The organism is Streptomyces sp. NRRL B-1347, assembly GCF_000720325.1.
In the GTDB taxonomy this organism is placed as follows: domain Bacteria; phylum Actinomycetota; class Actinomycetes; order Streptomycetales; family Streptomycetaceae; genus Streptomyces.
In genome coordinates, this window is the sequence record NZ_JOJM01000011.1 from 57672 (window position 1) to 114377 (window position 56706).

Here is a 56706-nt window from a genome sequence, read left to right on the forward strand (position 1 = left end):
AGCGCGGCGCCTGGGTGTGATCACCTGTGGCGCAGGGCGCGGACCAGCCGGTTCCGGGCCTGATTTAGCAACCAGAGGCGAAGGCCGGTAGTGTACGCCTTTGGCCTGCCAGGCGGACCGTTACTGCGTGCTGAGTTTTCAGCAACGCTGGGTGACATCTGCTGTCAGATGTGACAAACCGGGCGCCGGTGGGTACAACAAGGGGCGGCATACGACGGCGACGCATGACCCTACGGGAATCTTTACCGCCGACCGGACGTTGTCCGGATGACGACGACAGCGACACCTGTCCTGTGGGCGAGAAGCCCGGGAGGCACGATTCATGAGTGAGCGAGCTCTTCGCGGCACGCGCCTCGTGGTGACCAGCTACGAGACCGACCGCGGTATCGACCTGGCCCCGCGCCAGGCCGTGGAGTACGCATGCCAGAACGGACATCGATTTGAGATGCCGTTCTCGGTCGAGGCGGAGATCCCGCCGGAGTGGGAGTGCAAGGTCTGCGGGGCCCAGGCACTTCTCGTGGACGGCGACGGACCGGAGGAGAAGAAGGGCAAGCCCGCGCGCACGCACTGGGACATGCTCATGGAGCGCCGCACTCGAGAAGAGCTCGAGGAGGTCCTTGAGGAGCGCCTGGCGGTCCTCAGGTCCGGCGCGATGAACATCGCGGTGCACCCGCGTGACAGCCGCAAGTCCGCGTAAGCGCACGGCGGTTCGACAGTAACGACGAGGGCCGGGCCCGCTGCTCTGCAGCGGGCCCGGCCCTCGTCGTCTTTGCAGGTCCGTCGTCTTTGCAGGTCGCCGCCCCCCCCGGGCGGGGTCCCGGCTAGCGCGGGAGCTGGGGGTCGTCCGGATAGCCGCCCGGGCGGGCCGGGGGCTGGTCCTCGCGGATCACCTCGCCCTGTACGACCTTGCCGTCGGGGTGGTGCATCCGCGCCTGCTGGAAGGCGTCGCCGAGGCTGCCGGGGGCGGCCGCCGCGGCCGCGCGGAGCTTGCGGTCGAAGGCGCGCTCGGCGCTGCGGCTGAGGACCTTCTGCAGCGGCGGTACGAGCAGCAACAGGCCCAGGACGTCCGAGATCAGGCCGGGCATGATCAGCAGGAGCCCGCCGAGCATGGTGAGGGCGCTGCCGCCGCCCTGGTCCTGCGCGGGCGCCACGCCCTGCTGCTGCTGTTGCAGCGCCTCGCTCAGGTTCTTGAAGGCGCGGCGGCCGGCCCGCTTGATGACGAAGGAGCCGAGCACCAGGCCGCCCACGAGCAGCAGGAACACGGTCAGGCCGCTCGACGCGCCCGCCACCACGGTGAGCAGCCAGATCTCCAGGACCAGCCAGGCGACGAGGCCGAGGGGCAGGAACCTGAGGACGCGGGAGCGCCGGGGCCGGGCGGGCTTGAGGGGAGGCGGTGCGCCAGTCGTCATGCTCCCAGTGTGCCTGGCCCCGGCTCAGACCGGGATAAGCGGGGTGATCAAGAGCGGGGGTCGGACGGCTTGCGGCCCAGGGCCTTGCCGACCCGCTCCCCCACGCCCCAGGCGGTGACCCGCCACAGCGCCTCGGCGACGATGTCGCGGCTCATCTTGCTGTCGCCGTGCTCCCGCTCCACGAAGGTGATGGGCACCTCCACGACGTGGTAGCCCGCCTTGATGGCGCGCCGGGCCAGGTCGACCTGGAAGCAGTAGCCCTGCGACGCCACGTCGCCGAGGCCGAGCCCGGCCAGGGTCTCGCTGCGGAAGGCGCGGTAGCCGCCGGTGACGTCGCGGATCGGCACGTCGAGGAGCAGCCGGGAGTACGTGCTGCCGCCACGGGACAGGAACTCGCGCGACTTGGGCCAGTTGACGACCCGTCCGCCCGGCACCCAGCGCGAGCCGAGCACCAGGTCGGCGCCCTTGAGGGCGGTGAGCAGGCGCGGCAGTTCCTCGGGCTGGTGCGAGCCGTCGGCGTCCATCTCGACCAGGACGCCGTAGCCGTGCTCCAGGCCCCAGGAGAACCCCGCGAGGTAGGCGGCGCCGAGGCCTTCCTTGCCCTTGCGGTGCAGCACGTGGACGTGGTCGTCCTCGCCCGCCAGCTCGTCCGCGATCTTCCCGGTGCCGTCGGGGCTGTTGTCGTCGGCGACGAGCACGTGCGCCTGCGGCACGGCGGTGCGCACCCGGCCCACGATCGCCTGGATGTTCTCCGCCTCGTTGTAGGTCGGGATGATCACCAAGGCCTGGCCGAGCGGGCCGAACTGCCGTCCCTCGTCCGCCGCTTCGCTGATCCCGCCGCCGTTGCTCACTACTGCCCCTTCGTTCGTACGCAGGGGACCACCATAGTGGCCCGGGCCTGGGGCTCTCGTACCCGTGCGGAAGCGATCCTGCGGGTCGGGGCCCGGTGCCCTTCGGGCCGGCCTGGGACCCGCTGGCTGCGGATCGACCGAGAGCCGTTGTCTACTGAGCTTCCGGGCCCCACCCGGGTCGCACCTCCCCCGAGCTCACCAGGGAGCGGGAGGGACGTCCTTGCCCCGGCGATCGCGTTCCCGCGCCCGGGCGTCGCGGGCGCTGGACCTGGCTCCCTGTGGTGGTGCGCCGGTGCGGCGCACCACCCGTGGCCCAGCGGCGTTCGACGACTGCGCGCAGGTACACCGGTCGGACGTCCTGTGGTGGACCCGGCCGAAACTACCCGTGCACGGCGGCCGTCTGTCAATAGCCGTGTGACCTGCGTGGTTTCCGTAGATCAGCAGGTCAGTGGCGAGAGACCGCGCCGCGCGCGACGCGCCGCCTGGCCCCGTTCGGAGCCGCGCGGCCGCACCGGCGTCACTCGCCCGGCCGTACGAACACCGTCTCCCCTGCGACCACCGTGCGCAGACAGACGGGCAGCTCGGTGCCGGGCGTCAGGTCGGGCAGGCCCGGGGTGCCGGAGCGCGGGTCGGTGGACCAGCGGGCGACGCGGTCGTCGGGGGCCTGGACCACGAGTTCGCCGGTGCGCCACACGGCGTAGTCGGCGGGGGCGCCGGGCACCAGGACGCCCGCGTCGTCGCGCCCTGTGGCCCGCCAGCCGCCGCGCGTGTGGGCGGTGAAGGCGGCGCGCACGGACACCCGCTGCTCGGCGGTGCGGTGGAAGGCGGCGGCGCGGACGGTGCCCCACGGGTCGAGCGGCGTGACCGGGCTGTCGGAGCCGAAGGCGAGCGGCACACCCGCGCGCAGCAGGGCCGCGTACGGATTGAGGGCGCGGGCGCGCTCGGCGCCAAGCCGCCGGGCGTACATGCCGTCGCCGCCCCACAGCGCGTCGAACGCGGGCTGCACGGAGGCGGTCAGGCCGAACTCGGCGAAGGCGGCGATGGTCTCCGGGGTGAGCATCTCGGCGTGCTCGACGCGGTGCCGGGCGGCGCGCACGCGGGCGAGGCCGACCTTCTCCGCTGCGGCGCGCACGCCGTCCGTCACGGCGGTCACGGCGGCGTCCCCGATGGCGTGGAAGCCCGCCTGGAGGCCCGCTTCGGCACAGGCGACGACGTGGTCCGCGACGTCGGCGGCGCTCAGGTAGGCATTGCCGGTGGCCGCTGCGTCCGCGTACGGCTCGTGCAGCCAGGCCGTGTGCGAGCCGAGCGAGCCGTCCACGAAGAGGTCACCGGCGGCACCCCGGGCGCCGAGCTCCCGCGCGCGGGCGACGCCTGTGGCGCCCAGCTCGCCCCAGTAGCCGACGACGCGCGGCCCCGGCTCCTCCGCGGCGAGGCGCAGAAGGCCGGTGAAGTCGTCCTCGCTGGAGATGGTGGGGCCCGCGCACTCGTGGACGGAGCCGATGCCGAGCGACGCGGCGCGCCGGAGCGCGGCGCGCTGGGCCTCGGCGCGCTGGAGCGGCGTGACGGCCCCGTGGGCGGCCTCGCGCACCGCGTGGTGGGCGTCGGCGGTCAGCGGCGCGTCGGCGCGGAACCCGGCCGCGTCGGCGACGCCGGGCACCAGGTCGAGGAGGGCGGTGGTGACGACGGCGGAGTGCACGTCGATGCGCGACAGGTACAGCGGGCGGCCCCCGGTGGCCTCGTCGAGCTCCGCGCGCGCGGGCGGGCGGCCGTCGGGCCAGCGGGCGGCGTCCCAGCCGTGGCCGAGCAGCACCCGGTCGTCCGGGCGCGCGGCGGCATATTCGCGGACGAGAACGAGCGCTTCGGCCAGGCTCCCGGCCCCGGAGAGGTCCAGGCCGGTGAGCGCGAGGCCTGCGCCCGTGGTGTGCACATGGGCGTCGGTGAACGCGGGGGTGACGAGGGCGCCTTCGAGGTGGACGACCTCGTCGACGCCGTCCGCGAAGGCGTCGGCGGCGCCTTCGGAGCCGACCCAGGCGACATGGCCGCGCTCGACGACCATCGCGGTCGCGAAGGGGTCGGCGGGGCTGTGGACTTCTCCGCCGCGCAGCAGGACGGTGCGGTGCCCGCTCTCGGGGGTGGTGCGCTCGCTCATGGGGACAGTCTCGCGCCTGCGCGAGGGCGGCGTGCCGCCGGGGTGGCGCGCCCGCACCGGCGCGCCGCGCGGGGCCCGCGGGGGCCTTCAGATCCGCGGCGGCCGCGCCTCGTACGGCGTGGACAGGACCACCGTCGTGTGGGTGGAGACCCCGGCGAGCGAGCGCAGCCTGGCGAGCAGGTTCTCCAGCTCGTGCGGGGTCGCGACCCGGACCTTCAGGAGGTAGTTCTCCGCGCCCGCCACGCTGTGGCAGGCCTCGATCTCGGGCACTCCGGCGAGGCGTTCGGCGATGTCGTCGGGCGCGCTGGGGTCGAACGGCTTCACCGCGATGAAGGCGGTGAGCGGCAGCCCGACGGCCTCGGGGTCGACGACCGCGGCGTAGCCGCGGATCACCCCGCGCTGCTCCAGCCTGCGCACCCGCTGGTGCACGGCAGACGTGGACAGGCCCGTGGCCTTGCCCAGGTCGGTGTAGCTCATCCGCCCGTCCTTGACGAGCAGCTGCACGATCTGTCGGTCCAGCTCCTCCATGCGCCGAACCTACAGTGCCCTTGATCCTCGCCGATACCTGAGTGACGCCCGAAGGGCACCGGGGCGGGCCCCGGGCGCCGCCCGCGCGAGAGTGGGTGCGGCGCGAGCAGGGCGCCCGCGGCCCTGGCTCCGGGTGCCACGGACGCGTCGGCGGGAAGGGCCGCGGGAGGGGATCGCTCCGCATGACCCCTCGCACGTCCGCATACCTGCGCACGCCTCGGGAGCCGCCCCGCGCACAGCGGCATCTTCATCCGGCATGTGACGAACGCCACACATCAGGGGGCGGGTCCGCGGAAGTGCCGCGATTACCGCCAGGACGGGGCGGGAAGTGCTTCGTGTGGTCGAGGCCGCAGTGCCTTGTCGGCCCACCCGAGGGGGAGATTCCCATGCATAACCTGAAGCGCCCCGGTCGTACCGCGCGCCGCAAGCAGCAGATCGTCGAACTGCTCGAACCCGCACCGGAGGGCGTCGAACCCGCCGACGCCGATGACGAGGAGTTCGACGCCTACGACACCCTGGAGATGTACCGCGTGACCTGCCCCGACTGCGGGCAGCCCATCGCGCTCCTGGCGGACGAGGACGTCCTGCCCGAGCACGCCCTGTGCCCCACGCCGTGGAACCCCTTCGGGCTCACCGTCTGCGCGGGCACGGGCCGCCTCGCGACCGAGGCCGAGTGCGCGGACGAGTCGCCCGAGCCCCAGGAGCAGGACACCGCCCTGCTCCTCACGCTCCCGCAGGGTCTGGACTGGCGCACGCAGCCGTTCTCGCACGTCGGCGGGCCCGGCTCACGCCCGATCCGGGTGCCCCGGCAGGTCCGCCGCGCCGCGGCCTGAGCCGCCGCGCCCGGCCGGTTCGCGACGGCCCGTCAGCACTGACGGGCCGTCACCAGCAACTGATGGCCCGTCACCAGTAGTCGCCGCGCACCATCGCCGCGAGGCTCGCGTGGTGCAGGATCAGCGTGTCGGGGTCGTCCGGCACCGCCGCCTCCCCGAAGTGCACCTGCCGGTGAGCGACGCGCAGCATGACAACGGCGTGCCGCAGCGCCGCGTACAGCGTGTAGAAGTCCATGTCGCGCGGCCGGTGGCCGGTCAGCTCCGCATAGCGGTCCTCGACGCGGTCGCGGCGCAGGAAGCCGGGCAGTCCGCGCTGGCCGAATCCCGCCGTCAGGTCCTGGAAGAACCGGTGCAGGTACACGGTCCAGCCGAGGTCGACCTCGCGCGGCCCGAGGCAGGCCATCTCCCAGTCGAGCACGGCGGCCGGGTCGAAGCCTTCGTAGACGATGTTGCCGATGCGGGCGTCGCCCCAGTTGAGGACCGTCTCGCCGGGGTCGGCGGGCCACAGGTCCTCGAGGCGTGCGAAGGCGCTCTCGATGAGGGGCGAGCGGGGCAGCCCCCGCACCACCCACGCGTAGTACGCCCGCTGCGCCGCCACGTGGCGGCGCAGCGCGCCGCCGTCGCCCGGCAGCGCGAGGAAGGCCGCCTCCTTCGCCGGGACCTGGTCGTGCAGCCGGGCCAGGACGCCGATCGTGGCGTCCTCCAGGTGCGCGCGCTCGGCGTCGCTCGCCGCGTGCAGCCAGTTGCCCTCGTACGTGTACGGCATGACGTCCGGCGGCACCCGGCCCGCGACGCGCTCCATCACGAAGAACGGCGCGCCGAGCGGGCCCGGGTCCTCCTCCAGCCACAGCACGCGCGGCACCGGCACGTCGGTGTGCTCGGCCACGAGCCGCAGGGTCCGGTACTGGCGCGGCATGTCGTACACCGGGAAGACCGTGTACGCGGCCGGGTCCGCCGCGAGCCGCGCCACGCAGGCGCGCACCGGCGGCCGGGGGTGGTCGAGGGTGAACAGGAGCGTCTCGCTCGACATGCCGTTGGACTCGGGCACGGTCACGTCGACCGCCCTGGCGCCGGGCAGCCGCGCGTCGAGCCAGTCGGTCAGGCGGCGGGCGAGCGCCTCGGGGTCGCGCGTGGTGGTGCGGGGCCGGGGTGCCGTGGCCATGTCGGCGCTCCTCTCAGGGGGCGGCCCGGCGCCGCTCAGGGCGCGACGGAGCCGAAGCCGGTGAAGCCGCTCGGGTCGTGGCGGCCGAACGTGCCGTGCTCGAAGATCCCGTGCCCGACCCGGCCTTCGAGGGTGCAGCGGGCCGCGTGGTCGATGACGCCGTACGCGGCGAGCGGGTGGGCCGCGGGGTCCGACAGGTCGTAGGAGCGCCGCTCGCACCAGGAGCGGCCGCGCCAGGTGCCGTGCTGCCAGTCGTCCGCGGGCGGGTACCCCGCGCCGACGGCGAGCGGCAGCGAGGTGAGGACCTCGACGCCGAGCTCCACCGGCTTGTGGGTCAGCGGGTCGGTCAGGTGGATGACCGCGGACTCGGGGTGCCGGGTGCCGGAGCGGTAGGTGACGTCGGCCCGGGGCCAGCCGAGCTGGCGGTCGGGGCCGCCGGGGCGGACCAGGGTCGCGTCGTTGAGGGTGCGGTAGCCGTCGGCGTCCTCCTGGGTGATGACCATCAGGAAGCGGTCGTCGAAGCGCACCGGGCACCAGATCCAGTGGAAGCCGTCCGTGGCGAACTCCTCGGCGAGGCGGCCGCCCTCCTCGCCGGGGATGGGCCGCACGCCCCAGCTGCGGTCCCGGGTCGCCGTCCACTCCCCCGCCGTCACCGGGATCTCGTCGCCGCCGAGGCGTATCGTTCCGGCGCAGTGGCCCGCCTGCACGAAGCGGCGGCCTTCGAGGGTGAGCCGGCCGCCGCGCCGCTGGAGGTGGTGCGGCTCCCACAGCGCGGGGAAGTCGGCGTGCCAGATGAGGTCGAAAGCGAGCGCGCCCGCGCCGTCGGGGTCGGCGGCGCACGTGAGGCGGAGCCTGCGCAGGGGCTCCTCGACCAGGATGCGGAGGGGTCCGACGGACAGGTCCATACGGTCGTCGCCGAGCGCGTCGGACGCGCGTACGGCGTGCAGCGTATCGCCGATGCGCAGGGTGGCGTACGCGTCGATGACACCCGTGTTCGGGTAGACGCCGAGGCCGAGGATCAGGAGGGCGCGGCCCTCGTGGTCGAAGAGGTGGAAGATGCACCGGTCATAGGCGTTGCGGTCGCCGGTGGCCACGTGCTTCATGGACAGCGGCACTTGGTGGACGGGGTACTCGTCGAGGGGCACGGGGCGGTCGTCCGGCACGGGGTGCCTCCCTGGGGACAGGGTGGTCGGAGGGGCCGGGTGGCGTGCGCCCGGACCGGAGTTGACGGTACGTCAGACGCCGTGCGGGGGCCATACACGTGTCAGCACCTGGCGCGGACGACCCGGGTGGCGGGCGCGCGAGGTGTCCATGGCGCGTGCGCCCGCGACGGCGTGCCGCCGCGTACGGCGGCGCTGGTGCGGTGCGACGCGTGCGCCGCGCGGCAACGGACCCTGAACGCACTCTCGATTCGACCCGATGGTGACCTGGCCACGGCGCCGCGCGTTGGCCGGACATGACCCCCACACATGCTCCGGCAGGCCAGCACCGCCGCACCCTGGCGGCGCCGCCCGCCACCGCAGAATCGGTTCCTCACCGGTCCTCCTACCCACAGCAGCAGGCGTACTCCCCCCAGGCCTCCTACTCCCCGCAGACCTCGTACGCACCATCCGGCTACTCCCCGCAGCACCAGCCGCCGCCTCCGCAGCCCGTGCCGCCCCAGGATCCGCCGATCTACCGCGCGCTGCTCCGCCAGTGGGCCGACCGCGGCCGGACGCTGCCGGGGCGCCACGACCCCGAATGGGTGCGCCTCGCGGCCCCGCCCGCGCCGAGCGGCCAGTTCACGGGCCACTTCGGGACCGCCCAGGACACGCCCTACGACTCCCCGTACGACCTGGCTGCCACGCGGTACGAGACCGGACGGGGCGCCCCGTACGGCACGCGTGGCGCCGCCGACGACCCGCTGCGCGGCGGCGGACACGAGGGCCCCTACGGCCGGACCCGGCGCCCGCAGGTCCCGCCGGCGCCCCCGGATCCCGGCCCGGAGCCGGACGCGGAGCGGGACGCCCGCCCGCACGGCCCGGACCCCAGGCTGCTGATCAGCCCCGCCCCGCAGAGCTCCTTCGGGCTGCGGCCCGGGTCAGCGTGAGTCGGGGCCCGCGAGGTGGCGGGCGATGACCATCCGCTGGATCTGGTTGGTGCCCTCGACGATCTGGAGCACCTTGGCCTCGCGCATATAGCGCTCGACCGGGAAGTCGGCGGTGTAGCCGTAGCCGCCCAGGACCTGCACGGCGTCCGTGGTGACCTTCATCGCGGCGTCGGTGCACAGGAGCTTGGCCATCGCGGCCTGCTTGGAGAACGGCTTGCCCGCGTCCCGCAGCCGGGCCGCCGCCAGGTACAGCGCCCGGCCCGCCTCGATCTGGGTCGCCATGTCGGCGAGCATGAAGCGCAGGCCCTGGAAGTCGGCGATGGGCCGCCCGAACTGCCGGCGCTCGGTCGCGTACGTGAGCGCCTCGTCGAGCGCCGCCTGGGCCACGCCGATCGCGCACGCCGCGATCCCGAGCCGCCCCGAGTCGAGCGCGGACAGGGCGATCGCGAAGCCCTGGCCCTCGTCGCCGAGACGGCGGGCGTCCGGCACCCGGACCCCGTCGAAGTGGAGCTGCGCCGTGGGCGAGCCGCTCATGCCCATCTTCTTCTCCGGCGCGGCGGCGGAGAGCCCCTCCGCGTCGCCCGGCACCAGGAAGGCCGTGACGCCCTTGGCGCCCTCGCCGCCGGTGCGGGCGAGCACGGTGTAGAAGTCGGCGACGCCGCCGTGCGTGATCCAGGCCTTGGTGCCGGTGAGGACCCAGTCGTCGCCGTCGCGCACCGCCTTGGTGCGCAGCGAGGCGGCGTCCGAGCCCGAGGACGGCTCCGACAGGCAGTAGGCGCCGAGGAGCTTGCCGCCCAGCATCCGCGGGAGGTGCTCGGCCCGCTGCTCCTTGGTGCCGTAGCCCGCCAGGGCGTGGCAGGAGAGGGAGTGCACGCTGACGCCGAGGCCGACCGTGAGACGGGCCGCGGCGAGCTCTTCGAGGACCTGGAGGTACACCTCGTACGGCTGGTCGCCGCCGCCGAAGGCGGAGTCGTAGGGGAGTCCGAGCAGGCCCGACTCCGAGAGCAGCGCGAAGAGTTCGCGGGGGAAGCGACCCGCGGCCTCCTCGTCGGCCGCGTGCGGGGCGATCTCCCGCTGGACCAGCTCGCGGACGAGCGCCAGCAGGTCCCGGGCCTCCTCCGTGGGCAGTTGGCGCTCCACCGGCTGCACGGCTCCGTCGGCCATTCCGCTCTCCTCTCCCCTGTTCCCCTGTGGGGCACTCGCAGCGGACGCGCGCACGGGGTGTGACGACGCCGCCGGGACACTGCCACGCCGATGCTGCCCTTCCGGATCGCGGAAGCTGCTGACCAGCGACTGTGGCGCGTTGAGTATGCCCGATCGGCGGCATGGCGTCACGGGTTCTCCCGGCCGCCTTCCGATCTTCACCAGCCACTTCTGGCGCCGGACGGAATCAGGCCACCAGGGAAGGAGCGAACGGGAATTGGTCCGAACCATTGACGCAATGGTCTAGTCCTCCCTAGAGTCCAGCGGCACGGAATCTTTCGCGTTCATGCCAATTCAAAGCGCGACTGTTCTTTGGTCAACAGCACCATCCCCCTTTGCTCCCCTCTCCCCCCACGAGGAGACAGCGATGCCAAGACCACACCGTCCCCGCGCCCCCTTCCGGGCGCTCCTGGCCACCGCCTGTACCGCCGTCCTGGGCGCGGGCCTGCTCGCCGGTGCGGGCACCGCCACGGCCGACCAGAACGCCGCCCCGAAGGCCGCCGAGGCCCAGGCGGGCTCGCGCGTCGTCGGCTACTTCACCGAATGGGGCGTCTACGGCCGGAACTACCACGTCAAGAACGTCGAGACGTCGGGCTCCGCCAACAAGCTCACGCACATCAACTACGCCTTCGGCAACGTCCAGGGCGGCAAGTGCACGATGGGCGACGCCTACGCCGCGACCGACAAGGCCTACTCCGCCGACCAGAGCGTCGACGGCGTGGCCGACACCTGGGACCAGCCGCTGCGCGGCAACTTCAACCAGCTGCGCAAGCTGAAGAAGAAGCACCCGAACCTCAAGGTCCTGTGGTCCTTCGGCGGCTGGACCTGGTCCGGCGGCTTCACCGAGGCCGCGAAGAACCCGCAGGCCTTCGCCCAGTCCTGCTACGACCTGGTCGAGAACTCCAAGTGGGCGGACGTCTTCGACGGCATCGACATCGACTGGGAGTACCCCAACGCCTGCGGTCTGAGCTGTGACACCAGCGGTCGGGCCGCGTACAAGAACCTGATGTCCGCGGTGCGCGCCAAGTTCGGCTCGAACAACCTGGTGACGGCCGCCATCCCGGCCGACGCCTCCTCCGGCGGCAAGATCGACGCCGCGGACTACGCGGGCGCCGCCCAGTACGTCGACTGGTACAACCCGATGACGTACGACTTCTTCGGCGCCTGGGACGCCAAGGGCCCGACGGCGCCGCACTCGCCGCTCAGCTCCTACACCGGCATCCCGAAGGCCGAGTACCACTCGCAGGCGACGATCGCCAAGCTCAAGGGCCTCGGCATCCCGTCCGACAAGCTCCTTCTCGGCATCGGCTTCTACGGCCGCGGCTGGACCGGCGTCACCCAGAAGGCCCCGGGCGGCACCGCCACGGGGCCCGCGCAGGGCACGTACGAGCAGGGCATCGACGACTACAAGGTGCTCAAGACCAAGTGCCCGGCCAACGGCACCGTCGGCGGGACCGCGTACGCGCACTGCGGCACCAACTGGTGGAGCTACGACACCCCGGCCACCATCGCGGGGAAGATGAACTACAAGAACCAGCAGGGCCTGGGAGGCACCTTCTTCTGGGAGCTCAGCGGTGACACCACGAACGGCGAGCTGATCAAGGCCATCAACTAGTCGTCCACCTCTGACGATCGGGGGCGGGAGCCGGCGGGCTCCCGCCCCTTCGTCATGGCCGCGCTCGCCGTCACACTCGTCACCGCTTCCGTCGTCACGGCGGCGGCGCCGGGCACGCGGGCTCGAACTCCTCGATGACGTTCAGGGTTTCGCGGAGCGTGCGGACGAGCAGCTCGCGCACGGTGTCCCGGGACAGCTCCCGCTCGCCCGTCGCGTCCCTGCGGCCGATCCAGTCGAGCGTGATGCCCTCGACGCTGCACAGCCAGCCGAGCAGCGCCGTGCGCGCCAGCGGCGGGATCGCGCGGCGGCCGTACGCCCCGTCGGCGATCGTGCCGACCATCGCCTCGCGCACGCCGTCCCGGATGGCGTGCACCTCGGCGTCGAAGCCCACGCCGCCGCTGACGATCGTGCGGTAGGCCGCCTGGTGGTGCTCGGCGTAGCGCAGATAGCCGTCGACGGTGCGGTGCACCCGCTCCACGGGCGGGAGTTCGGTGTCGCCCGCCGCCCGCTCCACCAGGTCGGCCACCGAGTCCTCGATGATCGCCAGGTAGTAGCCGCGTTTGGACTTGAAGTAGTAGTAGATCAACCCCTTGGCGACGCGCGCCTGTCTCGCGATGTCGTCCATCGAGAGCGCGTCGTAGGACGTGTCGGCGAACAGTTTCCGGCCGATGGTGATGAGTTCGGCGCGGCGCGCCACGGAGCGGTCGGTGCCGCGCGCCTGCGGGCGGTCCGCGTCGGTGGAACGGTCGCTACCGCGCTGTTGACTATTATTCAATTTCGGCCCTAGTCTCCAACTGCCTTGGGATGAGCCGCAGTATGGCAGACCCTCACCGCCTGCCTGGAACGGCGCGGCCCGCCCGACGGCGCCCTGTAACGCACTCCCCTGACGCACGCGCGGTTCGGCTGAACTCGTACGGGAGGAAGACAGTGAGCGCAAGCAAGCGGCCCGCAGCGGGGTCCGTCCCCGAGGGCAGAACCAACTGGAAGAAGACGGCCGTCATCGCGCTGCCCGCGTTCGTCGCGGTCGGCGCGATGGCGTCGATCATGGCGGAGGGCGCGCTCGCCGCGTCCTTCGCGGTCTCCGGCACCAGCTTCCAGGTGTCGTCGGGCAAGCTGACGAGCCAGGGCCTGGCCAGCTATGTGGAGACCGACCGGAGCGTCGACGGCAAGGGCCACCCCGTGGCGCTGCTCGGCATCGGCGACGCGACGCTGTCCGACATCTGCCAGGCGGCCTCGGTCAAGACGCCCCTCGGCACGGTGGTGTTCAAGCTGACGGCGGGCGGCGACGCGGGCAAGGTCACCGCCAGCAACCTCATCATCGACGCCGAGGACCTCGTCGGCGACGCCCGCTTCGGCACCGCCCAGATCGGCAGAGACGCCTCCACGCTCGACGAGGTGCCCGGGGTCAAGGGCGAGAAGGGCAAGTTCGGCCTCCAGGCCGGGGACATCGAGGTGTCCGGGGTGAGGTCGCACGCCTGGTCGGCGACCGGCGGCAACTTCCGCCTCAAGGGCATGCGGGTGGACGTCAGCCTGGACGGCAAGAAGTGCTTCTGAGCGGGCCCGGCGCGCCGCGCCCGGGCGGCTGGCTCGACGAGCGGCTGCCGCTGCGGGAAGTGCGCCGGGTGGTCCGCCGCTGGCGGCGCACCCGCCCGTTCTGGGGCGGGCTCCTGCTCCTCCTGGGCGGCGCCGAGCTCCTGGTCGTGCCGCTGTCGCCGCTGACGGTCCTGGTGAGCCTCGGGCTCGGCGGGATCGCCGCGATCGGCATCGGGATCGCGCTGATGGTCGCCGGTCTGTTCCTGTGGCTGCTGCCGCAGGCGCACCACTACGTGTCCGTCAACGCGCTGATCCTGTCGGTCCTGTCGTTCGCGGCGACCAACCTCGGCGGCTTCCTGGTCGGCATGCTGCTCGGCATCGTGGGCAGCGCGATGGGCTTCGGGTGGACGCCGGTGCCCGAGGACGGCCAGGAGGAGGCACGGCGGCCCGGGATCCGCGACGGGCAGGGCACGCGGACCCTCGCCGTACTGCTTCCGGTGGTCCTCGCCGGGGCGGCGTTGTGGGGCGCCGCCCCGGCGAAGGCCGAGCCCGTGGGCGGGGCGGTCGCGGCCCCGCGGGCGCCCGGCGACGGGGCCGTCGTGGCGGCCCGGACACCGCCGACCGTCACGACGACGCTGTTCGCGCCGAAGGGCTTCCTCGTCGCGGGCGTGCGCGACATCCCCACCGCCGACGGGCCGTTGAAGGTGATGGAGCTGCGCATGAACGCGGCCTCGCTCACCGACTACCGGCTGCGCACCCGCGACGGGAGCCGCGAACTGGCCCTGGGCGCCGACACCTTGGACCTGAGCGGCAAGGTCACGCTCTATCTCACCAAGTTCAGGGGCTGCATCCAGGGCCTGCTGTGCCTGACCTTCACGCCCGACCGCCTTCCGGTGCCGCCGCTGGTGCCGCCGTTCGTCTTCATGACCGACGTGAGCGCCGAGCAGGCCCTGGTCACCTCGGACGTGATCACCGCGGGCGGGCTCAGTCTGCGGGCGCACCCCTAGAGGTCATCGTGATCCAGATCCAGGCAGCGCTGTTCTGGGCGTACGCGGTGGGCGCGACGTTCGCGCTCGCCGCGGGGCGCCAGCTCCAGGTGTGGGAGCGGATCAACGCGGGAGAGGGCCCGCGCACCCGCAGCCGCGCCGCCAACCCCTATCTGGCGCTCACCCTGCTCTTCGCGGCCGTGCTCATGGTGCCGACGGGGCTCTTCGTGCTGTGGCAGAACCCGTCCTGGGCGACCATGCACGTCGCCGACGGGCACGGCGGGGTGTGGGCGGGCTTCGTCCTGCTCTACGCGGGCGGCATCCCGGTCGGGGCGGTGCTCGGGTTCCTCGCGGCGCAGGTCCTGGTGCTCGTGGGCGCGGGCTACTGGGCGTACCTGCAGTGCGTGGGCGGCTACTTCCTGCTGTTCGCCACCCTGGTGCACGGCTGGGACGGCAGCGGGTACGAGCGGTTCCTCTCGCCCGGGGCGCGCGACTGGGCCGACTGGCCGCAGGACAGCGTGGTGAACAACGCCCTGGACTTCCTGACCTCCGGCACGTTCCTCGCGCTGCTCGTCTTCGGCGCGGCCGTCATCGGCACCATGCTGATCACCGAGATCGGCTGGCTGATGGAGGGCTGGTCGCTGCCCGGCGCGGACGAGGACCGCAAGGTGCACCGCGTCCTGGCCGTGGCGATCGCCGCGGCCGGGGTCCACGGCCTGCCGTTCCTCGGCGCGGTCACCGCGAGCGCGCTGGTGCGGCTGCTCGGCGGCTGGCTCGGCCTGCCGCTGTTCGCGGTGCTCGCGGGCGTCGTCCTGCTGCCGCGCCGCTCACCCGTACGGCGGCTCTACGGCCTGGTGGGCGTGCCACACCGGCACTGGCGGGTGGGCCTCGACGACACCGCCACCACCACCGCGGGTGTGAGCGGGGTCACATCAGACCGGTCTGGGTGACGAGCATCGCGAGCAGGACGACGAGCGTCCAGCCGAGCAGGTGCTCCAGGAGCTTGGGGCCGTCCTCCTTGGGCCCTCCGGTGCGGGCCCGGAGCCCCTCACGGGCTTGGAGAACGGTGGCGGTGGCGGAGCTCGCGGTCATGGCAACTCTCGATACGTCGTCCGGCAGTGGCTTCCCCCCACTGGCCGGCAGCGGCCCCTCCCACTGCCCCCTCCACCATGCCAGCGAAATCACTCGTATCGGGCGAGACGTTGGTCACCCCACAACTCGGACCCCGTGCCGTGCGTCTAAGACGGCGTACGTCCGCTAAGAACGGCGTACGTCCGCGCTCCACCGGGCGCACGTCCACGCACCATCGACCGAAGGGTTTCCGATGAGTACGTTCCCGACGCCCCGCCGCAGAGCACGGCTCGCCCTGGCGGCGGCCGTGACCGTGGCGGCCGCCCTCACCGGACCGGTCTCGTACGCCACCTCCGCCTCGGCCCCCGAGGCCAAGCCCGCCCCCGGCGCCCCCGGCCTCGGCGACCCGATGTTCCCGCTCGACGGCAACGGCGGCTACCGGGTCGACCGCTACCTCCTGGACTTCGACTGGCAGGCGCCCAGGACGCCGTTCGAGGCCACGGCGACGATCAAGGCCACCGCCACCCAGTCCCTGTCCCGCTTCAACCTCGACTTCGGCGGCAACACCCTGCACGCGGTCACCGTCGACGGCAAAGCCGCGGGCACCTCGCGCGCCGGGGACGAGCTGGCCGTCACGCCCAAGTCGCCGCTCGCCGAGGGCCGCTCCTTCACGGTGAAGGTCACCTACACCGCCGACCCCACCCAGGTCCGCCACCGCGACGACGCCATCGAGGACTACGGCTGGATCCCCACGCCCGACGGCACGGTGGTCTACCCGCAGCCCAACGGCGCCCGGCTGATCTTCCCCGCCAACGACCACCCCAGCCAGCGCGCGCCCATCACCTTCCGCATCACCACGCCGAAGGACCTGACGGCCGTCGCCAACGGCAAGCTGGTCGGCAAGAGCGCGCGGCCGGGCGACCGGGTGCGGTGGACGTACGACTCCGAGCAGCCGCTGTCCACGCAGCTGGTGCAGCTGGCCGTCGGCCGGTTCACCCTCGACGAGCGGACGGGCCCGGGCGGCCTGCCGATCCGCGACGTGGTGCCGGACGCCCTCGTCGAGCCGACGGCGAAGTACCGCAAGCTCACCGCCGACCACCTGACCTGGCTCCAGGAGAAGCTCGGCCCCTACCCCTTCAACCGGTACGGCATCCTCGTCGGCGACACCGACCTGGGCGTGGCCCTGGAGACCCAGACCCTCTCGCTCGTGCCCAAGGCCGATCTGCTCGGCACCCAGGTCGACGCCGAGCGGAACCTGGTGCACGAGCTGACCCACCAGTGGTTCGGCGACAGCGTCGCGCTCAAGGGCTGGTCCGACCTGTGGGTCAGCGAGGGCCACGCCCGCTTCTACGAGCGCCAGTACTCGCAGGAGCACGGCGGCGCCAGCTTCGAGGAGGCCATGAAGGCCGCGTACAAGGCGCACGACCAGTGGCGCAAGGACTTCGGCGCGCCCGCGGAGCCCACCGAGCCCAACCTCTTCAAGCGCATGCGCTACGACGGCTCGGCGCTCGTCCTGTACGCGCTGCGCGAGCAGGTGGGCGACGCGACCTTCCAGAAGATCGAGCGGGCCTGGGTCACCGAGTACCGCGGGAAGGCCGCGAGCACCCAGGACTACGTCGACCTCGCCTCGCGGGTCGCGGGCCAGGACCTTGAGGGCTTCCTCAAGCCGTGGCTGTACGGGGCGAAGACGCCGCCGATGCCCGGGCACCCGGACTGGGTGGTGGACCCGGCGACCTGATCGCCCGCCGGGGACGCGGAGGTCCCGCACCCTGAGCGGGACCTCCCCACCGGCTCCGCCCCCGGCGAGGGGGGCGTCAGCGCACGCCGACCGCGGCGAGCGCGCGCACCTGCGCCTTGGCCGGGCGCAGCGGGAAGTACAGGTAGCAGACGCCGCCCGTGCCGGAGACGACCTTGCCCTGCGCGTTCTTGCGCTTGGTCCGCAGCCAGATGTTCTCCCACTCGCGCCGCAGGTAGACGCGCCGCACCGCGGCGTTGCTCGGCGACGCCGGGTCGTTGGCGATCACGTCGCCGCCGTCCGTGAAGCCGACGACGGTCATCAGGTGGCCCGCCGTGCCGTAGCCGGCGCCGGTCAGCTCCTCCTTCAGGAACGACTGCGACGTGATGACGGGGATGCCCGCGGCGATCAGCGTCTCCAGGTCGGAGAGCGAGCCGAGCCGGGTGACGACGCCCTGCATGTCCCGGTACGTGGCGGCGTAGGCGGCGTTGAAGGGCCAGTTCCCGCAGCCGCCGTACTGGTAGTCGTAGGTGAAGCGGGCCGCGTGGCACACCTGCGGGTCGGCGAAGGAGGGGTCGACCCAGGCCAGGTCCGCGGCCGTGGGCCTGCGGCCCCAGTACTCCAGGATCATCTGGGACGAGGTCGGGCTGCACCAGGCCTCGCCGCCGTTGTCGTACTCCGGGTACTGACCCTTGTGGATCTCCTGCGAGTAGCGCGGCACCGCCAGCTCCCCGGCGGGCCCCGGCTCGGACGCGGGCACCGTGAAGCGGTCCGGCACGTCCGATGTCATCGCGCCGAGGCGCCACACCGTGGGGGTGACCGCGGTCCCGGGCTCGCGGTACAGGGTCAGGCGCGGCCGGTACGAGACGAGGCGCAGGCCGGTCGTGGTGTCGTCGAGGGACACGGTGTCCGTCCACACGGTCGACCTGCCGTCCTCCTGGCCGTCGACCGAGGTGCGGCGTATGACGGGGGCCGCCGGGTCCTGCCGGTCGTCGCCGGAGGCCCAGCGCCCGAGGACGTACCACGGCGTGCTTGTGCCGTCGGAGTAGGCGCCCTCCAGTTCGACCTGGATCCAGGTGCCGCGTGGTGTGCGGGCGTTCCAGGAGGCGATGACCTCCGTGCCGGGCACGGCGGAGCGGTGCACGGGTCCCGTCCAGCGGGCGTACTCCCAGGTGGTGGTCCTGCCGGTGTGCGGGTCCGTGTAGTCCGTGGTGCCCAGGGGCTCGGCGATCTCGACGCCGGGGCGGGTCTTGCCCGCGACGCGGGTGCCCGCTCCGGTGCCCGCGCTCCAGTCCTTGCGCGAGGTCCAGGCGCGGTTGTCCACCGGCCGGTCGGCGCGGGGCGGGCGGCGGCGGGCCGCGGGGGCAGCGCCCGCCGGGGTCGCGGCGGGCGAGGTCGCGGCGGCCGCGGCGGCGGCGACGGCCGCGGCGCCCGCGGCGGTGGTGAGAAGTCTTCTGCGGGACATGCCTTCAGCTCGGTCCATGGACGGGGAACCCCCAGACGAGAGTCGTCAGGTGCACGACAGTGCGCCAACTATGACCGTTCGATGGTGGGTTCTGCCAGTGAACGGACTCCGGCGGCATCCACCAATATTGGCCTCTACCACTGGTATGACCTGCGACGCCGCACTGAACCGCGCAACTGTTCGGAAATCGACGCGGGGGCCTAGGCTGGCGAGTGATGACAATGACCCGGCGCCCCACGCCTCTCCCGCGCCTCGCCCGTGCGCTGCGCGCGCTCCCCCCGTCCTGCGGCCCGGTCCGGCTGGTCGCCGTCGACGGGCACGCGGGCTCCGGCAAGTCGACGTTCGCCGTACGCCTCGCCGACGCGCTCGGCGGCGCCCCGGTGCTCAGGCTCGACGACATCGCGAGCCACGAGGCGCTCTTCGACTGGACCGACCGGCTGCGGCAGCAGGTCATCACCCCGCTGTCCCGGGGCGAAGCAGCGCACTACGAGGCGTACGACTGGCACGCGCGCCGCTTCGGCCCTGCAAGTCGCCCCCTGCCCGCGGCCCCCGTCGTCCTCGTCGAGGGTGTCGGCGCGGGCCGTCGCGTGCTACGCCCGTTCCTGACGCGACTGCTGTGGATGGAGCTGCCGCGCGCCGCGTCCTGGGCCCGCGGACGCCACCGGGACGGCCCGGAACAGCGCGACTTCTGGGACGGCTGGGAAGGCGCCGAGCGGCAACATTTCGCCGCTGACCCGTCCCGGCCGTACGCGGAGCTTCTGGTACGGGAGTTGTCCATGGGGTACGAGGTGCTGACGGGGCCCGCAGGGACGGCAGCGGACGCCAAAATCGTCACTCAGGGTGAAGGTCCGTCGGCAGCGCGCTGAAACTTTGGAAAGTCCGTTTCCGACCACGTGGCCAGTTTCCGTGAGTGGCCCAACTCTGCTTGACCGAGGGGCCTTACAGGACTTACGTTCTCAAGGAGCGGCCTTTCGGGCCGCCCCTCAGACGCGAAGCCCCCGGTTGTTCCCCCGTGATCGGGGGCTTCGTTCTGCCCTGACCCCGCTTTCCGCAGGCGCCACGAGCCGTCATTCGCTCACACTGGGTCACCAACGCGCCCGCTCTCACCTGGGCGACCGCCGCACCCTCCGCGCCCGATCCCGCGCCCCCCGCACCCTACGGCCGGGCACCTCTCCGCAGGTACGATGCCTCTCGGTGCGACCAAACGGACGGCGGCTTCGCGCACCGGGTCAACTCCCGTCCGCAGCACGGCGGTTCAGATCGGTCGCCGACGGGCAGCGGCCCGGTGGCACACACACGGGGGCACGGCTTGTGGGGGACGTGATGGACTTCGGCACGCAGGGCCGGGCCGCCCCGGCCGACCTCGCCTGGCTGCGGGGGGTCGACGCCTACACGATGGGCGCCTATCCGCAGGCGGAGGAGGAGTTCCGGGCCGCGGTGCGCATCGACCCGGGCATGGCCGACGGCTGGCTCGGGCTGCACGCGCTGCGCGTCGACACCACGACGGCACTCCTGCGGATGTACCAGCACCGGGACCGCTTCGGCGAGCAGCGCGCCCGGCACGGCCGCACCCTCAACTCCTGGTACTGGCTCGGCTGGTGGGTCCAGCCCGTCCTGGAGTCCGTCCGGGACCTGCTGCTCGCGCACGCCTCGCACTGGCTGGACGGCCGCCACGTCCCGGAGCTCGACCGGGCCCTCGCGGGCCTTCCGCCCGTCGACACCGACAGCCAGGTGCGCTTCCTGCACGCCTGCCGCGCCTATCTGGTCAAGGACTGGGAGCAGTTGGTGCGGCACACCGACCCGCTGATCGACGACCCGATGCTCGGCATCGAGGCGGGCCTGTTCGGCGGCATGGCCCGGGTCCGGCTCGACATGTACGGCCAGGCGGAGCCGCTGCTCTCCGCCGCCCTGATGCGCTGCCGCAGCGAGCAGCCGCAGCGCAAGGAGCTGCGCTACTGGCTGGCCCGCGCGCACGAGGGCACCGGCAGGTCCGCCGCCGCCCTGCCGCTGTACCGCGCGGTGCACCGGGTCGACCCCGCCTTCATGGACACCTCCGCGCGGCTCGCGGCCATCGCCGAGGGCGACGGCTTCGACGACGGCACCGACCTCGCCGCCGTCACCCTCGCCGGGCTCGGCCAGGACGTGCTCGACGGGCCCGAGGGCGTGGACGCGCTGTTCGGCGCCGAGGGCCGCGACCTGAAGGTCACCGAGCCCGATCTGCCGCCGGGCACAGGCCCCGCGGAGCAGCCCGCCGCCGACACCGTGCGCGAGAAGGCGATCATCCCCGTCAAGCCTCCGCCGCCGCAGCTGCCGCCGGGGCCCACCGATCCGGCGCTGCTCGCCCAGGCCATCGCCGAGCTGGAGCGCATGGTCGGGCTCGAACCCGTCAAACGGCAGGTCAAGGCGCTGTCGGCGCAGCTCAACATGGCCCGTCTGCGGGCGGCCCAGGGCCTGCCCGTGCAGCCGCCGAAACGACACTTCGTCTTCTCCGGGCCCTCCGGCACCGGCAAGACCACCGTGGCCCGCATCCTCGGCCGGGTCTTCTACGCGCTCGGCCTGCTCGGCGGCGACCACCTCGTGGAGGCCCAGCGCGCGGACCTCGTCGGCGAGTACCTGGGCCAGACCGCCGTCAAGGCCAACGAGCTGATCGACTCCGCCATCGGCGGCGTCCTCTTCGTCGACGAGGCCTACGCCCTGTCCAACTCCGGCTACGGCAAGGGAGACGCGTACGGCGACGAGGCGCTGCAGGTGCTCCTGAAGCGGGCCGAGGACAACCGCGACCACCTCGTGGTGATCCTCGCCGGCTATCCGGAGGGCATGGACCGGCTGCTCGCCGCCAACCCCGGCCTGTCCTCGCGCTTCACCACCCGCGTCGACTTCCCCTCGTACCGCCCGCTCGAACTCACCGCGATCGGCGAGGTGCTCGCCGGTGAGAACGGCGACGTGTGGGACGAGGAGGCCCTCGACGAGCTGCGGTCCATCAGCGGGCACGTCGTCGACCAGTCCTGGATCGACGAACTGGGCAACGGAAGGTTCCTGCGCACGCTGTACGAGAAGAGCTGCGCCTACCGCGACCTCAGGCTCTCCGGCTATCCGGGCGAGCCGACCCGCACCGACCTGGCCACGCTGCGGCTGCCCGACCTGATGCAGGCGTACGGCGAGGTCCTCTCGGGCCGGGGCCCGACGGGACCCGCCGGTACGGGATGACCGTTCCCCCGGGCGGAACGGCCCCGCCTGTCACCCCTTAGGGGCATTTGCCGCCCGGTTGTCCCAGCTGTGGCCAGAAGTCCGCGACCCTGACCACAAAGGCGCGGACACGGTGGGGGTGCGCGACGATGACCACCTGGCTGGCATGGGGATTCTTCGCCGCCGTCACGACGGCCACCGGCACCGGCGTGGCCCTGTGGATCGCGTGCGGGCTCAGCTTCCAACTCGCCGTCGACAGCTTCGTCGTGACGGACACCACCCTGTCCCTCACCTTCGCCGCCTGCGGCGTCGCCGTGGCCTGGCGCCGCCCCCGCAACCCCATCGGCTGGCTCCTGCTCGGCGGCGGCGCGGCGCACGCCGTGACCGTCCTGGCCCTCGGCTTCCTCGCCCTCGGCCTGCGCGACGGCTGGGCCCCGGCGACGCTCCGCGTCCTGGTCACCCTCGCCCTCGCCGCCTGGCCGCTCGGCCTGCGGCTCTTCGTGCCCCTCGCGCTGCTGCTGTTCCCCACCGGGAGCCTGCCGGGCCCGCGCTGGCGCCCGGTGGCCTGGGGCACCGCCACCCTCGGCGGCCTGTTCTGGCTGTGGAGCGTCACGACACCCGAGCCGTACGCGCTCGGCGGCCCCTCCGGGTACCTGCGGGTCCTCAGCTGGCCGCCGCTGGAGCCGTACCGGGCGCAGACCGACCTCCTGGGCATCTTCGTGCCCATGCTCATCGACCTCGCCGCCCTGATAGTGCGCTACCGCTGGGGCGACGAACGGCTGCGCCGCCAGATGCTGTGGCTGATGCTCGCCGTGCTGTGCGCGGTGCCCTGGTGGCCGCTCGGCATGAACGCGGAGGCGCTCCAGGTCCTCATCACCGCCCAGCCGATCGCCATCGCGGTCGCGATCCTGTGCCCGCAGGTCCTGGACATCCAGTGGGTGGTGTCCCGCGCCCTGCTGTACATGACGCTGTCCCTGGGCGTGCTCGGCGTGTACACGGCCGTGGTGCTCTTCCTGGACCGGGTGCTGCGGGAGACCTTCCACATCGGCGGTGCCGCGCTGGTCGCCATCGCCGTCGCGATCGCCTTCCACCCCGTGCGCGGCGTGCTCCAGCACGGCATCGACCGGCTCCTCTACGGCGACCGGGGCGACCCCGTGCGCGCGCTCAACCGGCTCGGCGCCCGGCTGACCGCCGAGGCCGGCCTCGACGGGCTGCTCCTCGCGGTCCGCGACGCGCTGCGGGTGCCGTACGCCGCCTTCCACCTGGAAGGGCGGGCGGTGGCGGCCTCCGGCACCCCGCCGCCCGGCTGCGCGATGGTGCCGCTGCCCGCGCCCGGCACCAAGGAGGCCGAGCTGGTCGTGGGCACCCGCAGGGGGCAGGCCCGGCTCGACGCGGAGGACCTGCGCACCCTGCGGGTCCTGGTGGTGCCGCTGGGGGTCGCGGTGCGCGCGACCGTCCTGTCCGAGGAACTCCAGTCCTCGCGCGAGCGCCTGGTGTCGGCCCGCGAGGAGGAGCGCCGACGGCTGCGCCGCGACCTGCACGACGGGCTCGGCCCCACCCTCACCGGCCTCGCCTTCACCGCCGACGCGGTGCGCAACCTGGTCCGCTCCGACCCGGCCACGGCCGAGCTCCTCCTGGACCAGCTGCGCGGGCACGCGAGCGGCGCCATCGACGAGATCCGCCGTCTCGTCGAGGGGCTGCGCCCGCCCGCCCTGGACGAGCTGGGGCTCGTCGCCGCCCTCGCCCGGCAGGCCGAGCGGCTGAGTCACCGCGTGGGCGGCGCCCCGCTCGCCATCACCATCGACGCGCCCGGCAGGCTCCCCCAGCTGCCGGCCGCGGTCGAGGTGGCGGCGTACCGGATCGCGACCGAGGCGCTGACGAACGCCGCCCGGCACTCGCGGGCCGACCACGCCCTGGTCCGGCTGCGCGTCGACGACGCGCTGCGCATCCGGGTCACCGACAACGGCGGCCCGTCCGCCCTGCCGTGGCAGCCCGGGGTGGGCCTGTCCACGATGGCGGAGCGGGCCGCCGAACTCGCCGGCTGGTGCCGGTGCCGCCCCGGTCCAGAGGGCGGGGAGGTGAGCGCCGTCCTCCCGTTGCGGTCCGGCTAGCACCAGCACGGCACTGTACGACTGAGGCCCCTGATTCCGTCAGCCGTACAGGATCCGGGTCCACGCGTGGTGGACGTACTCACCCACGGCCACCACCCTCGTGACGGCACCACCTCCCCCCGCCGCGGCCGCCGCTGTCGTCCCGGCGAAACCGGCGCAGAGGGCCGCCGCGGCAAGGGTCGCCACGCCAACTGCCTTGAGTGTGTCGCGCATTGCCGTTCTCCTTGTCCTTGGGGTGCGGGCTCGCGGGAACGAGCACGTGCCGGGCCGCGCACATGCAGACCGGCGGGCTCAAGGGCGGTGCCCCGCGGGGAGGTGTCCGGCGCATCGGGTGCCTCCGTTCGGGGCCTGGTCATCGGCTTTGCGGGGATTTCGTTGCCGGCCGGGCCCGATGGCACGGGCCCGGCGGTCCCCCGTTTCCAGGCTCAGCATGGCCCTCGGCCCCTCCTTCGGGTCAGGGCCCGCACTCCTCCCCCGGCCGGGAACTCCTCCCGGCCGACTCGGGTGCCCGCGCCCATGACGGAGGGTCCGCCGTCCGGAACGATGGGTAGGCATGGCAGGACGCACCGCCGCCGTTGGGAGCCGCGCCTTGACGACGCCCGCCGATTCCAGTGAGCTCACCGTGGTCCTGGCCGACGACCACCCCGTGGTCCGCGGGGGCCTGCGGGCGCTGCTCGGATCCATCGACGGCATCAGAGTGGTCGGGGAGGCCTCCGGCGGCCGTGACGCCGTGCGCGAGACGCTGCTCCACCGGCCCCTGGTGCTCGTCATCGACCTGGAGATGCCGGACCTCGACGGGGTCAGCGCGACCCGGGAGGTGCTCGCGTCCGCGCCGGACACGGCGGTGCTCGTCCTGACCATGTTCGAGGACGACGAGTCGGTGTTCGCGGCGATGCGGGCGGGCGCCCGCGGCTACATCCTCAAGGGCGCCGCGCAGGACGAGATCGTGCGCGCCGTGCGCTGCGTGGCCGCCGGGGAGGCCATCTTCGGGCCGCGCATCGCCCGCCGCGTGGCCGAGTGGATGGCCCGGCCGCGGGACGCGGCGGCGCGCTCGCCGTTCCCCGAGCTGACGGCGCGCGAGCTGGAGGTGCTCGACCTGATCGCCGCGGGCATGGCCAACCCGGCGATCGCCCGCAGGCTCCAGCTGGCGCCGAAGACCATCAGCAACCACGTGTCGGCGATCTTTGTGAAGCTCCAGGTCGCCGACCGCGCCACGGCCATCGTGCGGGCCCGGGACGCGGGCCTCGGCCGAGCGTGAAGCGAGGCTCCGCGCGCTCGTCCTCAAGTGCCCTTCGGTCAGCGCACCAGTTCCCTCCCCCGTGTCGCCCGTGGCACCGTCAGCCGGTGGGCCGGGTCCCTGACCTCGCCGACCAGGAGTTCCAGGACGTCCTCCAGGGCCACCAGGCCGAGGATCCGGCCGGCGGCGTCGGCGACCTGCGCCAGGTGGGTCGCGGCGTGCCGCATCACCGACAGGGCATCGTCCAGGGGCAGTTCGGCCCGCAGCGTCGTCATCTGGTGCCAGACGTGCTGCGGCACCGCACGGTCGGTGTCCTCCAGGTCGAGGACGTCCTTGACGTGCAGATAGCCCATGAAGGCACCGCTCTCCGCGCGGACCGGGAAGCGGGAGTAGCCGGTGCGGGCGGTGAGGTCGACAACCTGGTCCGGGGTGACCGACGGGCCGACCGTGACCAGGGACGCGCTGTCGAGCAGGACGTCGGTGACCGGGCGCGAGCCCAGTTCGAGGGCGTCCTCCAGGCGCTCCTGCTCCTGCGGGTCGAGCAGCCCCGCCTGGCCCGCGTCCTCGACCAGGCGGCCCAGCTGCACGCTGGTGAAGACCGCCTCGACCTCGTCCTTGGGCTCGACCCGGAACAGCCGCAGGATCAGCCGGGCGCAGGCGCCGAGCGCGGCCGTGACCGGACGGCACAGCCGGGCGAAGGCGACCAGGCCCGGGCTGAGCCAGAGCGCGGTCCGCTCCGGCGCCGCCATCGCGAGGTTCTTCGGGACCATCTCGCCGATGACGAGGTGCAGGAAGACGACCACCGCGAGCGCGATCACGTACCCGAGGGGGTGGACCATGCCCTCCGGGAGCCGGGCCGCCTCGAACAGCGGCTCCAGGAGGTGCGCCACGGTCGGCTCGGCGACCGCGCCGAGCGTCAGCGAGCAGACGGTGATGCCGAACTGGGCCGCGGCCATCATCTGCGGCAGGTGCTCAAGGCCGTACAGGACCTGGCGGGCCCGGGCCGTGCCGAGCGGCTCGATCTGGCTGCGGCGCACGGAGACGAGCGCGAACTCGGCCCCCACGAAGAAGCCGTTGGCGAGCACGAGCAGGAGGGCCAGGAGGAGTTGGAGGGCGCTCATCGCACCGCCTCCGCGACGGCCCTGTCCGCCGCGGAACCGTGCGCCGGGCCACCGGCGAGCCCGAAGGCCGCGGGGTCCGGGGCGGCCGCGGCGCCGTCGGCGGCCGCCGGGTCGCCGCCCGCCCGCGTGCCCGCGGTCCGTACGAGCCGCACGCGCTCGGCGCGGTAGTGCCCGACCTGGCGCACCGCGAGCCGCCAGCCCGGGAGTTCGGCCCGGTCACCGGGTGCCGGGATGCGCCCGAGCAGATCGGCGACGAGCCCGGCCACCGTCTCGTACGGCCCCTCGGGGACGTCGAGTCCTATGCGCTGGAGCGTGTCGACGCGGCAGCCGCCGTCGGCGTCCCAGGCCGGGCGGCCGTCCTCGGGCGGAGCCGCGGCGAGCTCGGGCAGGTCCTGGCGGTCGTGCTCGTCGCGGACCTCGCCGACGAGCTCCTCGACGATGTCCTCCAGGGTGACGACTCCCGCCGTGCCACCGTACTCGTCGACGACGACGGCCATCGGCTGCTCGCTGCGCAGCCGCTCCAGGAGGGGCTGCACGGGCAGCGTCTCGGGGACGAGCAGCGGCGCCTTGGCGATGCGGCTGACGGCGGTGCGAAGGCGTGCGTGCCCCGGCACGGCGAGGGCGTCCTTGAGGTGGACCACGCCGACGACCTCGTCGATCCGCTCGCGGTAGACCGGGAAGCGGGACAGGCCGGTGGCGCGGGTCAGATTGACCACGTCCTCGGCGGTCGCCGACGACTGCAGGGCGCTGACCTTCACGCGCGGCGTCATCACGTGCTGCGCGGTGAGCTCGCCGAGCGAGAGGGTGCGCACGAACAGATCGGCGGTGTCCTGCTCCAGGGCCCCGGCACGGGCCGAGTGCCGGGCGAGCGACACCAGTTCGCCGGGGGTGCGGGCGGAGGCCAGCTCCTCGGTGGGCTCGACGCCGAGGGCACGTACGAGCCGGTTGGCGACGGCGTTCAGGGCGGCGATCACCGGCCGGAAAAGGCGTGCGAAGGCGTGCTGCGGCCCCGCGACGAACCGGGCCACCTGGAGCGGTCTCGACACCGCCCAGTTCTTCGGCACGAGTTCGCCGATCACCATCTGCACGGCGGACGCAAGCAGCATGCCGACGGCCACGGAGACCCCCGGAACCGCCGCGCCGGGCAGGCCCGCGGACGTGAACGGGCCCGCGAGCAGGTGCGCGAGGGCCGGTTCGGCGAGCATGCCGACGACGAGGGAGGTGAGGGTGATGCCGAGCTGCGTGCCCGACAGCTGGAAGGACAGCTCCTTCAGGGAGCTCACGACCCTGCGGGCGCGGCGGTCGCCGTCGGCCGCCGCCTTCTCGGCATCGGGTCGCTCGACGGTGACGAGGCCGAACTCGGCAGCGACGAAGAAGCCGTTGGCGAGGATCAGCAGGAAGGCCGCTCCGAGGAGCAGCAGGGGGATGGTCATGATGCCGCCGCCTCGCCCGGTGCGCGGGTCCCGGTATGTCGGGAGGGGGCGGCGCAGGTACTACAGGACGATCCGTCCATCGCCGGAGGGAGTCACTCCTCGGGTAGCAGGAGCCCCTGGGAGCCGCGGGCCCGGCAGGGGCGGGGCGGCACACCGGGCCGACCCCGCCACCAGGTTAATCAAGACCCCCCGCTGAGGTCAGCCGTGCTCGCTGCCCGAACGCGCGTCGGCCAGGGCGCGCAGCGTCCGGGCGTCGCTGATGGCCTGCTGCTTGGCGATGCCCGGCTGGATGCCGAGGGCGGGCAGGCTGGTGCCGTCGGTGAGGTTGAGGAACACCCAGGGGTCGCCGGGGCGCAGGTTGACCTGCACGATCTCGGCCCAGGCGAGACGGCGCCGGGTCGCGATGTTGACGACGGTCACGCCGGACTCGTCGGCGACCACCTTGGGCCTGCTGAGCAGCACGAGCGCGCCGGACAGCAGTGCGCCGGTGAAGACGAAGCTGACGCGCTCGCCCGGGTTGAGGTCGGGCAGGATCACCGCGATCACCACCAGGACCGCGAAGATCGCGGCGGCGGCGGCGAGCAGCACGGCCCGGGTGCGTCCGGGCCGGAAGGTGACCGGGAGCGCGGGCGGGGCGGAGGACTCAGTCATGACGGTGCTTCCCTGTCCGGTCACAGGCGGCAGGCGTGGATCGCCGTGGTCAGGATGGCGCGCGCGCCGATGGCGTACAGGTCGTCCATCACTCGCTGGGCGTCCTTGGTGGGCACCATGGAGCGGACGGCGACCCAGCCCTCGTTGTGCAGCGGGGAGATGGTCGGCGACTCCAGGCCCGGGGTGAGGGCCACGGCCTGCTCCAGGTGCTCGGCGCGGCAGTCGTAGTCCATCATCACGTACGTACGGGCGACCAGGACGCCCTGGAGGCGGCGCAGGAACTGCTGCACCTTGGGGTCGTCGGCCTCGGCGCCGGTGCGCCGGATGACCACGGCCTCGGACTTCATGATCGGCTCGCCGAACACCTCGAGGCCCGCGTTGCGCAGGCTGGTGCCGGTCTCCACGACGTCCGCGATCACCTGGGCGACGCCCAGCTCGATGGCGGTCTCGACGGCGCCGTCAAGGTGGATGACGGAGGCGTCGACGCCGCTGTCGGCCAGGTGCTTGGCGACGATGCCCTCGTAGGAGGTGGCGACGGTGCGGCCCGCGAGGTCCGCGAGGCCGGTCGCGGTGCCGGGCTTGGCGGCGAAGCGGAAGGTGGAGCGGGCGAAGCCGAGCGGCAGGATCTCCTCGGCGCTGGCGCCGGAGTCGATCAGCAGGTCGCGGCCGGTGATGCCGATGTCGAGCTTGCCGGAGGAGACGTAGATGGCGATGTCGCGCGGGCGCAGGTAGAAGAACTCGACCTCGTTCTCGGGGTCGACGATGACGAGTTCCTTGGACTCGCGGCGCTGCTGGTATCCGGCCTCATGCAGCATCGCCGACGCAGGTCCGGACAGTGAACCCTTGTTGGGGACGGCGATGCGCAGCATGAGGTCGGATTCCTTTGCGTGACGGTGCGGGAACGTGGTGCGGGACGAGGGCGGCGTACGAAGTGCGCGCCGGATAGAACGTTCGTCCTAGAGGTGGGCGTATACGTCGCTGAGGGAGATGCCGCGGGCGACCATCATCACCTGTACGTGGTACAGGAGCTGCGAGATCTCCTCGGCGGCGGCTTCCTTGCCCTCGTACTCGGCGGCCATCCACACCTCGGCGGCCTCCTCGACGACCTTCTTGCCGATGGCATGGACGCCCTTGTCCACCAGTTCCGCGGTGCGGGAGGTGGCCGGGTCGCCGTGGGCTGCCTTGTGCTGGAGCTCGGTGAAGAGCTCCTCGAAAGTCTTCTTGGACATGATGCCGTTCACTCTACGCGCCCTTGTCACTGCGCCGCGAAGCGGCTCCGGCGAAGGGCGGTGGCGGGCGACGGGTGGGCGCTCAGCGCCAGGGCTCGGAGATGGTGCGGAGCGTGGCCGCCGTCGCGACGGCGGCCGTGACCGCCTCGTGTCCCTTGTCCTCGGTGGAGCCCTCCAGGCCCGCGCGGTCCAGGGCCTGTTCGTCGGTGTCGCAGGTCAGCACGCCGAAGCCGATCGGCACGCCGGTGTCGACGGACACCTGGGTGAGGCCCTGGGTGACGCCCTGGCACACGTAGTCGAAGTGCGGGGTGCCCCCGCGGATCACGACGCCGAGGGCGACGATCGCGTCGTAGCCGCGGCCCGCGAGGACCTTGGCGACCACCGGCAGCTCGAAGCTGCCGGGGACGCGCAGCAGGGTCGGCTCGTCGATGCCGAGCTCGTGCAGCGCGCGCAGCGCGCCGTCGACGAGGCCGTCCATGACCTTCTCGTGCCACAGGGCGGCGATGACGGCGACGCGCAGGTCACCGCAGTTCTTCACGCTCAGTTCGGGGGCACCCTTGCCGCTCACGCGCTTCTCCTAGGGATGAGGGATGGTGGGGTGGACGGTGTGGAACGAGGTCACTGATTGCCGCAGGCGGACATGTCCGTGGCGTCGAGCCAGGGCAGGTCGTGGCCCATGCGGTCGCGCTTGGTGCGCAGATAGCGCAGGTTGTGCTCGCCCGCGGTGACCGGCATGGGCTCGCGCGCGATGACCTTGAGGCCGTAGCGGGCGAGGGCCTCGGTCTTGTCGGGGTTGTTGGTGAGCAGGCGCAGGCTGCGCACGCCGAGGTCGTCGAGGATCTGGGCGCCCGCGCCGTAGTCCCGGGCGTCGGCGGGCAGGCCGAGCTCCAGGTTGGCGTCCAGGGTGTCGCTGCCGCGCTCCTGGAGCTCGTACGCGCGCAGCTTGGACATCAGGCCGATGCCGCGGCCCTCGTGGCCGCGCAGATAGACCACGACGCCGCGCCCCGCGGCGGCGATGCGCCGCATGGACTCCTGGAGCTGGGGGCCGCAGTCGCAGCGCAGCGAGTGGAAGACGTCGCCGGTCAGGCACTCGGAGTGGACGCGCACCAGGACGTCCTCGCCGTCCTGGATGTCGCCGTGGACGAGCGCCACGTGCTCGACGCCGTCGGCGGTGGAGCGGTAGCCGTACGCGGTGAACTCGCCGAAGGCCGTGGGCAGCCGGACCTCGGCCTCGCGGCGCACGGTGGGCTCGGCGGAGCGCCGGTAGTCGATCAGGTCCTCGATGGAGATGATGGTCAGTCCGTGCTTCCGTGCGAAGGGGATCAGCTGGGGGAGGCGCAGCATGCGTCCGTCCTCACCGGCGATCTCGCAGATGGCCCCGGCCGGGCGCAGGCCCGCGAGCCGGGCCAGGTCGATGGCGGCCTCGGTGTGGCCGTTGCGGGCGAGGACGCCGCCCTCCTTGGCGCGCAGCGGGAAGATGTGGCCGGGGCGGACGAAATCGCCGGCCTTGGCCTTGCCGCCGGCGAGCATCTGCAGGGTGGTGGCGCGGTCGGCCGCGGAGATGCCGGTGGTCACGCCGTGCGCGGGGCCCGCGTCGACGGTCACGGTGAAGGCCGTGCGCATCGACTCGGTGTTCTCCGTGACCATCTGCGGCAGTTCGAGGCGGTCGAGCTCGTCGGCCTCCATGGGGGCGCAGATCAGGCCGCGGCACTCGGTCATCATGAAGGCGACGATCTCGGGGGTCGCCTTCTCGGCGGCGACGACGAGGTCGCCCTCGTTCTCCCGGTTCTCGTCGTCGACGACCACGACGGGGCGGCCCGCGGCGATGTCCCGGACGGCCAGCTCGACGGGGTCGAGGCAGAGGTCCTCGGAGTTGTCGGTCGTGTAGTAGAAGGGGTGCACCGGCCCGGCGTCATCGGGGGCGGCGGGAGGCGTGTGGGTGGTCATGCCGGGGCTCCTTCGATGACGGGCTGCGGCTGCGGGGCGGCGGCGCTGCGGGAGCGCAGCCACCAGTCGCGCAGGCCCCACAGCACCAGGGCGAGGTAGACGACGTACACGAGGCCGGAGAAGGCGAGCCCGCTGGAGAACGCGAGCGGCACCCCGACGACGTCGACGAGCAGCCACGCGAACCAGAACTCGACCAGGCCGCGCGCCTGGGCGACCATCGCGGCGAGCGTGCCGACGAATATGTAGGCGTCCGGCCAGGGGTTCCAGGACAGGTCGGGCACGGCGGAGAACAGCGCGCCGACCGCGAGGGTGCCGGCGGCGGTGCCGCCGAGGAGCAGTCCGCGCTCCTTCCAGGTGGCGAAGCGGACGGCGATGGAGCCGTCCTGCGCCTTCTGGCTGCCGCGCGTCCACTGCCGCCAGCCCCACACCGCGACGCCGATGACGAGGAGCTGCTTGCCGACGCCGCCGGACAGCTGCGCGGAGGCGTACGCGGCGACCAGGATCACGCCGGACAGGAACTGGGCGGGCCAGGTCCAGATCGAGCGGCGCCAGCCGAGGGCGAGGGCGATCAGACCGATGCTGTTGCCGACCATGTCGGACCACATGATGTGCTGGCCGAAGGCGGTGAAGGCCTCGGCGTTGAGCCAGTCGAAGTGGTTCATCGCGTGGGCTCCTCACTCTGGGCGCGGGTGCCGAGCAGGCGCTCCACGTACTTGGCGATGACGTCGACCTCGAGGTTGACGGGGTCGCCGGGCTGCTTGACGCCGAGCGTGGTCAGCGCGAGCGTCGTGGGGATGAGGCTGACGGTGAAGTAGTCGGGCCCGGCGTCGACGACGGTCAGGCTGACCCCGTCGACGGTGATGGAGCCCTTCTCGACCACGTAGCGGGCGAGGTCGGCGGGCAGGGAGACCTTGACGATCTCCCAGTTCTCGGAGGCCTTGCGGTCGAGCACGGTGCCCGTGCCGTCCACGTGGCCCTGCACGATGTGGCCGCCGAGGCGGGCGCCCACGGCGGTGGGGCGTTCCAGGTTGACCTTCGAGCCGGGCGCCAGGGCGCCGAGGCTGGAGCGGTTCAGGGTCTCGGCCATCACGTCGGCGGTGAACTCGTCGCCCTCGTGGTCGACGACGGTGAGACACACGCCGTTGACGGCGATGGAGTCGCCGTGCTTCGCGCCGTCGGTGACGACGGGACCGCGCAGGCGGAAGCGGGACGCGTCGGCCAAGGTCTCGACGGCGGTGACTTCGCCCAGCTCTTCGACGATTCCGGTGAACACGCTCAGTGCTCCTTCGTTGCGAGGGTCGCGGTGATCCGCAGATCGGGTCCGACGCGGACGGCTTCGGTCATGTCGAGCCGCAACGCTTCGGTGACGGTGGTGATTCCGCCGCCGCTGAGGACGGCGGGGCCCGCGCCCAGCAGGGCGGGCGCGAGATAGCCGACGACGCGGTCGACGGCGCCCGCGGCGACGAAGGCGCCGGCCAGGGTGGCGCCGCCTTCGAGCAGGACGGAGCGCACGCCGCGGGCGTGCAGCGCGGCGAGCAGCGCCGCGATGTCCAGGCCGCCCGCGGCGCGCGGCAGCCGCACCGTGTCGGCACCGGACGGGACCGGCGCGGCGTCGGCGGCCACCGCGATCAGCGTGGGGGCCGCGTCGTCCAGGACGCGGGCGCCGGGGCGCACGGCGGTGCCGTGGGTGTCGACGACGACCCGCAGCGGCTGGCGGGCGCCCTCGACGCCGCGGACGGCGAGGTGCGGGTCGTCGGCGCGCTGGGTGCCGGAGCCGACCACGACGGCGTCGCACTCGGCGCGCAGGCGGTGCACGTCGGCGCGGGACTCGGCGGAGGTGATCCAGCGGCTGCTGCCGTCGGCGGCGGCGGTGCGGCCGTCGAGCGTGGCGGCGTACTTCCAGGTGACGTGGGGGCGGCCGCGGCGCACGGAGGTCAGCCAGGCGGCGTTGGCCGCCTCGCCCTCGGCCTCGAGCAGGCCCGCCTCGACGTCCACGCCGGCCGCGCGCAGGGTGGTCGCGCCGCCGGTGGCCTGCGGGTTCGGGTCGCCGACCGCGTAGACGACGCGGGCGATCCCGGCGTCGACGAGGGCCTGGGCGCAGGGGCCGGTGCGGCCGGTGTGGTTGCAGGGTTCGAGGGTGACGACGGCGGTGGCGCCGCGGGCCAGGTCGCCCGCCGCGCGCAGGGCGTGGACCTCGGCGTGCGGGCCGCCCGCACGCTGGTGGTAGCCCTCGCCGACGGTGCGTCCCGCGGCGTCGATGACGACGCAGCCGACGACCGGGTTGGGGCTGGTGAAGCCGAGTCCGCGCACGGCGAGTGCGAGCGCGTGCCGCATGGCGGCTGCTTCGGCCTGGGTGGCCACCGGGTCCTCCTGCCTCTTCGGGCACGGACTCCGGGGCACGTCGATGACGACGAGAACGTACGAGCGGGAGCACACGGGGCCGCAGACGCCGGAAGGGACCTGTCCCGTGTCAGGAACAAGCCACTACGACGACACGGCACACGGAGGTGTGCCCGCTCGCCGCGCACTGCCTCCCATCCGGACTTTCACCGTCGGTCCAGGAATTTCACCTGGTCAACCGGCCACTGGAGGTGACCGGGTCGCGGACTGTAACCGCCGGTTCGGAATTACACCGACCCCGGAGTGCGCTGCTTTTGGTACGCAGCCAGTGTGCCACGCCCGGTAGCGACCGTGCGGGCCACCTTCTGTGGGCTGGCTCACAGCGGACGCCGCGCGACTCCCGGCGCGGCTCGGCCGGATCATGTCGCCCCGTTCTGACCGGATTCCGCCGACCACCCCTCCGGAAATGGCGAATCCCCCTCCGCAAGCGGGTTGGTCCATACCTATTGACGCTCTGGTCTAGTCCTTTTAACGTCTGCGTCACTCTGCGGAAAGGCCCGCCCGGTGTGCGCACATCGTGGGCCGCCATCCCCGTTCGTTGTGCGACACCGAGCCTCCCCAGGAGGAACAACGTGCCCACCCCCACTCGGGCGAGAACCACGCTCCTCGCCGGCGCCGCCGTCGCCGGTCTGCTCCTGAGCACCCTCGCCGCGACGACCTCGCAGGCCGCCGATCCCAAGGACGCCGCCGCGAACGAGTCGTGCAGACCCGACGGCCTCTACAAGACCCCCGGCGTCGACGTCCCCTACTGTTCCGTCTACGACGCCGACGGCCGCGAGAAGATGGGCGCCGACCACCAGCGCCGCGTGATCGGCTACTTCACCGGCTGGCGCACCGGCAAGAACGGCGAGCCCGCCTATCTGGCGTCCGACATCCCCTGGGACAAGGTCACCCACCTCAACTACGCCTTCGCGCACGTCAACAAGGACAACAAGATCTCCGTCGGCTCCGACGGCGAGAAGAACGCCGCCACCGGCATGACGTGGCCGGGCGTCGCGGGCGCCGAGATGGACCCCGGGTTCTCCTACAAGGGCCACTTCAACCTCCTGAACAAGTTCAAGAAGAAGCACCCGAACGTCAAGACCCTCGTCTCCGTGGGCGGTTGGGCCGAGACCGGCGGCTACTTCGGCGACGACGGCAAGCGCGTGAACTCCGGCGGCTTCTACTCGATGGCCACCAACGCCGACGGCTCGGTGAACCAGGCGGGCATCAACACCTTCGCCGATTCGACCGTCGACTTCATCAGGAAGTACGGCTTCAACGGCGTCGACATCGACTACGAGTACCCGACGACGATGAAGGACGCGGGCAACCCGCTGGACTGGCAGCTCGCCAACGGCCGCCGCGCGGGCCTGGTCAAGGGCTACGCGGTGCTGATGAAGACGCTGCGCGAGAAGCTCGACAAGGCCGGGGCCACCGACGGCAGGCACTACCTGCTGACCGTCGCCGCGCCCTCCTCCGGCTATCTGCTGCGCGGCATGGAGACCTTCCAGGTCCAGAAGTACCTGGACTACGTCAACATCATGTCGTACGACCTGCACGGCGCCTGGAACGAGTACGTGGGCCCGAACGCCTCCCTGTACGACGACGGCAAGGACAACGAGCTCACGGCCGCGGGCGTGTACGGCAGCCAGCAGTACGGCGGCATCGGCTACCTCAACACCGACTGGGCGTACCACTACTTCCGCGGCTCGATGCCCGCGGGGCGCATCAACATCGGCCTTCCGTACTACACGCGCGGCTTCAAGAACGTGCAGGGCGGCACGGACGGCCTGTGGGGCAAGGCGGCCACGACGAACTGCCCGGCGGGCTCCGGCCTGACCAAGTGCGGTGACGGCGCCGTCGGCATCGACAACCTGTGGCACGACAAGGACGACAACGGCAAGGAGTCCCCGGCGGGCTCCAACCCGATGTGGCACGCCAAGAACCTGGAGAAGGGCGTCGTCGGGGACTACGTGACCAAGTACGGCTTCCCCGCCGACACCAAGCTCACCGGCACCTACGCCCGCAAGTACGACTCGACGCTGGTCGCGCCCTGGCTGTGGAACGCCGACAAGAAGGTGTTCCTGTCCACCGAGGACGAGCAGTCCGTGAAGGCCAAGGCCGACTACGTCGTGGACAAGGGCATCGGCGGCACCATGGTGTGGGAACTGGCCGGTGACTACACGTACAACTCCGCCAAGGGCCAGTACGAGATCGGCGACACGCTCACCACGGCGATGTACGACAAGTTCAAGTCGGCGGCCCCCTACGGCGCGAAGGTCGCGGGCAAGGACCTGCCCGCCAAGGCCGTGGACATCGGGGTGGAGTTCGGCGACTTCAAGCTCGGCGACTCCAACTACCCGATCACGCCCAAGCTGAAGATCACCAACAACACGAAGGCGACCCTGCCCGGCGGCACGGAGTTCCAGTTCGACTACTCCACCTCGGCCCCCGCCAACGCCTCCGACCAGTCCGGCTTCGGCACGAAGGTGATCAGCAGCGGCCACACCGGGAACAACGTGGGCGGTCTGAAGGGCGACTTCCACCGCGTCTCGCTGAAGCTGCCCGCCTGGCAGACGCTTGCGCCCGGCGCGTCCGTGGACCTGTCGTTCAACTACTACCTGCCGGTGTCGACGCCGTCGAACTGGACGGTGAACATCGGCGGTACGACCTACGCGCTCGCCGGTGACCTGGCGCGCGGCACGACGGTGGTCGAGCCCGGCACGGGTCCGGGCCCGACGGACCCGCCCGGGCCGACGGACCCGCCCGGCAAGTGCACCCCGCCCGCGTGGAGCGCGACGTCGGAGTACGGCTCCGGGACCACCGTGTCCCACAAGTCGCACACCTGGAAGGCCAAGTGGTGGACGAAGGGCGAGGAGCCCGGCTCCACCGGTCAGTGGGGCGTCTGGCAGGACCTGGGAGCCTGCTGACGTGACGACCGGGGCGCTCGGTGCCCCTCCCCCAGACGCCCGGCGGCGGGAAGACATGCCCTTGCCTCGCCGCCGGGCCTCCAACCCCACCCCGGCCCGCACGCCTCCCCGCGGGCCGGGGTGCCGTGCGTCGGCCGCCGCTTCACATGCCCGTCTTCAAGCCCCCGTCTTCAGCGCCCGTCTTCACGCGCCCGTCGTGAACAGCTCGTCCTGGGCTGCGTCCCGGGCGGTGAGCAGCGCGCCCCGGAGCACCGCTGCGCCGCCGAGGGTGCTCGCCCGGACCTCCGTGCGCAGCGGCGACATCGCCGCCACGCGCCGCGCCACCCGGTCGGCGAGCGCCGCGCCGCCCGCCCGGCCCAGCTCGCCGCCGAGCACCACGCAGCCGGGGTCGAGCACGGCCGCGACGGACGCGGCGCCGATGGCCACGCGGTCGGCGAGCGCGGTGAGGAACGGCGCGTGGTCCGTCTCCACGGCGTGCCGCACCAGCGCGGCGGCGGGCAGCTCGCCCGGCTCGGGGTCCGCCTTCAGGCCGTGGTCCGCCGCCAGGTCCGCCACCGCGCCCGACCCGGCGAGCGTGTGGAAGCCGCCGTCGCAGGCGGTCGCCGAGGGCAGCCCGCCGGTGCCGGGCACCGGCAGGAAGCCGATCTCGCCGGTGCCGCCCGAGGCGCCCCTGCGCAGCGCGCCGTCCAGGACGACGGCCGCGCCCGTGCCCGCGCCGAGCCACAGGAGCACGAAGGTGTCGCGGTCGTGCGCGGCGCCGTCGCGCTGCTCGGCGCGGGCGGCGAGGTTGGTCTCGTTCTCCACCAGGACGCGCGCCGGGAGCCGGTCCGTCAGAGCGGTCACCAGGCGGCGGTGCCAGGCGGGCAGGCCCGCCGAGTCGCGCAGGTCGCCGGTCGCGGGGTCGATCAGGCCGGGGGCGCCCACGCCGACGGTGTGCAGGCGCGTGGCACCGGCCGCGGCCGCGGTGCGCTCGACGAGGGCGACGGCCCGCTCGACGGCACGGCCGGTGCCCGTGCCGTCGTCCATCGGGAGCGAGGCCTCGGCGAGCGGCGTGCCGAGCAGGTCGGCGACGACGACGGCGACGCTCTCGGTGCGGACGTCGAGCGCGGCCAGCTGGGCCCGGTCGGCGACGATGCCGTACAGGCGCGCGTTCGGGCCCCGGCGTCGCTCTCCCGCCTCGCCGACGACCGTGATCAGGCCGGCGTCCTGCAGCCGCTCCACGAGGTCGGCGACGGAGGGCCGGGACAGTCCGGTGAGCTGCTTCAACTGCCCTGCCGTCAAGGGGCCTTCGCTTTGCAGGAGGCGCAGCGCGAGCCGGTCGTTGATGGCCCGAGCGGTGCTCGGTGATGCGGGCATGGCCGGATCCTTCCACAGCGCTCGCGCCGGTCCGCCGGGGCGGCGTCCGTGCTGCGCGCGATATTCGGTTCCCTGGCCCTCTTCTATCAGGCAGGGTTCCTGATAGTTTACTGCGGCGGTCCCGGAGGGGACCGTGGAGGGGTGCGTCGGATGAGTGAGGGGCAGGGCCAAGTGGTTTACAGCAAGCCGCAGTTGAGCCGGGCGCGGCTCGCGGTCGCGGTCATCTTCTGTGTGCACGGCTCGGTCGCCGGGTCGTTCGCGACCCGGGTGCCGTGGATCCAGGACCACGCGGACGTCAGCGCCGGCATGCTCGGCCTCGCGCTCGCGTTCCCGGCGATCGGCGCCTCGGTGGCGATGCCGCTCGCGGGCTGGGTGAGTCATCACTTCGGCGCCCGCGCCGCGCTGCGCGGGCTGCTCGCGCTGTGGACGCTGGCGCTCACGCTCCCCTCGCTCGCGCCGAACCTGCCCGCGCTGTGCGCGGCGCTCTTCGTGTACGGCGCCACGTCGGGCATGGCGGACGTGGCGATGAACGCGCTCGGCGTCGAGGTCGAGACCCGCATGGAGAAGTCCATCATGTCCGGCCTGCACGGCATGTGGAGCGCGGGCGCCCTGCTCGGCTCGGCGGGCGGCACGGTCGCGGCACACCTGGGCGCGGACGCCCGCGTGCACCACGCGCTCGCCGCCGCGGTGCTCACCGCGGCCGGTCTCGTCGCCTGCCAGGGCGTGCTCGACCTGCGGAGCGCGCCGGAGGAGGAGGCGCCGCCGCGCTTCACGCTGCCGCCGAAGTCGGCGCTGCTCATCGGCGCGGTCGGGTTCTGCGCGGTGTTCGCGGAGGGGGCGAGCCTCGACTGGTCCGCGGTGTACCTGAAGGACGTGCTCGACTCGTCGGCGGGCCTGGCCGCCGCGTGCACCACCGGCTTCACGCTGACGATGGCCATCGCCCGGTTCGCGGGCGACAAGGTCGTCGACCGGTTCGGCGCGGTGCGCACGGTGCGCGTGGGCGGGGCGCTCGCCGCGCTCGGCGGAATCCTCGTGGTGACGGCGCCGCACGCGGCCCTCGCCATGACCGGCTTCGCCCTGATGGGCCTCGGCATCGCCGTCGTCGTGCCGCTGGCGTTCGCCGCGGCGGGGCGCAGCGGGCCCAACCCCAGCCAGGCCATCGCGGGCGTCGCCACCATCACGTACACGTCGAGCCTGATCGCGCCGTCGGCGATCGGCACGCTCGCCGACGCCACGAGCCTGGTCGCCTCCTTCGGCCTGGTCACCGTGCTCGCGTGCGGGCTCATGGCGTTCGCCGGGGTGCTGCGCACGGACGGGCGGGCGTCCGCGCAGGCGCCCGCCCCGCAGTCGGCCGCGGTGGACCGCAAGGGCTGAGGCGCCCTCACCCGGGGCTCGCCCCGGCCCCCTTGGCCTCACCCCGGCCTCACCCCGCGATGGAGTCCAGCTGCTCCGCCGCGGGCCGCAGCGCCCACAGGTCACCGCCGGGCGGGGACGCGAGCTTCGGCACCGCGGCCTTCGCCGCCCGGTCGCCCGCGTCGGCGGCCGCGTGCACGACGTCGGTCGCCGCGTACCTGCGGAAGTCGAGTTCGGGGTGCGGCCACGGCCGCTCCCCGGTGGCGGCGGGCAGCAGATAGCGGACGGCCTTGACCAGGCTCTGCCCCGCGGGGCCCCGGTGCGCCCAGAGGTTCACGCCCACGTGCCGGCCGATGTCGGCGAGGCGGGCGTAGGCGACCAGGTCGAAGGTCGAGTAGTGCCAGCTGCGGGTGCGGCCCAGCTCCTGCGGCTGGCTGCCGTCGGGGGCGATCTGCGGGTCGATGCGCAGGGCGCGCGCGTCGCGCACGGTCTTCCGGGCGAGGGCCTCGTCGCCTGTGGCGTAGGCCAGGGCGGCGAGTTGGAGGTCGTAGAAGGTGCCGTGGTTGTTCTTCGCGGCACCTTCCTGCTTGCCGAAGTCGCTGTGCGTCAGCCAGTCGCGGAAGTCCTTGTTCCAGTCCGTCATCCGCGCGCGGTCGGTCCGCGTCCAGCCGGGGGCGCCTGCGGCGAGGATCGCCTGGGCGTCCAGGACGCTCGTGTACGACTGCGAGAAGTCGATGATGCCGATGGCGCGGCCGTCGTACTTGCAGGGGATGAACTGGCCGTGGTCGAGGCGCGGGTTCATCCGGGTCGCCGGGTCCAGGAACCAGGTGCGCAGGATCGTCCCGGCGTGCTCGGCGTACGTCCGCTCGCCCGTGTAGTACCAGGCGAGGGCCAGCTCGTAGCTGGAGTCGAAGACGTTCTCCGCGTCGCGGCGGTCGGTGCCGGTGTCGACCTCGGGGTTGCGCTCGCCGTCGCGCTGCTCGTACGGGCAGCCCCAGGGGTTCTCGGGGGTCTTCGGCCGGGTCGGCCACCAGTAGGGGGCCTGGCTCAGATAGTCGTGCGGGTCGCCGCCGGGCGCGGGCCTCGGCTTGTCGACGACGGTCCAGGGGCCCTGGCCCAGCCAGCGGTCGGCGCGGGCCGTCAGGTCCCGGAGAGCGAGCCGCAGCCGGGGGTCGCCCTGGTCGAGGCGCTGCTTGGCCGCGGCGAGGCGCTGACCGTCCAGGACGGCGGTGCCGGGGACCTCGGGCCGGGCGGCGGCCGCGGCGGGGGCGGCGGGCACGGCCAGCGGGGCGGCCGTGAGGGCCGCCGCGGCCAGCAGGGCCCTCAAGCGGGTACGAGCACGCATCGCACCCACCACACGCATCGTGCTCATCGCACGCATCGCACGCATCACTCCAATCAGATACATGAACGGAGTTCATCGACCTGGCCGAGTCACCGTACCGGAGGAGCCGGAGAGAATCCGCACTTACGTCGCATTAACATGTCGACGCTGATCGTCCACATGACGACACAGCCCGTCCCCCGCGACGACACAGCCCGTCATCCGCGACGGCACAGCTCGTCCCGCGCACAGAAAGCGAACTCACCATGGATCTCGGCGTGCGCTGGAGACTGCACGGCGACGGGCGCACCCCCGCGCCCGGGGCCGTCGTCCGACCCGACGAACGGCTCTCGTGGCCCCGCACGTTCGGGCTCGGCGCCCAGCACGTGGTGGCGATGTTCGGGGCGTCGTTCGTCGCCCCGGTCCTGATGGGCCTCGATCCGAACCTCGCGATCATGATGTCGGGCGTCGCGACCGTCATCTTCCTGCTCGCCACCCGCGGCCGGGTGCCCAGCTACCTCGGCTGCTCGCTGTCGTTCGTGGGCGTGGCGGCCGTGATCCGCGCCCAGGGCGGCTCCAGCGCCACGGTGACGGGCGCGGTGTTCGTGGTGGGCGCGGCGCTGTTCGTGGTGGGGCTCGCCGTGCAGCGGTTCGGCGCGCGGATCATCCACGCGGCGATGCCCCCGATCGTCACCGGCGCGGTCGTCATGCTGATCGGCTTCAACCTCGCCCCGGTCACGGCCGCGACCTACTGGCCGCAGGACCAGTGGACGGCGCTGTTCGTCATGCTGTTCACCGGATTGGCCGTGGTGTGCCTGCGGGGTTTCTGGTCCCGGGTCGCGATCTTCCTGGGTCTGATCTTCGGCTACGCGCTGTCCTGGGCCCTCGACGCGCTCTTCGGCAAGATCCACTCGGCGGACGGCTCCGGCAAGGTCACCGACCACTGGCGCCTCGACCTGTCGGCGGTCGACCACGCGGACTGGATCGGCCTTCCCACCTTCCACGGGCCGAGCTTCGAGTGGTCGGCGATCCTCGTCGCCCTGCCCGTCGTGATCGCCCTGGTCGCCGAGAACGCGGGCCACGTCAAGGCGGTCGGCGAGATGACCGGCGACCCGCTGGACGACAAGCTCGGCACCGCGATCTCCGCGGACGGCGCCGCGTCCATGCTGTCCACCGCGGTCGGCGGCCCGCCCAACACCACGTACTCCGAGAACATCGGCGTGATGGCCGCGACCCGCGTCTACTCCACGGCCGCGTACTGGGCGGCCGCGGCCTTCGCGCTGCTCTTCGGCCTGTGCCCGAAGTTCGGCGCGGTCGTCGCCGCGATCCCCGGCGGCGTGCTCGGCGGCATCACCGTGATCCTGTACGGCATGATCGGCCTGCTCGGCGCCCAGATCTGGATCAATGCGAAGGTCGACCTGCGCAATCCGCTGAACCTGGTCCCGGCCGCCGCCGGCATCATCATCGGCGTCGGCAACGTCTCGCTGAAGTTCACCGACACCTTCTCCCTCAGCGGCATCGCCCTCGGCACCATCGTGGTGATCACCGGCTACCACGTGCTGCGCGCCTTCGCCCCCGCGCACCTCAAGTCCCAGGAGCCGCTGCTCGATTCGGGGACGTCGTCGTACGACGAGCCGGACACGGACGGGACCCGCGAGGACGCCGGTCCCGGTCCCACCGCTCAGCCGCGCGCCAAGTCGTAGGCGTAGCCGGGCGAGAAGGTGCCGGGCCTGCCCCGGCACCCGTCCGACTCCCCGGGCAGCTTGACCCACAGATAGGCGTCGATGCGGGCCTCGCCGGTGCGCAGCGTGGGCGGGCGGCCGAGGCGGCGCCCCGCGGGGTCGCACCACCGTCCGTCCGCCGGGGCCCCGTTGCCGTTGCGGCTGGTGTCGATGACGGCGCCGAGGCCGCGCGGCCCGCCCAGGGCGGTGAGGACCCGGCGCGCGTACGCCACTTCGGCGGCCGTGCGGTGGAAGTTGGACACGTTCGTGAACACCCCGTCCGAGGAGGCGGCGGACGCCGCGCCCGCCCGGCGCAGCGCGGCCGCCTGCCGCTCGGCCCGGTGCCAGCCCGAGTGCCCGCCGTCGTGGTAGACGCGCGCCGCGGGGTTCGCCCGCTTCAGGACGGCACCCGCGCGGGCGAGGGCCGCGAACCGCCGTGACCGCTCGCCCGGGGACAGGCAGTCCGCGAGCGCGACGGCGTCGGGCTCCAGGATGACGACGACCTCGCGGGAACCGAGGCCCGCCGCGAACCGCTTGATCCACTGGGCGTACGCGGCGAGGTGCGGCGCGCCGCCCCGCGAGGGGCCGCCGCAGTCGCGGTTCGGGATCGCGTACGCGACGAGCACCGGAACCCGGTCGCCCGCCCGGGACGTCACCGCCCGCACCCGGGCCGTGACGGCCCACGGCCGGGGGTCGGTGAACCACACGGCGGCGGGCCGCGCGGCGATCCGGGACGCGATCAGCGGCCTCCTCGGGTCGTCCCTGTGGGCCCGCACCCACGCCACGACCTGAGCGCCCTCGTGCCGGTACAGACGGCCGGCGGCGCCCGCCGCGGCCCGACCGGACGGCGGCTGCGCAGGCCGCGCCGACGACGAGCGCCCCGACGGCTCCGGGCCCGACCGCGACCCCTCCACGGCCCCGGTCCCGCTCCGGTGCCCGCCCGTCCCGTCGTCCCCTGCCACGGTCACCGCCCCGGCCAGCACTCCGACGGCCGCGACCAGCAGGGTCGCCGTCGCCGTGATCCCACCGAGGCCGCGCCGCCGCCCGCCGCGGCCGCGCGCACGTGTCTCCCCCACGTCCCGCTCCCCCCTCGTACCGCTCCCCCGGGGGGTCCTTGCGGGCTCGTTCCCCCGTTCTGGGGAAGCGCCCGCCCGGCGGACCCCTGCGCCAGGCTAGGGCTGGGACCCTGCCCCCATGGCGCGGTTGGAGCGGTTGGCCGAGTGCACTCACCCGGCGCACGGAGTGGACGTGGTGGCGCACGGCGTGGACGCGGTGGTGGCGCGCATGCGCGCCCTTGACAGGACGTGGCCGCGCCGGGACGGCGTCGCGGTCTTCAACCGCGTGTATCTCGCGGTGACTCAGGAGGTCGGCCGGCACGTCGGCGCGGGCGCGTTCCCGGACGTCGAGGCCGCCGTCACGCTGGACGTCCGCTTCGCCGAGCGCTATCTGGCGGCCGTGGACGCGGTGGCCGCCGACCGGTGCCCGCCCGCCTGCTGGCGCCCGCTGTTCCAGCTGCGGAGGCATCCCGGCGTACGGCCGCTGCAGTTCGCCCTGGCGGGTGTGAACGCGCACATCGGGCACGACCTGGCGCTCGCCGTGGTGGACACCTGCCGCTCCATCGGCTGCGAACCGGCCGACCTGGAGGACGAGTTCGACCGCGTGGGCGACATCCTCGTGTCGCTGGAGGAGCGCGTCCGCGAAGAGCTGATGCCGGGCCCCGACGTCTTCCAGGTCGCCGATCCGCTCACCCATCTGCTGGGCTCCTGGAGTCTGGAGCGGGCCCGGGACACCGCCTGGTCGACGGCGCGCGCCCTGTGGGCACTGCGCCAATTCCCCGGGCTCGCCGCGGAGTTGCGGGAGCGGCTCGACGGCGCGGTGGGCCTCGTGGGGCGGATGCTGCTCACTCCGCTGCCCGACTGACGCCGGACCGATCCGGCCGGCGGCACGGCGGGCGCCCCGGAACTCCCCCGCGTTCTTTGTACGTTGAACCGGCCAGCGCGATCCCGACCGCAGGAGGACGACGATGACGACCCGACTCGGACTCGGCCTGCCCCAGATGAAGTGGGCGGACCTGGGGCGCGACGTCCCGGACGTGGCGCGCTGCGCCGAGCGGACCGGCTTCGACAGCGTGTGGGTCTTCGAGCGCGTCCTGTTCCCCGAGCCCGCCGCGCACGGCCTGTACGGCGTCCCGGGACTGCCCTGGCCCGACGACTACCGCTCGGTCGCGGACCCGCTGGTCACGCTGGCCCTCGCCGCGACGGCCACCGAGCGGGCCCGGCTCGGCACCAGCGTCCTGGTGGCCCCGCTGCACGTGCCGTTCCAGCTGGCCCGCTCGCTCGCCTCGCTGGACGCGGCGAGCGGCGGCCGGGTGGTCGCGGGCCTCGGCACCGGCTGGTCCGTGGACGAGTACGCGGCCTCGTCGGTGGCGCCCTTCGAGCGGCGCGGCGCGGTCCTCGACGAGGTCATCGACGTGTGCCGGGCGGTGTGGGGCCCCGACCCGGTGGCGTACGAGGGCGGGCTGACGCGGATCGTGCCGTCGGAGGTCGGCCCGAAGCCCGCGCGGCCCATCCCGATCCTGCTGCCCGCGAACGGCCCGCGCGCGCTGCGCCGCCTGGTGGACCGGGCGGACGGCTGGATGCCGATCGGCACGGGCGCCGACAAGCTCGCCGCGCAGTGGCGGCGGGTCCGGGAGACGGCCGCCGAGCGCGGCCGCGAGGAGCCCGTCCGGTCCGTGCTGCGCGTGAACCCCCAGTACACGCCCAAGGCCTACGACGGCGAACGGCGCGCGCCGTTCCAGGGCTGCGTCGAGCAGATCACCGAGGACCTGGCCGCGCACGCCGCGGTGGGCCTGGACGAGATCCTCATCGACGTCCAGGCGAGCGTGCGCGACGCGCAGGAGCTCAAGGACGTCGCCGCAGAGCTGTACGCGGCGGCGCGGGCCGCGGGGGTGTAGCGCGGCTTCGGGGCCCCGCCCCTGCGGGTGCGGGGCCCCGGTCGCCTCAGTCCTCCGGCAGCTCGACCGGCGCGATCTCGTCGTAGAGGTCGCCGGGGCCGGGGTTCGTCGCGTCGGTGGTGCCGCCCAGGTGGTGCATGACGCCCCACACGGCGTTCAGGGCCGTCGTCACGGCGCCCTCGGCCCAGCCCGCCGTCCAGGAGATGTCGTCGCCCGCGAGGAAGATGCCGCGCTTGTCCTCGGGGAGGCGGTCCTGCATGAAGTGCGTGAACAGGCGGCGCTGGTAGCGGTAGTGGCCCGGCAGGTTGGCCTTGAACGCGCCCATGAAGTAGGGCTCGTTCTCCCAGGACACGGTCACCGGGTTGCCGATGATGTGCTTCCTGATGTCGACCTTCGGGTAGATCTCGCCGAGCGACTTGAGCATGACGTCCATGCGCTCGTTCGCCGACAGCGGCAGCCACTTCAGGCTGTCGTCGCACCAGGTGTAGGACAGGCAGATGACGGCGGGCTTGTCCGGTCCGTCGTCGAGCAGGTAGGTGCCGCGCGTCATCCGGTCGGTGAGCGTCATCGACATGACGTCCCGGCCCGTCTCCTCGTCCTTGTCCAGCCAGAAGGGCCGGTCCACGGGCACGAAGAGCTTCGAGCTCTCCATGTAGTGGGTCCGCTCCATCGCCGTCCAGTGGTCGATGGGGAACAGCGAGTCGTCGCACTCGATCTTGGAGAGCAGCATCCAGGACTGGGCGGTGAAGATCGCCGTCCGGTAGGTGCGGATGTCGCCGTTCGCGTCGGTGACCGTGATGTTGTTGCCCGCGGTCCGGTGCAGACGGGTCACGGCGGGCTTCGGCACGCGGCCCTCGTGCAGCTCGGCGAGGGAGGTGCCGAGCGGCCAGTGCACGATCTTCTGCGGCTCGCGGTCCCACAGGCGGAGCGGCAGCTGCTGCGAGCCGCCGACGATGCCGCGGTGGTGGTCGTCCGCCTCGGTGTAGACGACGCGCAGGATCTCCAGGATGGAGTTCGGGAAGTCGGTGTCCCAGCCGCCGGTGCCGAAGCCGACCTGGCCGAAGATCTCGCGGTGCCGGAAGGACTTGAAGGCCTCGGACTCGCAGAGGAAGCCGTAGAAGGTCTGGTTGTCGAGCTTCTCGACGAGCTTCGCCCAGATCTCGCGGATCTTCGGCACGTCGCGCTCGCGCAGCGCGCGGTTCATGTCGGAGAAGTCCGCGCCCTCCTCCAGGCAGTCGTTCCACGCCTTCGCCACGTCGCGGTAGACCTGCGGCAGGTCGGCGACGGTCTCCGCGTAGTGCGACTCGCCCTTGAGGTCGACGACGGTCGACGGCGTCGACTCCGCGAGGGGGTTGGGGAACGGCCGGGTCTCGAGGCCCACCAGGTCGATGTAGTGCTGGAGCGCCGTCGAGGACGGCGGGAAGCGCATCGCGCCCATCTCGGCGGTCAGCGACGGGTCGCAGCCCTCGAAGCCGACGGTGCGAAGGCGGCCGCCGATCTGGTCGGCCTCGTACACGACGGGCTTGAGGCCCATCTTCATCAGCTCGTACGCCGCCACGATGCCGGACAGGCCGCCGCCGATGACGGCCACCTCGGTGCCGTGCTCGGTCGCGGGTATCTGCCCGAGCCCCGCCGGGTGGGCGAGGAAGTCGTCGTACGCGTACGGGAAGTCCGGCCCGAACATGGTGATGGGCGGCTGCGCGTCGGTGTGCTGGACGGCGGTGGGCACCGTGGACGTCATGGGGTACGGACTCCTTGCACAGTACGGAACGGTGGTGCGGGTGGGGACTCGGCCTCAGCCGAGGGACGCGTACAGGCCGGGGCGGCGGTCGCGCAGATAGGGGTTGGCCTCGCGGGAGGCGGCCAGGAACTCCGGGTCGGCGTCGGCGAACACCAGCTCGTCGCCGCGCCCGGCGCGGGCGCGGGCCACGCCGTCGGGGCCCGCGAGCGTCGACAGGCCGACGAACTCGAACTCGCCCTCGTGGCCGACGCGGTTGACGTACGCGACGTACATCTGGTTCTCGAAGGCCCGCACGGGCACGACCGACTCGGCGACGAACTGGAAGGGGTGCATCTGGGCCGTCGGGACGAGCAGCAGGTCGGTGCCCGCGAGGGCGTGCGCGCGGACGTTCTCCGGGAACTCCACGTCGTAGCAGATCATCAGGCCGATCCGGACGCCGTCGAGCTCGGCCTGGACGACCGTCCGCTCGCCGGGCGTGAAGTGGTCGCGCTCGAAGCAGCCGAAGAGGTGGGTCTTGCGGTAGTTCGCGAGGCGGGTGCCGTCGGCGTCGATGAGCTGGACGGCGTTGTAGACGTGCTCGCCGTCGCGCTCCGGGTAGGCGTAGGCGACGGCCAGGCCGTGGCGCACGGCGATGTCGGCGACGGCGTCGGCCGCCTCGCCGTCCGCGGGCTCGGCCAGGCGCGGCACGTCGTCGCCGATGGCGTAGCCCGTCAGGAACATCTCCGGCGTCACCAGGAGCCGCGCCCCGGCGGCCGCGGCGCGGGCGGCGGCCTCGTCAAGGACCTTGAGGTTGGCGGCGACGGAGCCGGGACGACCCGAGCTCTGGAGCAGGGCGGTGCGCAGCGGCGGCATGGCGGACCTCGGGGGCACAGGAGGGGCGCGGACAGGTGGAGTGAGTCGGATAGACCGTACGTTTCGCGGGAGTGACGGGACAAGACACGACCGTTGCGCCTGCCCGTACGATCCGTTGCGCGTCGAAGGCCCCGGGCGGAGATTCGTTGCGGGGCGGCGTACGGGTGGCGTATGGACGGCGTACGAGGCGCGTCTGCGCGGCGTCCCTCGTGCTACGGGGGTCAGACCTGGGGCCCAGTCGGCCGCGCCGCGGCTCCCCCGCGCGGGGGAAGCGGAGAGCAGCCTCGGGCCCGACGTGCCGGGGCCCCTGTGCGGGAGATCGTGAAGTCACCCGGAACGACCGGGCCACTTCGACAGACGGAGGGCTCCCGTGAGCCGCATCACCTTCACCCGCAACAGCACCCGCGCCCTCGCCGTGAGCGCCGCGCTCCTGGTCACCGCGGGGGTGGCGGGCGTCGCCGTCGCGTCCGGCGAGGACGTCACGCGCCCGGTCCCGGTCGCCGATGAGCAGGCGAAGCCCCGTGAGGCGGCCGCGCTCACCGGCACGGGCAAGATGTTCCGCAAGACGACGGAGGACGTCACCTTCACCTTCGACGCCCACCTGGCCAAGCGGCACAACGGCGACCCGGGCAAGGCCACCGGCACCTTCAAGTTCGTCCACCTGGACAAGCCGGGCGGCAAGGGCGGCTGGGCCAAGGGCCGGATCGACTGCCTGGTGACGGGCGGCAAGGTGGCGACGGCGACCGGAATCATCACCGAGACCAACCTCAAGGAGATCAAGGGCGGCCGCGTCGGCTTCAGCGTCCACGACCAGGGCAAGAACGATCGCGTCGGCTACAGCTGGGGCGCGACCGGCGGCCCCACCGGCGACAAGAAGCTGCCCAAGTGCAACAGCGCCGCCCCCTTCGAGAAGCTCAAGAAGAACACGGGCGACTTCCACGTGACCCCGTGGAACCCGCCGTACCCCGAGGCCCGCTGAGCCGGGGCGCGGGCTGCCCGCACGGGGGTCGGGCGGCCCGCGCCCCGCAGAGGCAGCGCCCCGAAGGGGCGCGGGGCGTTGCCGATGTGCGGCTTCGCCGCGTGGGCGCGCCGAGCCACAACGCACCCGCAGCCGAAGAACTAGGCGGGAGACCCCGAAGAAAACCGTCGCATCAGCGGCGAAAGCACCAGCACCGACTTGGTCCGCTCCACGAACGGCTCCCCCGCGATCCGCTCAAGGACCCGCTCGAAATGCCGCATGTCCGCGGCGAAGACCTGTACGAGCGCGTCCGCCTCCCCCGTGACGGTGGAGGCGGACGCGACCTCCGGGTAGCGCTCCAGACCGCGCTGGATCGCCTCCGGAGAGGTGTTGCGGCGACAGTAGATCTCGATGAACCCCTCGGTCTCCCAGCCGAGCGCGGCGGGGTCGACGCGGACGGTGAACCCGGTGATCGCTCCGGTGGCCCGCAGCCGGTCCACGCGCCGCTTCACGGCGGGCGCGGACAGGCCGACGAGCTGGCCGATGTCGGCGTAGGAGCGGCGGGCGTCCTCGGCGAGGGCGTGCACGATGCGTTCGTCGAGATCGTTCAGTCGCACTGGGGGTCGTTCACTTCTCTGCGTGTCACTTCACTGCGGAGGCCTCCGCGGCGGGCGGTTCGGTCTCCAGGCGGGAGCGGCGCATCCCGTACAGGAAGTAGAACACGAGCCCGACGACCATCCAGACACCGAAGACCTTCCAGGTCGCCGCGTCGAGGTTGTACATGTTGTAGGCGCAGAAGCCGAAGCCGAGGACCGGGAAGAGCCAGCCGAGCGGCACCCGGAAGGTGCGCGGCATGTCGGGCCGGGTCCGGCGCAGGATGATCACGGCGACGTTGACCAGGCCGAAGGCGAAGAGCGTGCCGATGCTGGTGGCGTCGACGAGCTTGCCGAGCGGGATCACGGAGGCGAGCGCGCCGCAGAACAGGGACACCAGGACGGTGTTCACGCGGGGCGTGCCGGTCTTGCCGCTGACCTTGGCGAACGTCTTGGGCACGAGGCCGTCGCGGGACATCGCGAACAGCACGCGGGTCTGGCCGTAGAGGACGGTCAGGACGACGCTGGCGATGGAGATGACGGCACCGGCGGCGAGCAGCGTGCCCCAGACGTTCTGACCGGTGACGTCGTTCATGATCGCGGTCAGCGACGCCTCGGAGCCCTCGAAGTCCTTCCAGTTCCAGGCGCCCACGGCGACGGCGGCGACCAGGACGTACAGGGCGGTGACGATGACCAGCGAGAGCATGATCGCGCGGGGCAGGTCGCGCTGCGGGTTCTTGGCCTCCTCACCGGCGGTGGAGGCGGCGTCGAAGCCGATGTAGGAGAAGAACAGGCTCGCTCCGGCCGCGCTGACCCCGGCGACGCCGAGCGGCATGAAGTCGGAGTAGTTGCCGGACTTGAAGCCGGTGAAGCCGACCGCGCAGAAGAGCACGAGGGCCGCGATCTTCACGATCACCATGATCGTGTTCGCCCGTGCGGACTCCTTGGCGCCGCCGAGCAGGAACACCATGGCGAGCAGCACCACGATCAGGCCCGGCAGGTTGATGATCGCGCCGTCGACCTCGCCGGGCGCCGCGGAGAGCGCGTCCGGGATGGTGACGCCGATGGTGCCGTCGAGCAGCTCGTTCAGGTACTCGCCCCAGCCGACGGCGACGGCCGCGACGGACACGCCGTACTCCAGGACCAGGCACCAGCCGCAGACCCAGGCCACGAGCTCGCCCATCGTCGCGTACGCGTACGAGTACGAGGATCCGGCGACCGGGATGGTGCCCGCCAGCTCGGCGTAGGACAGGGCCGAGAACAGGGCGGTGAGACCGGCGATGACGAAGGAGATCGTCACGGCCGGACCGGCCTTGGGGACGCTCTCGCCGAGCACCACGAAGATGCCGGTGCCGAGCGTCGCGCCGATGCTGATCATGGTCAGCTGCCACATGCCGAGGGTCCGGCGGAGCGTGCCGCCCTCGCCCTGGCCGCCCTCGGCGACCAGGCGGTCCACCGGCTTGCGCCGGGTTATTCGGCTGCCGAAACCGGCGCCGCCCTGGGGGCGGGGGCGGGTCTTCGGGGGTGCGCCCTGGTCGAGCACGGGTGGCTCCTTAATCGCTGCCGGTCGAAATGGCCGGGACCCACGGCAGCCCGGGCATCACCACGGGAACCCACCGAGCAGGCAGTCCCCGCCACGCCACGTACAGCGCCAGACTCTAAGCGGTTCCGCTTCCCAGCCGAAATGCAGCAACGTTGCGCACCCACACAAGATCGTTGCGTGAGCGTCGATTGTATGGACCTTTATTGCGCCGTCCCTTTCGTCCGTTGCGTGACGCCCGATTTGTCCGTCGATTGGGATTCCGTTTGTTTCCGCTCCGGCCGCCCCCGGATCGGCCCCCGTACCCCGCCCGTCGACCGATCCGTATTCCGTTTGTGATCTTCCCGAAGCACTGGTGAAACGCCGACGGCCCCCGCGAGTGAACTCGCGGGGGCCGTCGATGAGTTGGCCCGAGGGGCCGGTGGGTCAGCTCCAGCTGGCGTGCAGCGGCTTGCCCTCGGCGTATCCGGCGGCGCTCTGGATGCCGACGGTGGCCTTGTCGGCGAACTCCTCCAGGGAGCCGGCGCCGGCGTAGGTGCAGGAGGAGCGGACGCCCGCGATGATCGAGTCGATCAGGTCCTCGACGCCCGGACGCGCCGGGTCGAGGAACATGCGGGAGTGCGAGATGCCCTCCTCGAACAGCGCCTTGCGGGCGCGGTCGTAGGCGGACTCCTCGGACGTGCGGTTGCGCACGGCACGGGCCGAGGCCATGCCGAACGACTCCTTGTAGGCGCGCCCCTGGGCGTCCTGCTGGAGGTCGCCCGGGGACTCGTACGTGCCCGCGAACCAGGAGCCGATCATGACGTTCGACGCGCCCGCGGCGAGCGCCATGGCGACGTCGCGCGGGTGGCGGACACCGCCGTCGGCCCAGACGTGCTTGCCGTACTTCTTGGCCTCGGCGGCGCACTCCAGGACGGCGGAGAACTGCGGGCGGCCGACGCCGGTCATCATGCGGGTGGTGCACATGGCGCCGGGGCCCACGCCGACCTTGATGATGTCGGCACCGGCCTCGATCAGGTCGCGGACGCCCTCGGCGGCGACGATGTTGCCCGCCACGATCGGCACCTGCGGGTCGAGCGCGCGCACGGCCTTGACCGCGGCGATCATCGACTCCTGGTGGCCGTGCGCGGTGTCCACGACGAGCGTGTCGACGCCCGCGTCGAGCAGCTGCTTGGCCTTGCCCGCCACGTCGCCGTTGATGCCGACGGCCGCCGCGACGCGCAGCTTGCCGTCCGCGTCCAGGGCGGGCTTGTAGAGGGTCGCGCGCAGGGCGCCGGTGCGGGTGAGGATGCCCGCGAGGCGGCCGTCCTTGTCGACGGCGGGCGCGTAGCGGCGGTTGGCGCCGTCCAGCTTGTTGAACGCGTCGCGCGGGTCGATGTCCGCGTCGAGCAGCACCAGGTCCTTGGACATGACCTCGGACAGCTGCGTGAAGCGGTCGACGCCGCTCAGGTCCGCGTCCGTGACCACGCCGACCGGCTTGTGGTCCTCGTCCACGACGACGCCCGCGTTGTGCGCGCGCTTGGGCAGCAGCGCGAGCGCGTCGGCGACGGTCTGCGAGGGGGCGAGGACGATCGGGGTGTCCAGGACGTGGTGGCGCGTCTTCACCCAGGAGATGACGTCGGTGACGACCTCGATCGGGATGTCCTGCGGGATGACGACGAGGCCGCCGCGGCGGGCGACGGTCTCGGCCATGCGACGGCCCGCGATCGCCGTCATGTTGGCGACGACCAGCGGGATCGTGGTGCCGGTGCCGTCGGGCGAGGCGAGGTCGACGCCCTGGCGGGAGCCGACGGCGGAGCGCCTCGGGACCATGAAGACGTCGTCGTACGTCAGGTCGTACGCAGGCTGGATGTCATTGAGGAAACGCACGTGCTGCTCATCCCAGTCGATCAGAGGTGGCCCCCGAACCGGACAGCCGGGGGAAAAGCACGTACTTCATTGTCCCATGCCCAACCGATTGCGCCGCCTGGGACGATCCCCCAGGCGGCGCACGAACCCCCTGGTCAGATCCTCCAAGGGCGGTACCGTCCGCTAGATCTTCTTGGTGCGCCACACGGCGAGCGAGGTGAGTGCGGCGAGGACCGCGCCGAACCCGAGGACCGCGGTGAGGGCCACCGTGCTCACGATGACGCCGCCGAGCGCCGCGCCCGAGGCGATGGCCAGGTTGAACATCGAGGTGTTCAGGGCGGTCGCCGCCTCGGTCGAGCCGGGCGCGGCCTTGAGCACCCAGGTCTGCACGGCCACCGGGATGCCGCCGAAGGCCAGGCCCCACAGCACCAGGAGCGCGATCCCGGTCGCGGGGCTGCGGCCGATCAGCGGGAACAGCGCGAGCACGACCGCGAGCAGCACGCTCATCGTGATGATGGTCGCGCGGACGTTGCGGGTCGCGGTGATGCCCGCCAGGACCGTGCCGCCGATGCCCGCGAGCCCGTAGACGAGGAGCAGCGGCCCGATGAGGCTCTCGCTGACGCCGGAGGTGTCCTGCAGCAGCGGGCTGATGAACGTGAAGGCCGCGTAGTGGCCGCCCACGAGCAGGCCGGTGGCGATGACGCCCGCGCGGACCGTGCGGTTGCGGAACTGCCGGGGCAGCTCGGCCAGGCGCACCGGCTCGGTGGCGGGCAGGCTCGGGAGCAGGAACACCAGGCCCGCGACCACGATCAGACCGAGCCCGGCGACGGCGAGGAACGCGACGCGCCAGTCGGAAAGCTCGCCGACGAACGTCGCGGCGGGCACGCCGATGACGTTGGCCGCGGTCGCGCCGCCGAAGACGAGCGCGGTGGCCCGTGGGATGTGCCGTTCGGGCACGAGGCGCACGGCGATGCCCGCCGCGAGCGCCCAGAACCCGCCGATGCTGATGCCCACGACGAACCGCGCGACGAGCAGCAGCGCGAAGCCGGACGCGGCGGCCGACAGGGCGTTGGCCGCGACCATCAGCGTGATCAGGGCGAGCAGTACGAGCCGCCGGTCGAGGCGCCCGATGAGGACGGGAAGGACGGGCGCGGTCACCGCGGCCACCAGGCCCGGCAGCGTCACCAGGAGGCCGACCGCGCCCTCGGAGACGTCGAGCCCGTTGCTGATCGAGGTGAGCAGGCCCACCGGAAGGGCCTCGACGGTGATCATGGCGAAGGTGCCGAGCGCCATCGCCACGACGGCCAGCCAGGTCTTGACGGGGACGCGGTCCGGCGGCGGCGCGGGCGTGGTGCTGGAAGTGGCGGGAGCACCGGGGGTGGCAGGGGTGGCTGACGTGCTGGAGCCGGACATGGCTGAACTCCCGTTCCGAGCGGTTCGCTTGGGGCTGTGCGCGGCGGTTCGAGCCGCGAGGAACACGCTAGGAAGCGGCGCCCGGAGGCGAATCAGTCACGTGACTGGTGTGCCTCCGTCATCGGTCCTGCGCCGGCCTCGGCCCGGCCCCCGTCCCGCCCCCCACCTGCGACGTCCGCTCGTGCGCGCGGGCCACCGGCTCACGTGCCCAGGTCCATGCGGGCCAGCTCGCCGCGCGAGGCGACGCCCAGCTTCGGATACGCCTTGTAGAGGTGGTAGCCGACGGTGCGCGGGCTGAGGAACAGCTGCGCCGCGATGTCCCGGTTGCTCAGGCCGGTCGCCGCGAGCCGCACGATCTGGAGCTCCTGCGGCGTGAGCCGGTCGAGCAGGCCCGGCTCGCGGTCGCGGACGGGCGTGGTCTCACCGATGGCCCGCAGTTCGGCGCGGGCGCGCTCCGCCCACAGCGGGGCGCCGACCGCGTCGAACAGCTCCAGGGCCGCGCGCAGCCGGGGGCGGGCGTCGGTCCTGCGCAGGCGGCGCCGCAGCCACTCGCCGTACAGCAGCTCGGTGCGGGCGCGCTCGAAGGGGCGCTGGTCGTGCAGGGGGCCCTGGTGGGCACCGACGGCCTCGGCGAAGAGGGCGTCGGCGGGCTCGGCCTGCGCCGTGGCCCCGGAGGCCCCGGCAGCCCCGGAGCCCGCCTCCGCCGTGGCCCCCTCCACCGTGGCGAGCAGCGCGCGGCAGCGCAGGGTGACGGCCCGCGCCCAGGGCTGCCCGGTGGCGTCCGCCCACTTCGCGAACGCGGCGGCCGCGGCCGCGGCCCGCTCGGGCCTGCCCACCCGCACCGCGCTCTCCACCAGGTCGGGCAGGGCGTACAGGGCGAAGCCGCCGTGCCCGTGCGGCCCGGCCCACAGGTCCTCGAGGCGGTGCAGGGCCTCGTCGTGGCGGCCGTGGCCGAGGTCGAGCAGGGCGAGCGCGCCGGACGACCAGGCGCCCGCGATGGGCAGGCCCTGCGCGGCGAGCTCCTTGGTGACGGCCCGGCAGCGGTCCTCGTCGCCCTCGGCCGCCGCGATGTGCGCGAGGACGCCGCGCAGGTTCCCGGCGAACAGGCCCTGCGCGGTGTCCTCGGCGATCCGGACGCCCTCGGACGCGGCCGCGGTGGCGTCCCGCAGCCGGCCCATGAGCAGCTGGGCCCGCGCGAGGTGGAACAGCGCGGCGGGCATCAGGCCGATCGCGTCCCCGGCCCGGCAGTCCCGTTCGAGCGCGCTGGCCCGCTCGTACGCGGCGTCCAGGTCGCCGATCAGCTGGTGCCACCAGTGCGTGCTGGCGCGTTCCCACAGACCGGGCGCGCTCACCGTGCCGCCGGGCGCCTCGACGAGGGCACGGGCGGCGGGCAGCCCACCGGCCGGGTCGCCGAGCGCCACGGCGGCCAGGCCGTCGACGGCGGTGATCAGTCGCGCGGCGGCGGGCGCGGGGTGCGCGGCGCTGGCCGCGGCGTGCGCGCCGGACGGAGACGGCCGCAGGGCCGTGAGCCCGGCCGACGTCCGCGCGATCATGCCCGGGTCGTTGAGCGCCCAGGCGGCGGACATCGCGTCCAGGAACATGTACGCGGCGACCTCCGCGTCGTACGGCCCGACCGCGGCCGCCCCGTCGACGAGGAGGGCGTGCGCGGCGCGCTGGTCGCCGCGGGCGTTCGCGGCGGTGGCGCGGATGCGGGCCAGCCGGGCGCGGGTCAGCGGGTCGTGCGGGTACGCGGCCGCCCGGTCCGCGAGACCGGCGGCGCGCTGCTGCTCGCCCGCGTTCTCCACGGCCTCGGCCGCGGCGACGAGGCGCCGGGCGCGCTGCTCCTCGCCGGGCGAGAGGGCGGCGGCACGCTCGTACGCGGCGGCCTCCGCCTGGTGCCCGCCGCGGCGCCGCGCGGCCTCCGCGGTGCGCTCCAGGTCGGCGGCGACGCTCTCGTCGGGCCCGGTCGCGGCCGCCGCCCGGTGCCAGGCGCGGCGGTCGGCGGTCGTGGCCTCGGCGAGGGCCCGGTGCGCCGCCGTGCGCAGCGACAGGGGCGCGGCGCGGTACACCGCGGACCGGCTCAGCGGATGGGTGAAGCGCAGCCGCCCGTCGGCCACGGAGACCAGCCGGCTCGCTTCCGCGGCGGCCAGGTCGTCGAGCGAGGCGTCCAGAGCGCGCCCGGCGGCCAGCACGGCGCC

Annotated in this window: 50 protein-coding genes and 1 riboswitch (2 of these 51 running past the window's edge); of the genes, 19 read left to right on the forward strand and 31 right to left on the reverse strand. The window is 73.1% G+C overall.

Translation table 11 applies throughout. The annotated features are described in order from the left end of the window. Both IG74_RS0112910 and IG74_RS0112915 read left to right on the forward strand, forming a co-directional pair. Positions 1-20, forward strand: partial view of a glycerophosphodiester phosphodiesterase gene (locus tag IG74_RS0112910; protein WP_030674669.1) — the 3' portion only. 748 nt of this gene lie to the left of the window's left edge; the window shows 20 of its 768 coding nt (coding positions 749-768); the start codon falls outside the window, past its left edge; its stop codon occupies positions 18-20. Between the two features lie 302 nt (positions 21-322). Then, a complete protein-coding gene (locus IG74_RS0112915; RefSeq protein ID WP_030360404.1) occupies positions 323-697 on the forward strand; it encodes an RNA polymerase-binding protein RbpA in 375 nt (124 codons plus the stop codon). 124 nt (positions 698-821) lie between these two features. Here IG74_RS0112915 and fxsA read toward each other — a convergent pair whose 3' ends face one another. The 4 genes from fxsA to IG74_RS0112935 all read right to left on the reverse strand — a co-directional run bounded on the left by fxsA (position 822) and on the right by IG74_RS0112935 (position 4937). Next, complete coding sequence (gene fxsA / locus IG74_RS0112920; protein ID WP_030674672.1) at positions 822-1409, reverse strand: FxsA family membrane protein; 588 nt, start codon at positions 1407-1409, stop codon at positions 822-824. A 47-nt stretch (positions 1410-1456) separates the two neighbouring features. Beyond that, on the reverse strand, positions 1457-2260 hold the full coding sequence (locus IG74_RS0112925; protein ID WP_030674675.1) for a polyprenol monophosphomannose synthase: 804 nt from the start codon (positions 2258-2260) through the stop codon (positions 1457-1459). 517 nt (positions 2261-2777) lie between these two features. After that, positions 2778-4409, reverse strand: a complete 1632-nt coding sequence (locus IG74_RS0112930) for an amidohydrolase (protein ID WP_030674678.1) — start codon at positions 4407-4409, stop codon at positions 2778-2780. Between the two features lie 87 nt (positions 4410-4496). Further along, positions 4497-4937, reverse strand: coding sequence for an Lrp/AsnC family transcriptional regulator (locus tag IG74_RS0112935; RefSeq protein WP_030674680.1), 441 nt, complete (start codon positions 4935-4937; stop codon positions 4497-4499). 386 nt (positions 4938-5323) lie between these two features. Between IG74_RS0112935 and IG74_RS0112940 the strand changes: the two genes are divergently transcribed. Continuing rightward, a complete protein-coding gene (locus IG74_RS0112940; protein ID WP_030674683.1) occupies positions 5324-5770 on the forward strand; it encodes a hypothetical protein in 447 nt (148 codons plus the stop codon). A gap of 70 nt (positions 5771-5840) precedes the next feature. On the opposite strand, the gene IG74_RS0112945 is transcribed toward IG74_RS0112940, so the two are convergent. Together IG74_RS0112945 and IG74_RS0112950 are read right to left on the reverse strand one after the other, a co-directional pair. Next, on the reverse strand, positions 5841-6932 hold the full coding sequence (locus IG74_RS0112945; RefSeq protein ID WP_030674686.1) for a phosphotransferase family protein: 1092 nt from the start codon (positions 6930-6932) through the stop codon (positions 5841-5843). Positions 6933-6967: 35 nt separating this feature from the next. Then, positions 6968-8095: a hypothetical protein gene (locus IG74_RS0112950; RefSeq protein ID WP_030674689.1), complete on the reverse strand. Its 1128-nt coding sequence runs from the start codon at positions 8093-8095 to the stop codon at positions 6968-6970. Between the two features lie 293 nt (positions 8096-8388). Here IG74_RS0112950 and IG74_RS45825 point away from each other — a divergent pair, with 293 nt between their 5' ends. Beyond that, on the forward strand, positions 8389-9021 hold the full coding sequence (locus IG74_RS45825; protein ID WP_158857597.1) for a hypothetical protein: 633 nt from the start codon (positions 8389-8391) through the stop codon (positions 9019-9021). On the opposite strand, the gene IG74_RS0112960 is transcribed toward IG74_RS45825, so the two are convergent. Then, positions 9013-10185, reverse strand: a complete 1173-nt coding sequence (locus tag IG74_RS0112960) for an acyl-CoA dehydrogenase family protein (RefSeq protein WP_030674695.1) — start codon at positions 10183-10185, stop codon at positions 9013-9015. The two genes, IG74_RS45825 and IG74_RS0112960, sit on opposite strands and share 9 nt — an antisense overlap. A gap of 406 nt (positions 10186-10591) precedes the next feature. Between IG74_RS0112960 and IG74_RS0112965 the strand changes: the two genes are divergently transcribed. Next, the gene (locus tag IG74_RS0112965) at positions 10592-11839 is read left to right on the forward strand and encodes a glycoside hydrolase family 18 protein (protein WP_030674698.1); all 1248 of its coding nucleotides are present in this window, start codon (positions 10592-10594) and stop codon (positions 11837-11839) included. A 94-nt stretch (positions 11840-11933) separates the two neighbouring features. Here IG74_RS0112965 and IG74_RS0112975 read toward each other — a convergent pair whose 3' ends face one another. After that, positions 11934-12614: a TetR/AcrR family transcriptional regulator gene (locus IG74_RS0112975; protein ID WP_051854839.1), complete on the reverse strand. Its 681-nt coding sequence runs from the start codon at positions 12612-12614 to the stop codon at positions 11934-11936. Positions 12615-12871: 257 nt separating this feature from the next. On the opposite strand from IG74_RS0112975, the gene IG74_RS0112980 reads away from it, so the two are divergent. Genes IG74_RS0112980 through IG74_RS0112990 form a run of 3 tightly spaced genes read left to right on the forward strand, consistent with a single transcriptional unit; the run spans position 12872 to position 15308 of the window. Next, positions 12872-13393 carry a DUF6230 family protein gene (locus IG74_RS0112980; protein WP_216677669.1) on the forward strand — a complete coding sequence of 174 codons (522 nt, stop codon included), beginning with the start codon at positions 12872-12874 and terminating at the stop codon, positions 13391-13393. Further along, complete coding sequence (locus IG74_RS0112985) at positions 13384-14379, forward strand: DUF6114 domain-containing protein (RefSeq protein ID WP_199818826.1); 996 nt, start codon at positions 13384-13386, stop codon at positions 14377-14379. The genes IG74_RS0112980 and IG74_RS0112985 overlap by 10 nt, the downstream gene beginning before the upstream one ends. Before the next feature lie 8 nt (positions 14380-14387). Next, positions 14388-15308 carry a hypothetical protein gene (locus tag IG74_RS0112990; RefSeq protein ID WP_030674710.1) on the forward strand — a complete coding sequence of 307 codons (921 nt, stop codon included), beginning with the start codon at positions 14388-14390 and terminating at the stop codon, positions 15306-15308. Here the strand turns inward: IG74_RS0112990 and IG74_RS50965 are convergent. Beyond that, the gene (locus IG74_RS50965) at positions 15286-15450 is read right to left on the reverse strand and encodes an SCO1431 family membrane protein (protein ID WP_107058928.1); all 165 of its coding nucleotides are present in this window, start codon (positions 15448-15450) and stop codon (positions 15286-15288) included. The two genes, IG74_RS0112990 and IG74_RS50965, sit on opposite strands and share 23 nt — an antisense overlap. A gap of 232 nt (positions 15451-15682) precedes the next feature. On the opposite strand from IG74_RS50965, the gene IG74_RS0113000 reads away from it, so the two are divergent. Next, positions 15683-17167 carry a M1 family metallopeptidase gene (locus tag IG74_RS0113000; RefSeq protein ID WP_030674713.1) on the forward strand — a complete coding sequence of 495 codons (1485 nt, stop codon included), beginning with the start codon at positions 15683-15685 and terminating at the stop codon, positions 17165-17167. A 76-nt stretch (positions 17168-17243) separates the two neighbouring features. Here IG74_RS0113000 and IG74_RS0113005 read toward each other — a convergent pair whose 3' ends face one another. Then, a complete protein-coding gene (locus IG74_RS0113005) occupies positions 17244-18647 on the reverse strand; it encodes a peptidase C39 family protein (RefSeq protein ID WP_030674717.1) in 1404 nt (467 codons plus the stop codon). A 197-nt stretch (positions 18648-18844) separates the two neighbouring features. Between IG74_RS0113005 and IG74_RS0113010 the strand changes: the two genes are divergently transcribed. The 3 genes from IG74_RS0113010 to IG74_RS0113020 all read left to right on the forward strand — a co-directional run bounded on the left by IG74_RS0113010 (position 18845) and on the right by IG74_RS0113020 (position 23926). Next, positions 18845-19495 carry a uridine kinase family protein gene (locus IG74_RS0113010; RefSeq protein ID WP_030674720.1) on the forward strand — a complete coding sequence of 217 codons (651 nt, stop codon included), beginning with the start codon at positions 18845-18847 and terminating at the stop codon, positions 19493-19495. Positions 19496-19952: 457 nt separating this feature from the next. Next, positions 19953-21836, forward strand: a complete 1884-nt coding sequence (locus tag IG74_RS0113015) for an AAA family ATPase (RefSeq protein WP_030674723.1) — start codon at positions 19953-19955, stop codon at positions 21834-21836. 128 nt (positions 21837-21964) lie between these two features. Next, positions 21965-23926 (forward strand): sensor histidine kinase, encoded by a 1962-nt coding sequence (locus IG74_RS0113020; protein WP_051854840.1) that lies wholly within the window; start codon positions 21965-21967, stop codon positions 23924-23926. Positions 23927-23965: 39 nt separating this feature from the next. Here the strand turns inward: IG74_RS0113020 and IG74_RS52065 are convergent, their stop codons facing one another. Beyond that, a complete protein-coding gene (locus tag IG74_RS52065) occupies positions 23966-24139 on the reverse strand; it encodes a hypothetical protein (protein WP_158857599.1) in 174 nt (57 codons plus the stop codon). A gap of 340 nt (positions 24140-24479) precedes the next feature. Between IG74_RS52065 and IG74_RS0113030 the strand changes: the two genes are divergently transcribed. Further along, entirely contained in the window at positions 24480-25184 is a 705-nt protein-coding gene (locus IG74_RS0113030; protein WP_051854841.1) for a response regulator transcription factor, read from the forward strand. Between the two features lie 38 nt (positions 25185-25222). Here the strand turns inward: IG74_RS0113030 and IG74_RS0113035 are convergent, their stop codons facing one another. The 10 genes from IG74_RS0113035 to ribD all read right to left on the reverse strand — a co-directional run bounded on the left by IG74_RS0113035 (position 25223) and on the right by ribD (position 33905). Next, on the reverse strand, positions 25223-26284 hold the full coding sequence (locus IG74_RS0113035) for a hemolysin family protein (protein WP_030674730.1): 1062 nt from the start codon (positions 26282-26284) through the stop codon (positions 25223-25225). Continuing rightward, a complete protein-coding gene (locus IG74_RS0113040) occupies positions 26281-27717 on the reverse strand; it encodes a hemolysin family protein (protein WP_078868755.1) in 1437 nt (478 codons plus the stop codon). Before IG74_RS0113040 ends, IG74_RS0113035 begins: the two co-directional genes overlap by 4 nt. Positions 27718-27915: 198 nt before the next feature. Further along, positions 27916-28368 carry a PH domain-containing protein gene (locus tag IG74_RS0113045; RefSeq protein ID WP_030674735.1) on the reverse strand — a complete coding sequence of 151 codons (453 nt, stop codon included), beginning with the start codon at positions 28366-28368 and terminating at the stop codon, positions 27916-27918. A 20-nt stretch (positions 28369-28388) separates the two neighbouring features. Next, on the reverse strand, positions 28389-29237 hold the full coding sequence (hisG, locus tag IG74_RS0113050; RefSeq protein WP_030674737.1) for an ATP phosphoribosyltransferase: 849 nt from the start codon (positions 29235-29237) through the stop codon (positions 28389-28391). 87 nt (positions 29238-29324) lie between these two features. Continuing rightward, positions 29325-29597: a phosphoribosyl-ATP diphosphatase gene (locus IG74_RS0113055; protein WP_030674739.1), complete on the reverse strand. Its 273-nt coding sequence runs from the start codon at positions 29595-29597 to the stop codon at positions 29325-29327. 82 nt (positions 29598-29679) lie between these two features. Beyond that, positions 29680-30165, reverse strand: coding sequence for a 6,7-dimethyl-8-ribityllumazine synthase (gene ribH, locus IG74_RS0113060; protein ID WP_030674742.1), 486 nt, complete (start codon positions 30163-30165; stop codon positions 29680-29682). A gap of 50 nt (positions 30166-30215) precedes the next feature. Further along, a complete protein-coding gene (locus IG74_RS0113065) occupies positions 30216-31544 on the reverse strand; it encodes a bifunctional 3,4-dihydroxy-2-butanone-4-phosphate synthase/GTP cyclohydrolase II (protein ID WP_051854842.1) in 1329 nt (442 codons plus the stop codon). Beyond that, complete coding sequence (locus IG74_RS0113070) at positions 31541-32206, reverse strand: nicotinamide mononucleotide transporter family protein (RefSeq protein WP_030674749.1); 666 nt, start codon at positions 32204-32206, stop codon at positions 31541-31543. Before IG74_RS0113070 ends, IG74_RS0113065 begins: the two co-directional genes overlap by 4 nt. Continuing rightward, entirely contained in the window at positions 32203-32817 is a 615-nt protein-coding gene (locus IG74_RS0113075) for a riboflavin synthase (protein WP_030674752.1), read from the reverse strand. Before IG74_RS0113075 ends, IG74_RS0113070 begins: the two co-directional genes overlap by 4 nt. Positions 32818-32819: 2 nt before the next feature. Next, the gene (gene ribD / locus IG74_RS0113080; protein ID WP_030674755.1) at positions 32820-33905 is read right to left on the reverse strand and encodes a bifunctional diaminohydroxyphosphoribosylaminopyrimidine deaminase/5-amino-6-(5-phosphoribosylamino)uracil reductase RibD; all 1086 of its coding nucleotides are present in this window, start codon (positions 33903-33905) and stop codon (positions 32820-32822) included. 159 nt (positions 33906-34064) lie between these two features. Continuing rightward, positions 34065-34195, reverse strand: a riboswitch (FMN riboswitch). Between the two features lie 321 nt (positions 34196-34516). Between ribD and IG74_RS0113085 the strand changes: the two genes are divergently transcribed. Beyond that, a complete protein-coding gene (locus IG74_RS0113085; protein ID WP_030674758.1) occupies positions 34517-36856 on the forward strand; it encodes a chitinase C-terminal domain-containing protein in 2340 nt (779 codons plus the stop codon). A gap of 183 nt (positions 36857-37039) precedes the next feature. Here the strand turns inward: IG74_RS0113085 and IG74_RS0113090 are convergent, their stop codons facing one another. Continuing rightward, positions 37040-38212: an ROK family transcriptional regulator gene (locus IG74_RS0113090; RefSeq protein ID WP_030674761.1), complete on the reverse strand. Its 1173-nt coding sequence runs from the start codon at positions 38210-38212 to the stop codon at positions 37040-37042. A 150-nt stretch (positions 38213-38362) separates the two neighbouring features. On the opposite strand from IG74_RS0113090, the gene IG74_RS0113095 reads away from it, so the two are divergent. Then, positions 38363-39586, forward strand: coding sequence for an MFS transporter (locus IG74_RS0113095; RefSeq protein ID WP_037825231.1), 1224 nt, complete (start codon positions 38363-38365; stop codon positions 39584-39586). Between the two features lie 49 nt (positions 39587-39635). Here the strand turns inward: IG74_RS0113095 and IG74_RS0113100 are convergent, their stop codons facing one another. Next, positions 39636-40910 (reverse strand): alginate lyase family protein, encoded by a 1275-nt coding sequence (locus tag IG74_RS0113100; protein ID WP_030674767.1) that lies wholly within the window; start codon positions 40908-40910, stop codon positions 39636-39638. Between the two features lie 245 nt (positions 40911-41155). Between IG74_RS0113100 and IG74_RS0113105 the strand changes: the two genes are divergently transcribed. After that, complete coding sequence (locus tag IG74_RS0113105; protein ID WP_030674770.1) at positions 41156-42592, forward strand: uracil-xanthine permease family protein; 1437 nt, start codon at positions 41156-41158, stop codon at positions 42590-42592. On the opposite strand, the gene IG74_RS0113110 is transcribed toward IG74_RS0113105, so the two are convergent. Further along, positions 42571-43686, reverse strand: coding sequence for a glycoside hydrolase family 6 protein (locus IG74_RS0113110; RefSeq protein ID WP_420709883.1), 1116 nt, complete (start codon positions 43684-43686; stop codon positions 42571-42573). The two genes, IG74_RS0113105 and IG74_RS0113110, sit on opposite strands and share 22 nt — an antisense overlap. A 118-nt stretch (positions 43687-43804) precedes the next feature. Here IG74_RS0113110 and IG74_RS0113115 point away from each other — a divergent pair, with 118 nt between their 5' ends. Both IG74_RS0113115 and IG74_RS0113120 read left to right on the forward strand, forming a co-directional pair. Then, entirely contained in the window at positions 43805-44530 is a 726-nt protein-coding gene (locus IG74_RS0113115; protein ID WP_420709884.1) for a DUF5995 family protein, read from the forward strand. A 103-nt stretch (positions 44531-44633) separates the two neighbouring features. Further along, positions 44634-45563 (forward strand): LLM class F420-dependent oxidoreductase, encoded by a 930-nt coding sequence (locus IG74_RS0113120; protein WP_030674780.1) that lies wholly within the window; start codon positions 44634-44636, stop codon positions 45561-45563. A gap of 46 nt (positions 45564-45609) precedes the next feature. Here the strand turns inward: IG74_RS0113120 and IG74_RS0113125 are convergent, their stop codons facing one another. Continuing rightward, positions 45610-47304 (reverse strand): flavin monoamine oxidase family protein, encoded by a 1695-nt coding sequence (locus tag IG74_RS0113125; RefSeq protein ID WP_030674783.1) that lies wholly within the window; start codon positions 47302-47304, stop codon positions 45610-45612. Positions 47305-47358: 54 nt separating this feature from the next. Then, positions 47359-48156 carry a carbon-nitrogen hydrolase family protein gene (locus IG74_RS0113130; RefSeq protein WP_030674785.1) on the reverse strand — a complete coding sequence of 266 codons (798 nt, stop codon included), beginning with the start codon at positions 48154-48156 and terminating at the stop codon, positions 47359-47361. Positions 48157-48526: 370 nt separating this feature from the next. On the opposite strand from IG74_RS0113130, the gene IG74_RS0113135 reads away from it, so the two are divergent. Then, on the forward strand, positions 48527-49135 hold the full coding sequence (locus IG74_RS0113135) for a Repetin (RefSeq protein ID WP_107058929.1): 609 nt from the start codon (positions 48527-48529) through the stop codon (positions 49133-49135). A gap of 140 nt (positions 49136-49275) precedes the next feature. Here IG74_RS0113135 and IG74_RS0113140 read toward each other — a convergent pair whose 3' ends face one another. The 5 genes from IG74_RS0113140 to IG74_RS0113160 all read right to left on the reverse strand — a co-directional run. After that, positions 49276-49731 (reverse strand): Lrp/AsnC family transcriptional regulator, encoded by a 456-nt coding sequence (locus IG74_RS0113140; protein WP_030674789.1) that lies wholly within the window; start codon positions 49729-49731, stop codon positions 49276-49278. 25 nt (positions 49732-49756) lie between these two features. Then, entirely contained in the window at positions 49757-51250 is a 1494-nt protein-coding gene (locus tag IG74_RS0113145) for an amino acid permease (RefSeq protein WP_030674791.1), read from the reverse strand. 423 nt (positions 51251-51673) lie between these two features. Then, entirely contained in the window at positions 51674-53116 is a 1443-nt protein-coding gene (locus IG74_RS0113150; protein ID WP_030674792.1) for a GuaB1 family IMP dehydrogenase-related protein, read from the reverse strand. Positions 53117-53278: 162 nt separating this feature from the next. Continuing rightward, entirely contained in the window at positions 53279-54508 is a 1230-nt protein-coding gene (locus IG74_RS0113155; RefSeq protein ID WP_030674794.1) for an MFS transporter, read from the reverse strand. Positions 54509-54708: 200 nt separating this feature from the next. After that, a protein-coding gene (locus tag IG74_RS0113160) for an ATP-binding protein (RefSeq protein WP_030674797.1) crosses the window boundary here: on the reverse strand, positions 54709-56706 show its 3' portion. 879 nt of this gene lie beyond the right edge of the window; the window shows 1998 of its 2877 coding nt (coding positions 880-2877); its start codon lies beyond the right edge, outside the window — the gene reads right to left on this strand; its stop codon occupies positions 54709-54711.

Coding starts and splice junctions, on each gene's coding strand:
- IG74_RS0112915 (WP_030360404.1), top strand. CDS start 323: ATGAGTGAGCGAGCTCTTCGCGGCACGCGCCTCGTGGTGACCAGCTAC.
- fxsA (WP_030674672.1), bottom strand. CDS start 1,409: ATGACGACTGGCGCACCGCCTCCCCTCAAGCCCGCCCGGCCCCGGCGC.
- IG74_RS0112930 (WP_030674678.1), bottom strand. CDS start 4,409: ATGAGCGAGCGCACCACCCCCGAGAGCGGGCACCGCACCGTCCTGCTG.
- IG74_RS0112935 (WP_030674680.1), bottom strand. CDS start 4,937: ATGGAGGAGCTGGACCGACAGATCGTGCAGCTGCTCGTCAAGGACGGG.
- IG74_RS0112940 (WP_030674683.1), top strand. CDS start 5,324: ATGCATAACCTGAAGCGCCCCGGTCGTACCGCGCGCCGCAAGCAGCAG.
- IG74_RS0112945 (WP_030674686.1), bottom strand. CDS start 6,932: ATGGCCACGGCACCCCGGCCCCGCACCACCACGCGCGACCCCGAGGCG.
- IG74_RS45825 (WP_158857597.1), top strand. CDS start 8,389: ATGACCCCCACACATGCTCCGGCAGGCCAGCACCGCCGCACCCTGGCG.
- IG74_RS0112960 (WP_030674695.1), bottom strand. CDS start 10,185: ATGGCCGACGGAGCCGTGCAGCCGGTGGAGCGCCAACTGCCCACGGAG.
- IG74_RS0112965 (WP_030674698.1), top strand. CDS start 10,592: ATGCCAAGACCACACCGTCCCCGCGCCCCCTTCCGGGCGCTCCTGGCC.
- IG74_RS0112980 (WP_216677669.1), top strand. CDS start 12,872: ATGGCGTCGATCATGGCGGAGGGCGCGCTCGCCGCGTCCTTCGCGGTC.
- IG74_RS50965 (WP_107058928.1), bottom strand. CDS start 15,450: ATGACCGCGAGCTCCGCCACCGCCACCGTTCTCCAAGCCCGTGAGGGG.
- IG74_RS0113000 (WP_030674713.1), top strand. CDS start 15,683: ATGAGTACGTTCCCGACGCCCCGCCGCAGAGCACGGCTCGCCCTGGCG.
- IG74_RS0113005 (WP_030674717.1), bottom strand. CDS start 18,647: ATGGACCGAGCTGAAGGCATGTCCCGCAGAAGACTTCTCACCACCGCC.
- IG74_RS0113010 (WP_030674720.1), top strand. CDS start 18,845: ATGACAATGACCCGGCGCCCCACGCCTCTCCCGCGCCTCGCCCGTGCG.
- IG74_RS0113015 (WP_030674723.1), top strand. CDS start 19,953: ATGGACTTCGGCACGCAGGGCCGGGCCGCCCCGGCCGACCTCGCCTGG.
- IG74_RS0113020 (WP_051854840.1), top strand. CDS start 21,965: ATGACCACCTGGCTGGCATGGGGATTCTTCGCCGCCGTCACGACGGCC.
- IG74_RS52065 (WP_158857599.1), bottom strand. CDS start 24,139: ATGCGCGACACACTCAAGGCAGTTGGCGTGGCGACCCTTGCCGCGGCG.
- IG74_RS0113030 (WP_051854841.1), top strand. CDS start 24,480: ATGGCAGGACGCACCGCCGCCGTTGGGAGCCGCGCCTTGACGACGCCC.
- IG74_RS0113035 (WP_030674730.1), bottom strand. CDS start 26,284: ATGAGCGCCCTCCAACTCCTCCTGGCCCTCCTGCTCGTGCTCGCCAAC.
- IG74_RS0113040 (WP_078868755.1), bottom strand. CDS start 27,717: ATGACCATCCCCCTGCTGCTCCTCGGAGCGGCCTTCCTGCTGATCCTC.
- IG74_RS0113045 (WP_030674735.1), bottom strand. CDS start 28,368: ATGACTGAGTCCTCCGCCCCGCCCGCGCTCCCGGTCACCTTCCGGCCC.
- hisG (WP_030674737.1), bottom strand. CDS start 29,237: ATGCTGCGCATCGCCGTCCCCAACAAGGGTTCACTGTCCGGACCTGCG.
- IG74_RS0113055 (WP_030674739.1), bottom strand. CDS start 29,597: ATGTCCAAGAAGACTTTCGAGGAGCTCTTCACCGAGCTCCAGCACAAG.
- IG74_RS0113065 (WP_051854842.1), bottom strand. CDS start 31,544: ATGACCACCCACACGCCTCCCGCCGCCCCCGATGACGCCGGGCCGGTG.
- IG74_RS0113070 (WP_030674749.1), bottom strand. CDS start 32,206: ATGAACCACTTCGACTGGCTCAACGCCGAGGCCTTCACCGCCTTCGGC.
- IG74_RS0113090 (WP_030674761.1), bottom strand. CDS start 38,212: ATGCCCGCATCACCGAGCACCGCTCGGGCCATCAACGACCGGCTCGCG.
- IG74_RS0113095 (WP_037825231.1), top strand. CDS start 38,363: ATGAGTGAGGGGCAGGGCCAAGTGGTTTACAGCAAGCCGCAGTTGAGC.
- IG74_RS0113100 (WP_030674767.1), bottom strand. CDS start 40,910: ATGCGTGCTCGTACCCGCTTGAGGGCCCTGCTGGCCGCGGCGGCCCTC.
- IG74_RS0113105 (WP_030674770.1), top strand. CDS start 41,156: ATGGATCTCGGCGTGCGCTGGAGACTGCACGGCGACGGGCGCACCCCC.
- IG74_RS0113115 (WP_420709884.1), top strand. CDS start 43,805: ATGGCGCGGTTGGAGCGGTTGGCCGAGTGCACTCACCCGGCGCACGGA.
- IG74_RS0113120 (WP_030674780.1), top strand. CDS start 44,634: ATGACGACCCGACTCGGACTCGGCCTGCCCCAGATGAAGTGGGCGGAC.
- IG74_RS0113125 (WP_030674783.1), bottom strand. CDS start 47,304: ATGACGTCCACGGTGCCCACCGCCGTCCAGCACACCGACGCGCAGCCG.
- IG74_RS0113130 (WP_030674785.1), bottom strand. CDS start 48,156: ATGCCGCCGCTGCGCACCGCCCTGCTCCAGAGCTCGGGTCGTCCCGGC.
- IG74_RS0113155 (WP_030674794.1), bottom strand. CDS start 54,508: ATGTCCGGCTCCAGCACGTCAGCCACCCCTGCCACCCCCGGTGCTCCC.